We start from the raw sequence: 48,594 nt of genomic DNA on the forward strand, positions 1-48,594 counted from the left end.
CAACCTTGCCGCCCCGCACCAGATGGGAATGCGGACCGTGCATGTGGCGCCGGAACCGGTGCAAGCTGCACATATTCATCATCATTCGGATGATTTGACGGGTTTCCTGGCTGCTCTGGCCTAAGTTCCCGTCTCTGCAGGCGGCGCATTCAGGTGTCTTTTGCCGCTTTCAAGGATGTGTACAACAGCACACCGGCAAATCTTTGCAACTGCGGCAAAATATACCTGTTTGCCGCATATTTTCCTCCCTATATGCGCCCCGAAACCGAATGCTTGGAGCCCGACCGATGAGCGCATATGCCCTTCCCGAACGCCTGACCCTGACGCAACGCATGCTGTTTGCCGTGCCGCTGCTGGGGCGGATCATCAAGGAGGTCGCTTATGGCCCGGAGGAGAATCTCTATTACGCCATTGCAACCTTTGTCAGCCTCTGGGGCTGTTCGATCCTGCTGTTCGGTATTCCCGGCCTCTACATCCCGGCAGTCTGCATGGTGCCGGTCGTGTTCACCCTGCTGATCACCATCACCCGCGGCTAAGCGCCCTATCTGCGGCTATCGGCTTGTCTTCCCCTGCTGTCCGGGCCTATTTCTGGCGGCAGAACGGAGGGCTGACGAGATGGCCGATACCTGCGATATCCTGATTTCCGGCGGCGGCATTGCGGGTCTGACCGCGGCCGCCGCTTTTGCCTCCAGCGGTTTCAGTGTGATCTGCGCCGATCCTGCCCCGCCGGTGACCGAGCCCGACGCTGAAGGTTCCGACTTGCGCACCACCGCGTTTCTGCAGCCCGCGCAAGCGCTGCTGGAGCGCTGCGGGATCTGGGCGCGGCTGGCGGACCACGCTGCTCCCTTGCAGATCATGCGCATCGTCGATGCCGGCGGCACCCGCCCCGAGCCGCGGGTGGTCAAGGATTTCAACGCCGCCGATATCTCCGGCCAGCCGTTTGGCTGGAACCTGCCCAACTGGCTGTTGCGGCGCGAGATGATTGCCCGCCTGTCCGACCTGCCTAATGTTGATTTGCGCTTTGGCACCGGCACCACCGGATTGTTCACCCGCACCGATGAGGCGCGCGTCGCCCTCAGCGATGGCAGTCAGGTGACAGCGAAACTGGTGGTCGCCTGCGACGGCCGCAATTCGCCGATGCGCGAGGCGGCGGGCATTCCGGTCAAGACCACCCGCTACGGGCAAAAGGCGCTGGCCTTTGCGGTGACCCATCCGGTGCCGCATGACAATGTCTCAACCGAGATCCACCGCTCCGGCGGGCCGTTCACCCTGGTCCCCCTGCCAGACTACCAGGGACAGCCGTCGTCGGCGATTGTCTGGATGGAACGCGGGCCACGGGCGCAGGAGCTGCTGAACCTGGACCCCGCTGCCTTTGAGGCCGCGATGACAATGCGCAGCTGCGGGCTGTTCGGCGATCTGAAACTGGCCTCGCGCCGCACCATCTGGCCGATCATCAGCCAGTCGGCGGAACGCTTGAACGGCGAGCGGCTGGCGCTGATGGCCGAGGCCGCCCATGTGGTGCCGCCGATCGGCGCGCAGGGGCTGAACATGTCGCTGGGTGATCTGCGCTGCCTGCTGGAGCTGGCCGAGGCCCGCCCGGAATCCTTAGGTGATGCGCAGATGCTGACAGCCTATCACAAGGCCCGCCACAGCGAGATCATGCTGCGGGTGAAAGGCATCGACCTGCTCAATCGCACGTCAATGCTGGCGCCGCGCCCGCTGCGCGATCTGCGCGCCTTTGGCCTTAACGCGCTCTATTCCCTGGCCCCGGTGCGCAGAACGCTGATGCAGATGGGCCTGGGCGTTAAATAACCGTGCGGGCTGGCATGCAGTTTCTCAAAGGGCATTGGCAGCTGATCTGCCTGACACTGGCGATTGCAGCCCTGTGGCCGACGCAAGCCGTGCTGCCGTTGCGCATCCTCACCGTCTTCCTGCACGAACTGTCCCACGCGGCTGCAGCTCTGCTGACCGGCGGCGAGGTGCTTAGCCTGACCATCGACCCGCGCGAAGGCGGCATGGTTGTCTCCCGCGGCGGCAACCGGTTCCTAGGATTATCGGCGGGCTATACGGGATCGCTGCTGACCGGCTCTGCCCTGTTCCTGGTTGCCCTGCGCACGGATTGGGACCGCAAGGTTCTGGCGCTGTTCGGATGCGTCACTCTGGCGGTTGCCACTCTCTACATCCGGGATCTCTTCGCACTCGGCTTTACCCTGGCAACCGGTGCACTGATGCTGGCCGCCGCCCGCTATCTGAGCCTGAACATCAATGACATGATCCTGCGAGTGATCGGAATCAGCAGCATGATCTATGCGCCGCTGGACATCTGGGACGACACGATTGCGCGCTCTTATCTGCGCTCCGACGCGCGGATGATGGCCGAGGAGTTCGGCGGCACAACAATGCTGTGGGGAGGTGTCTGGCTGGCAATCAGCCTCGGAGTGATCTGGCTCACCCTGCGCCATGGGCTGGGCCGCACAAGCAATATCCCTTTGCGCAGCCCAGTCCGGTTCCTTCGTTAAAGCACCTGATCCACGACGGTCTTCAGCCGCGCGATGGTGGCGTCAACGTCATATAGTTTGTCCAGGCCGAACAGGCCCAGGCGGAAGGTGCGGAAATCGGCGGGCTCGTCGCACTGCAGCGGCACGCCCGCGGCAATCTGGGTGCCAAGCGCCAGAAATTTCTTGCCGTTCTGCACATCCGGATCGCTGGTATAGCTCACCACCACCCCGGGCGCGCCAAACCCGTCGGCGGCAACCGAGGTGATGCCCTTGTCCTTGAGCATCGCCCGCACGCCATTGCCCAGAGCCCATTGCGCATCGCGCAAGCGGTCGAAACCGTATTCCTTGGTTTCCAGCATGGTGTCGCGGAACGCCTTCAGCGCGTCGGTGGGCATGGTGGCGTGATAGGCGTGGCCGCCGTCTTCATAGGCCTTCATGATGGTGCGCCATTGCTTCAGGTTGATGGCAAAGCTGTCCGAGGCGGTCTCTTCCAAACGCGCCAGCGCTCGGTCCGAGAACATCACCAGACCAGCCGAAGGCGACGCGCTCCAACCCTTCTGCGGCGCGGAAATCAGCACGTCGACGCCGGTTGCCTTCATGTCGATCCAGGCGCAGCCGGAGGCGATGCAGTCCAGCACCACCAGTGCGCCGACCTCATGCGCGGCCGCGGCCATCGCGGTCACGTAATCGTCCGGCAGAATCACACCGGCAGCGGTCTCCACATGCGGCGCAAAGACGATGTCCGGCTTCTGCTCCTTGATCGCGGCCACCACATCCGCAATCGGCGCAGGCTCAAACGGCGAGGCGCTCTCATTGCCGGTGCGGCGCGCCTTCATCACGGTCGAAGACGCGGTAAAGCCGCCCGCCTCGAAAATCTGGCTCCAGCGGTAGGAGAACCAGCCGTTCCGCACCACCAGCGCATTTGCGCCGCGGGCAAACTGGCGCGCCACGGCCTCCATCGCATAGGTCCCGCCGCCCGGCACCAGCGCCACGGCCTCGGCGTTATAGACCTCTTTCAGCATCGCATTGATGTCCAGCATCACGGTCTGGAAGGTCTTGGACATATGGTTCAGCGAGCGGTCGGTGAAAACCACCGAGAATTCATCCAGACCCTGCGGGTCCACGGTATCGAGCAGTGCCATCTGGGCCTCCCTTGTATTCCTTTACTAACGGCTAGCCGGTGCCGCAGGCTTTGGCAAAGCCTACCTTGGCATACAGTGCTGCCGCCATTCTCCGAAGGGTGATACTGGCGAAACTCAGCGGAAAGGACAGCCCAAGCACGACAGAAAACACCCGGTTTTGCGCCAAGCGGGTTTCTGATCGGCAACAAATGTGCACCTTTACCCCAGCGGTCCCGGCCGCCGCTCCTCGCTCAGCAGCACGTTGGCCTCGACATTACCCACCCCCGGCAGGGTCATCACCCGCCGCCGCAGCACCCGTTCGAAGTCAGAGATGTCCCGCGCCGTGACCCGCAGGCGGTAGTCGTACATGCCCAGCACGTGCTCCACCGTCTGCACTTCGGGGATGGCAGACACCGCGCGTTCGAAGTCCTCCAGACTGACCCGCCCCTTGGTGGCCAGTTTCACCCCCAGAAAGACGGTGACACCAAACCCCAGCTTTTCCTTGTCCAGTTCCAGCCTGCGGCCCGCGATGATGCCCGCCTCCTGCAGCCGCTTGATCCGCCGCCAGGTGGCGGGCTGGCTCAGCCCCAACCGCCGCCCGAGCGCCCCCGCCGACAGCGTCGCATCCTCCGACAGCGCCCGCAGAATGGCAAAATCCAGATCATCCAGCGCGCTCATACCGGCAGCACCTCATTCGACTTGATCCGCGCCACGTGCATCAGCGCCTCGATATCGGTGATATGCGGCAGGTTCAGAATGGCGGCGCGGTAGATCTGCTGGTAATGCGGCATGTCCCGCGCAATCACCGAAAGCCGCACATCGACCTGCCCCAGAAAGGTCTGGATCTCGATCACCTCGGCAATGCCGCGGGCGGCCTCGATGAACTCGTCAAAGGCGCGCGGGTTGGTCTTGTCCAGCGTCACCCGCAGCGACACCTCCACCTCATACCCCAAGGCGCGCCAGTCGATCACCGCCCGCTGGCCCAGGATCACGCCGCCCTCGCGCAGCTTCTCCAGCCGCCGCGACAGGCGGGAGGCAGTGAGACCCAGCCGTTCGGCCAGATCCGGAATCGATTGCTCCGGGTCGCTTTGCATATAGCGCAGAATGCGCCGGTCCAGATCATCAAGCATGAATTATCCGATATCATGCCCATGCGCGAATGATCAACGCAAACAAACTGCGTATTTCATGTGGAACAGCAATCGCTTTCCCTGACGGCTTCCCTATGATGCCTTCAAACACCAACACAAAGGACGTGAAACATGCGCGTTTATTACGACCGCGACTGCGATGTGAACCTGATCAAAGAGAAAAAAGTGGCCATCCTGGGCTACGGCTCGCAGGGTCACGCCCACGCACTGAACCTGCGCGACAGCGGCGCCAAGAACCTTGTCGTCGCCCTGCGCGAAGGTTCCGCCTCCGCCAAGAAAGCCGAAGGCGAAGGCCTGCAGGTCATGGGTATTGCCGAAGCCGCGGCCTGGTGCGACGTGATCATGTTCACCATGCCCGACGAACTGCAGGCCGAGACCTACAAGAAATACGTCCACGACAACATCAAGCCGGGCGCCGCGATTGCATTCGCCCACGGCCTGAACGTGCACTTCGGCCTGATCGAGCCGAAAGAAGGCGTCGACGTCATCATGATGGCGCCCAAGGGCCCCGGCCACACCGTGCGCGGCGAGTACACCAAAGGCGGCGGCGTGCCCTGCCTGGTCGCGGTTCACAACGACGCCTCCGGCAAAGCGCTGGAAGTTGGCCTGTCCTATTGCTCCGCCATCGGCGGCGGCCGCTCAGGCATCATCGAAACCAACTTCCGCGAAGAATGCGAAACCGACCTGTTCGGCGAACAGGCAGTTCTGTGCGGCGGCCTGGTTGAGCTGATCCGCTGCGGTTTCGAAACCCTGGTCGAAGCCGGCTATGCTCCGGAAATGGCCTATTTCGAGTGCCTGCACGAAGTGAAGCTGATCGTTGACCTGATCTATGAAGGCGGCATCGCCAACATGGACTACTCGATCTCCAACACCGCCGAGTACGGCCAGTACGTCACCGGCCCGCGGATCCTGAAGTACGACGAAACCAAAGCCCGCATGAAAGCGGTCCTGGAAGACATCCAGCAGGGTAAATTCGTGCGCGACTTCATGCTGGAGAACGCGGTTGGCCAGCCGACCATCAAAGCGTCCCGCCGTGCCAATGACGAGCACGCGATCGAGGCAACCGGCGCCAAGCTGCGCGGCATGATGCCGTGGATCTCGGCCGGTAAGATGGTCGACAAAGAGAAGAACTAAGGTGCCCGCGGAACTTTCCGCAGCCTTTTTCCTCTGCAGGGCGCTCCACTCCGGGGCGCCCTTTTTCGTTTAATGCATTGAGGTTACACACATGCCAGACTCCCCCGGCGCCGCCAATTGGGCCAAGCTTCTGTTTCTCGGCGTGATCTGGGGCGCCTCCTTCATGGCGGTGTCGCTGGCGCTGCGGGGCTTTCCTCCGATGACCATCGCCGCGCTCAGGATCTCGATCGGCGCGCTCTGCCTGCTGAGCGTGATCACCGCCATGGGCATCCGCCTGCCGTCCCTGCGCAGCCGCGAGGGCCGGATCGTCTGGGCCTGCGCGGCCGGCATGGGTTTTTTCACCAACGCCCTGCCCTTCACCCTGCTCAGCTGGGGACAAACTTACGTGGCCAGCGGCTTTGCCGGTGTCTGCATGGCGGTGGTGCCGCTGTTTGTGCTGCCGCTGGCGCATGCCCTGGTGCCGGGCGAGCACATGACCCTGCGCCGCACCATCAGCTTCCTCATCGGCTTTGCCGGTGTGGTGGTGCTGATCGGGCTCGACGCCTTCCGCTCGGCCGGCACGGATTTTGAATCGCTCGCCCGCCTCGCCTGCCTTGGTGCCTCGCTGTGTTATGCCATCGGCTCGATCATCACCCGGCTTTGCCCGCAGGTGAACATGCTGTCGCTCTCTGCCGCGGCCCTCCTGTGCGGCGCCGCCATGATGACCCCGGCCGCGCTCTGGGCCGAAGGCGTGCCTGACCTGCCCGCCGCCCTGCCGCTGGGCGCAGTGATCTACCTCGGCCTCTTGCCCACGGCGCTGGCGCAAGTGCTGCTGGTCCAGGTCGCCCGCAGCGCCGGCCCTGCGTTTCTGTCGACCGTAAACTATCAGGTGCCGGTCTGGTCGGTGATCTTTGGCGCTGCCCTCCTGGGCGAGACCCTGCCGCCGCAGCTGTTCGCAGCGCTGGCATTGATCCTCGGCGGGCTGCTCCTCAGCCGCAGCCGCCGCCCGCGCATTGCCTGAGGCAAAAACACTTCGATAGGTAACAAAGCAATTGCCATTGACCCCGCCCGCCCGGCGGGGTCTTGTCGCGCGGTGAACCGCAGGAGAGAACCATGCCCGGCGCAGTACCGCGCGACACTCCCAAACAATGGCTGAAGATAATTCTGATCTGGGCCTTTCTGGGCGTTTGGATCTACTTCTTCTCATTCAGCATCTACGCCTCCGGATGCCGCAAATTCAGCCGCCCAGCAGAGGAACGGCTGCGCAAATGCGAAAACAGCCTGCGTTTCACAGGATTCCTATTAACCGACCACCAGCGCGCCACCAATTTGATCAATCAAGGCATAGCGCAGGCCGATCTTGGCAAAGATGCAAAAGCAATAGCCCTGTTCCTCGAGGCCATCCCCTTACTAACTGGAGCCACCTCGCCCAATTTTCGCCCATCGCAGCGACAGCTCGAGATACTTGAGCGAAAGATGAAGGACCTGGCAATCCCGCCACGCGCACACGAACTCTTTCGGGCCGCATTTGATGAATGGGCCAAGAGCCGGTCATGAGCACAAGCAGCATCGCACCGCGCTACTGGCTCATGATTGCCACCCTCGGCCTTGTCTGGGGCGCAACCTTTCTGCTGATCAAACTGGCGCTGGACGGCATCACCCCGTTCTGGCTGGCCGCCGGGCGGATCGGCGGCAAGGCGTTTGAGGCCAGCGGCGCCGCGCTGGAGCCCTATGGCCGGGCTGCCTGCCTGTCGGCAGCAGCCTGTTATTCAGTCAGCTCAATCCTGACCCGGCGGCTGCCACCGGTGGATCCGCTGGGGCTGGCTGCAATTTTCCTGGTGATCGGCTGCTTCATCATCTTCCCGGCGGCGTGGCTCACCGAAGGCCCGCCAGTGATGCCGGACAATCGGACTTTGCTGATTGCCGCCGTCCTCGGCCTGATCCCCACCGCCGCTGCCAACCTTCTGCGGGTCATTGTCGTACGGGAAGCGGGGCCGACCTTCATGACTTTGACCAACTATCAGGTGCCGGTTTGGGCCGTGGTGCTGGGCGCCGTCTTCCTGGGCGAGGACCTGCCGACCTCGATGCTGCTTGCAATGGTGATGATCCTAGGCGGCCTCGGCCTCAGTCAATTCGGCAAGCTGAGCCGTCTGTTCGGCAGAGGCGGCTGAGTACCCCAGCCTCATTCCGCGACGGCAGCCTCGACCGCAGCGACCACGCTGTCAACAGCCAGCGCCATCAGCCCGGCATCCTCGCTCTCCGCCATCACCCGCACCAGCGGCTCGGTGCCGGATTTGCGGATCAATAGACGTCCCTGACCGGTCAATGCTCTCTCAGCGGCGGCAATGGCCTCTTGCACCCGGGTATCCTCCAGCGGCGCCTGGCCAGCTTGGAAGCGCACGTTGCGCAGCCGTTGCGGCACAGTCTGAAACTGATGCGCCAGCTCTGAAGCCTTCTTGCCGGTCTGCACCATTTCCGCCAGAAAATGCAGCCCCGCCATCAGCCCGTCGCCGGTGGTGGCATAATCGCTCATCACGATATGGCCCGACTGTTCGCCGCCGAGATTGAAGCCGCCCTCACGCATCCGCTCCACCACATAGCGGTCGCCGACGGCTGTGCGCTCCAGGCCCAGACCCTTGCTTTCCAAGTGCCGTTCCAGTCCGAGGTTCGACATCACCGTCGCCACCAGCGCGCCGCCTGCCAGCTGGCCCTGCTCCGCCCAGCGGGTGGCCAGCAAGGCCATCAGCTGATCGCCATCGGCCACCGTGCCGGTTTCGTCGATCACGATCACCCGGTCAGCATCGCCATCCAGGCAAATGCCGACATGGGCGCCATGCGCCACAACCGCTTCAGCTGCAGTTTGCGGCTGGGTCGAGCCGCAGCCGCGATTGATGTTCAATCCGTCCGGCGAGACGCCAACCGGAATGACCTCGGCGCCCAGCTCCCACAGGACTTCGGGCGCTGCGCGGTGGGCCGCGCCGTTGGCGCAGTCAATCACCACCTTCAGTCCGTTCAGGCCAAGATTGCGCGGCAGCGAGCTTTTGACCCGCTCACCGTAACGGAAACGGGCATCGTCGATCCGTTTGGCACGGCCGATATTGGCCGCCTGCGCGGGTTCGACCCCCGCATCGATAAGGGCTTCGATCTCCATCTCGGCGCTGTCCGACAGTTTGAATCCGTCCGGGCCGAAGAACTTGATGCCGTTATCTTCGGAAGGGTTGTGGCTGGCCGAGATCATCACCCCCAGATCCGCCCGCATCGAGCGCGTCATCAGCCCCACCGCAGGCGTCGGCACCGGCCCCAGCAGCAGCACGTTCATGCCGGTTGAGGTCAGCCCCGCCGTCAGTGCGTTTTCAAACATATAGCCGGACAGGCGGGTATCCTTGCCGATCACCACCCGGTGCACCCCGGAGCCGTCGCGCCGGAAGTACCGCCCGACAGCCGCGCCGATACGCAGCGCCATCTCGGCGGTCATGGGATGAGTATTGGCAGTGCCGCGCACGCCATCAGTGCCAAAAAGCTTTCGCATTATGCTATTCCTGCCCAAAAAGGCCTTACCGGACCGCCTGCCAAAGGCGCAGCGCCTGAACCGTCTCGGCCACGTCATGCACGCGCAGGAATTGCACGCCTTGCGCCAGGGCCGCAAGCCCTACTGCAATTGAGCCCGGCGCACGGGCATCAGCGCGCGGCTCCTTGCCGATCTTGCCGATGAACCCCTTGCGGGACACGCCCAGCAAGATAGGGCAGCCAAGCCCGTGGAACAGGCTGAGATTACGCAAAAGCGTCAGATTATGCGCCTGCGATTTGCCAAAGCCGATGCCGGGATCAATCACGATCTGTTCGCGGACCACGCCGATGGCTTCCAGCCGGTCGATCTGATCGCTCAGGAAGTCATAGACGTCCAGCAGCACGTTGGCGTAATGCGGATCATCCTGCATGGTGGCGGGGTCGCCCTGGGCATGCATGATGCAGACCGGCACGCTGGCCTGGGCCGCAAGCGGCGCCAGCGCCGGATCGAACGTGAAGCCCGAGACGTCGTTCAGCAGATTGGCTCCCGCCTCCAGCGCCTCCATGCCCACGGTGGCCTTGCGGGTATCGATGGATACCGGCACCGGACTGGCCGCGCGGATCGCCGCGATCACCGGTGCTGTGCGGTCAATTTCCTCGGCCTCGGACACCTCTTCGGCGCCCGGCCGGGTGGATTCGCCGCCCACATCGATGATGGTGGCGCCCTCCTCCACCATCCGCAGCGCCGCGGCCTTGCCGGCTTCGACACCGGAATGCCGGCCACCGTCCGAAAAACTGTCCGGGGTCGTATTGAGGATGCCCATGATTTGCGGCTGGGTCATATCCAGCCCGGCAATCGACGCACGCCGCGCGCTTAAGCGGCGGCGTTCCTTTTCAGGCACCAGCCCTGCCGGAGCGATCCGCGGCGGTGCGTCGCGGCTCAGGATTTCAACCTCGGTAAACCACAGGGCACTGCCTGCCAGCGGGACCGCACCTTCGGGGCGCGCCTCGCCATGCTGAACCAATGGCCGGTAATATATCACAGTTGTGTTTGCTCCACGCTGACGGCCCGTAAGGGGACACCGGGATTATCAGGCAAATCCCCGCCAAGCACAATCATTTCGCCCGCCTCAAAAGTCGCCGCAAACCAGGCCGCCAGCGCAACCGAGTTCGACGGCGGCGCCGAAGGGCCATCCACCGCGTCCAGCACGATCTTGGAAGGCGCCCAGACGCAAATCTGGCCGTTCTTCATCGCCCAGTCCAGCTCGGTCCGGGTCGAGACCACCACGCAACGGTCATCCTTGGCCGCAAGGCGCCAAGCATTCTGTTCGATTGCCAGCAAATCGATCCGGCGCTGGGTCCATTTGTGGCCGGTGGTGGGAACTTCCAGCAGGTGGGCGCCAACGCACAGGATCAGCGGCCGCTGGCGGCATTCCATCTGGTCGATCCAGGCGGTCAGGTTGCCGCTGTCGATCGCGTCGTTCGAGAGATACATCAGCCGCGGATGCGGGCGCTCTTCTTCATCCACCGGATGGGTGATCTGGTCCTTGGAACGCACCACTTCGACGCCCAGCGCGCCAGGGCCGCGGTCCAGCTTCTCGATCCGCACAAAGGCGCGCACCGCCTGATGCTCGAGCAGGATCCGCTCAGCCACGCGTTCGGCCAGGGTTTCCAGCAGGTTCAGCCGTTCGGCCGCCAGCTCATGCGCGATGGCCTCGGACACTTTGTCATAAGACAGGATCCGGTCGACATCGTCATCCAGATCCTTCGGCAGCGGCGAGATTTCCACCACCACATTGAAACAGATCCGCTGAGTGGTGCCGCGCTCGGCCTGAAAGGCGCCGATCTCTACCTCGACCGTGTGGTCCCGCAGGGAAATGCGGTCCAGCGGCCCCGGTGCGGCAGTGGCCACAGAACGCTCGGACGGGTGCGCAAAGGCAAGGCGGATTTCAGAGGGCATGGGAAAACGGGCCTTTGGCTGGCAGTGTCAGGTGATGGGACCCAACAATAGTATTTCAGCGCCGTCATAACAGGCCCGCAAACGCCACGCCAGTGGCTGAAAGCGGCACCGGCGTGCCGCCTTCAGGCGGTCAGTTGCTCAGCGCCGTCCGGTAACGTTCGTCCCGGTAGAACAGGTGAACACCAATGCGCGTTGTGTTTGTGAAGGTGCGGCTCCAGCGCGGCCTGACCGCGGTGGTATGATAGTAGGTCGCGCCGCCGGTCAGCTCTGACTTCAGCCCGTCCAGCGCGGCACGCGCCACTTTGGCAACGCGCTGATACGCCTTCTTTTCGTTGATCACTTCCTTGTGGCCATCGCAGGTGTAGGTGAACTGGCACTGGTACTTGCGTCCGGTTCCCTGCTTGATCACACCGCAAAGCGAATTCGGGAATTGCGCGCTCTTGACCCGGTTCAGGATCACTTCGGCCACTGCGAACTGTCCTTTGACAGTTTCGCCGCGGGCCTCGAAATACAGCGCTTCGGCCAGACAGGCGAATTGCTCACCGCCGGCAGCTTTTGGCTGCGCATCCAGCCAGGCCTTGCTGTATTCGATCTGCGGCCGTGCCTTGCGGCTCTTGAACGCGTTGTTGCGGATTCCGAAAAACCCGCTGAACTTCCGCGCCGGCACTGCACTCAAACTGGCTTGTTCACGCTCGATCAGCGTACCCAGACCGGTTTCGGCAGCAACACTCTTACCCATCGTGATGGTGGCAGCCATCACGGCAATCATAGTCAACAATTTCATTCAGGGTTCCCCCGTCCTAGCAGCTTGTGCCCGGTTCCCCCAGCACATGCGGTCGCATCCCTTAAGGGAAAAGACCCGAAACGTCCAGCGTTCGGGCAACAACCGCACTGATGGGGAACACACTCACACCGCCGGTCTCACACCGGCGGCTGCTGGATGGCCCAGTTTTTCTTAATATTTTGTGTATGTTGGCGCCGTCTGTCCGGTCTTTCCGGAAATTGCCAGCTGGGCTGCGGCCAAACGCGCAACCGGCACCCGGAAGGGAGAACACGAAACGTAATCAAAGCCCGCATCACGGCAAAAGGCAATTGATTCGGGGTTGCCGCCGTGCTCGCCGCAGATTGAAAGAGTGATCTCCCCGTTTTCCGCCCGGCCGCGCTGCACACCCAGTTTCAGCAGCTCCCCCACCCCGTCAGTGTCCAGCACATGGAACGGATCCTCGGGAAACACCCCCTGGTTCACATAGTCCGACATGAACCGCCCGGCATCGTCGCGCGACAGGCCATAGGTCATCTGGGTGAGGTCATTGGTGCCAAAGCTGAGGAACGCGGTATGCGGTGAAATCTCGCCCGCCCTGAGTGCTGCCCGCGGCGTTTCCACCATCACCCCCAGCCGGTAGGTGAAATCCTCGCCGCGCTCCGATTTCACCGCCGCGGCCACCGCATCGATGCGGGCCTTGACCAGTTCCACCTCGCGCTTGGCCGAGACCAGCGGGATCATGATCTCAGGCACCACAGGCTCGCCCCATTTCGAGGCTTCCAGGGTGGCTTCAAAGATCGCCCGCGCCTGCATGTCGTAGATTTCCGGAACCGTGACCCCCAGCCGCACACCGCGCAGGCCCAGCATAGGGTTGTATTCGCCCATTTCCTCGACCCGGCGGGTGACATCGCTGACCGGAATGCCCAGTGCCTCGGACAGCTCCCGCTGACCGGTCCTGGTGGCAGGCAGGAACTCATGCAACGGCGGGTCGAACAGGCGGATGCAGACCGGCATCCCCTCCATGATCCGGAACAGTTCGCGGAAGTCGTCACGCTGCATCGGCAGCAGCCGCTCCAGCACCGCTTCGCGCCCCGACGGCGTCTCTGCAAAGATCATCTCGCGCATCACCGTCAGGCGGCCGGGTTCAAAGAACATGTGCTCCGTCCGGCAGAGACCAATACCCTGCGCATTGAATTTTCGTGCCGTTTCAGCATCTTCCGGCGTATCGGCATTGGCGCGGATGCCAATGTCGCGGGCATCGTCCGCCCAAGTCAGCAAGGTTTGCAGCGCCCCGTCCTGAGCCGCCTCCAGCATCGCCGGCTGGCCCGCCAGCACATGGCCGCTGCTGCCGTCGATAGTGATGATGTCACCGGCCCGGAATACCCGGCCATCGGCAGCCTCAAGCATTTTGCGCTTGCTGTCGAACTTCATGTTCAAAGCCCCGACTATACACGGCAGCCCCAGCCCGCGGCCGATCACCGCCGCATGGCTGGTCATGCCGCCCTTTTCGGTCAGAACCCCAGCGGCGGCATGCATCCCGCGCACATCTTCGGGAGACGTTTCCCGGCGCACCAGAATACAGGGCTCCCCGCGGGACGCGCTTGCCTGCGCCCCGGCCGCAGTAAAGACCAGCTTGCCAGTGGCCGCGCCTGGGCTGGCGGCAATGCCGCGGCCGATCACGTCACGTTCCGCATCCGGCGCCACCTGGCGGTGCAGCATCTCGTTCAGGATATGCGCATCCACCCGCATCAGCGCCTCTTCCTGCGGGATGATGCCGTCTTCGGCCAGCGCCACAGCGATCCGCACCGCAGCCTGCGCCGAACGCGCCACCCGCACCCCGTCCAGGATATGCACGCGGCCGCTTTCCACGACAAACTCCAGCTGCATTTCCTCACGCAGCTTCTTACGCATCAGCGCCGCGTGGGATTGCAGGTTCTCAAAGGCCTCCGGCGCCAGTTCTTCCAGCGACAACCCGCGCGTGTCCTTGGCCAGATACAGCGCTTTGGCCCCCGCCCCAAGCGCGTCACGCCCCTGGCTCTGACTCAGATAGCGGCCGGTCAGCTGCGGGCAGCCGGTGGTTGAATTCACCAGTTGCAGCACGCCGGAGCCGCATTCGCCCTGACCGACGCCGGGGATCATTTCCTGCACCACCAGCCCCAGCCCCGCATCTGCAGGCGCGCCCTTGGCCTGGCGCAGAATCCGCGCCGAGGTGCCTTCCCAGGCCCGCGCCATCGACCGCAGCACCGCCGCCAGCTGTTCGCCCGGATCCTGCGGGAACGGTTCGTCGGTTTCCGCCTCATAGGCATGCAGAATCTCGCTCAGCGCATCCGGGCCGCCGTCTTCAACGTCGTCGAACACATCCGGATCCAGCCGCGCCACATGCACCGCGTAGGATTGCACGAACCGCAGATACAGCGCCGCCGCGGCCTGCCGCCCCAGGCTGTCGCACAGGTCCACATAGCGCGCGTCGTTCATGCCGATATTCAGGATCGCGCCCGGCCCGCCCCAGTCGGGGTCTTCCGAAGATGGGCGCACGCACAGCAGTGCCTCCGGATCGAATTCGCTCAGCACCGCTGTCAGGTCCGGCATCTGGCCTTCGGCAATGGAATGCACCGCGTCAAAAGACAGCGCCACCGTGCGCGGAACAGGCAGGTCCAGCCGCTCCAGCCGTTGCAGGCACTTCGCCCGCCCGCCATGGGTGGCGGTGGCAATCGGTGCGGTCGCGGTGATGAGGGAAGCCGGCGGGGTCTGTTCAAAATCTTTCTGCACTGCAGCACGTCTCCTTTGAAAGTCACCATAAGGGGAAGACGCGATGGCGCAAGGGTCTTGTAACGGGGCAGTGACGGCTGAAGGCCTCGAGGCAAAGAAAACCGGCCTTCCCTAACGGAAAGGCCGGGGCCTCCGGCGGAGGTATTTGGAACCAGAAAGAAGCGGCGGGGCTATTGGCCCGCGGTTTCAGCCTTCGACTTTGGTGAGGTCCGCAACCTGGCCGCAAACCTGGCGGATCTGGCTGAGGAGGTTCAGCCGGTTGCGGCGGACGATATCGCTATCCGCATTCACCTGCACTGCCTCGAAAAAAGCATCGATCGGCGCGCGCAGGGCGGCCATGCCCCGCATGGCAGCCGCGAAATCTTCGGCCTCGATGGCCGGAGAGATCGCCGCCCCGCCGGCCTCCAGCGCATCGAACAGCGCGGTCTCGGTTGCGTCCTCGGCAAACTTGCGGTCTGCGCCATAGGAGTATTCGACACCGTCCTTTTCCTCAGCCTGGGACAGGATGTTGTTGGCGCGTTTGAAGCCCTGCAGAAGGTTAGTGCCGTCCTCGGTCTTCATAAAGTCCTCAAGCGCGCGGGCCCGTTTGACCAGCAGCGTCAGGTCGTCATTGCCGTCCATCGCGATACAGGCATCGATCACGTCATGGCGGATGCCCTGATCGCGCAGGAAGACCTTGAGGCGGTCGTGGAAGAAGGAGAGGAGGTCAATCGAAGTATCCGGAACAGATGCGACTGCGTTCTTCAACAGAAGCGCTTGGCTTTCTTCTCCACGGACATTGTCAAAATAGGCGCGCACATCGCGGATTGTGGCTCCATAGACACCGTGTTCTGCAATCTCCTCAAGAAGGTCTTGCAGGCCGGTTTTTTCTTGGCCGCCAACGCTATCTTCTTCAGAGTTTACCTTCTGACGCAGCAATCCAAGATCAGAAAAGCGCTCGAGAGCAACCCGCACATCATTTTCCAGCACCAACCGGATCACCCCCAGCGCAGCGCGACGCAGGGCAAAGGGGTCTTTCGACCCCGTAGGCTTTTCATCAATCGCCCAGAAGCCGGTCAGCGTGTCCAGTTTGTCGGCCAGCGCCACGGCAACCGAAACCTTCTCGGACGGCACATCATCCGACGGCCCCAGCGGCGAGTAATGCTGTTCGCAGGCGTTGGCGACTTCCTGCGGTAGCCCTGCGGCCTCGGCGTAGTAGCGGCCCATCAGGCCCTGCAGCTCGGGAAACTCATAAACCATCTCGGAGCTGAGATCGGCCTTCGCCACCCGTGCCGCCTGCTCTGCCAGACCGGCATCGGCACCGACAACCGGCGCAATCTCGCGCGCCAGCGCGGCGATACGGTCAATCCGCGCGGCTTGTGTGCCCAGTTTGTTGTGGAAGGTCACGTTGGAGAGGTTCTCCACCCAAGCGCTCATGCCCGCTTCGGATTTGGCGGTGCGCAGGTCGTTTTCCCAGAAGAACTTGGCGTCGGCCAGACGCGCCGACAGCACCTTCTGGTTGCCCGCCAGGATGGTGGCGCCATTATCCGCGGTCTCGCGGTTGGCCACGGTGACGAATTTCTCAATCCGGCCGGTCTTGGGGTTCCTGACCGAGAAGAACTTCTGGTGCTCGCGCATGCTGGTCTGCAGCACCTCCGGCGGCAGTTCCAGGAACTCGGCGTCAATGGCGCCCATCAGCACCACCGGCCATTCGACCAGGCCGGCAACCTCGGCCAGCAGGCCCTTGTCCTCAACCACATCCAGACCGGACGCAAAGGCCTGATTGGTGGCCTCCTGCCAGATCGCCTCGGCGCGTTCGCGCGGGTCCAGCACCACATGCGCGCGCTTCAGCTTTGCAGCATAGTCGTCAAACCCGGTGACCGTGATCTCCTCCGGCGCCATGAAGCGGTGGCCGCGGGTGGTGTTGCCCGATTTGATGCCGTCGATGTCCAGATCCACCACGGATACGCCTGCCTCATCCGACAGGATGCAGAGGATCGAATGCAGGGGGCGCACCCAGCGCAAGGAGCCTTCGCCCCAGCGCATGGATTTGGGCCAGGGGAAGTTACGGATGGTATCTTCCAGCACTTCGGCGATGATCTCTGCCGCTGCACGCCCCGGCTTTTCGATCAGGGCGAAATAGACCGCACCTTTGGGGGTGTCGCGCTCTTCCAGCTGATCACGGGTCAGGCCGGCCCCGCGCAGGAAGCCGTCAATCGCCTTGTCGGGTGCGCCGACCTTGGGGCCTTTGCGCTCTTCGCGGATGGTGGGGCTTTCTGCCAGCAGGCCATCCACCGCCAGCGTCAGGCGGCGCGGCGTCGACAGGGCTGCGGCACCGGCATAGGTCAGACCCGCCTCGACCAGGCCATCGGTCACGCGTTTCTTCAGATCCTCAGCCGCACGCGCCTGCATGCGGGCCGGGATTTCTTCGGAAAAGAGTTCAATCAGCAGATCGGGCATCGGGGGTCCTCAGAAATTCACAATCGCCTGAATGACGATGGCATTGGCGATATCAACAAAAAAGGCGGATACAAGGGGGAGCACAACAAAGGCAATAGGCGACGGCCCGTAGCGTTTGGTCACAGCGGTCATATTGGCAATGGCCGTGGGGGTCGCGCCCAGCGCAAAGCCGCCGAACCCGGCGGCCAGCACCGCAGCCCGGTAGCCGCGGCCCAGCAGCGGGAACAGAACAAACAGCACAAAGGCCACAGTGAACAGCGTCTGTGCCAGCATGATGACAGCAATGGCCGGTCCCAGCCCCGCGATGGTCCACAGCTGCAGGGCCATCAGCGACAGGGCCAGAAAGGCGCCCAGCGAGAACTCCGAGATCAGAGCCAGCGCCGGGGTGCGGGCCACAGGATCCGCAGTGGGCGCAATCAGGCTGCGCAGGTTGGCCAGCAGAATGCCCGCGATCAAGCAGGGCACAAACAGCGGCAGTTTCACCCCCGCAGCATCAAGCCCGAGAGAGGCAGTGTATCCCAGAATGATCGCCAGGTTCAGGTACAGCATCACCCGCATCAGATCGAGATGGCCGACGCTTGCCGTCTCAGCCTCGTCATGCGCCAGCCCGACGGTCTGTTCTTCTTCCGGACGCGCAGGCGTAAGCCCATGGCGGTTGATCAGGTGCCGGGCAACCGGCCCGCCCACGAGTGCTGCCAGAACCAGGCCAAGGGTAGCCACCGCCACGCCCAATTCAGCGGCACCGTCCAGCCCTGCAGCGGAAGCCACATCGGGCGCCCAGGCGATGGCCGTCCCATGCCCGCCAATCAGCGCCGCGGAACCGAACAGGACACCTGCCTGAACCGGATAGCCGAACATCACGGCTCCGGCCGCACCGATCACGTTCTGGGCCAGAATGGCTAGCAGGGTCAGCACCAGCAGGATAAGCAGCGGCCTGCCGCCGGCCACCAGGTCGGAAAGCCGCGCGTTGAGGCCGATACCGGCGAAAAACAGCACCAGCAGGTAGTCGCGGCTCTGCATCTCGAACTCGATTTGCAGACCTGTCAGGCTGTAGACCAGCAGCACCGCAACCGAGGCGGCCAGCCCGCCAGTCACCGGTTCCGGGATATTGAACCGGCGCAGCACAGCAACCTTGGCATTCAGGCGTGCGCCCAGCAGAAAGACCGCAAACCCCAGTGTTACCGAGATGAAATCAGGTATGGCTATATGCGTTTCCATGTCCTGCGCGGTCTGCGCCTCTCAATGTTCCGGTTATTCGCCCGGCTCGGGCCGGGCCGGGCATTCCTCGCCCACCACGGTGCCGTCATAGGCTTTCTGGCCGCATTTGTTCAGCTCGTGCCAGGCATAGCCGCGGCCCTCGTCGGTGACGGCAACCACCCGGTCGACACCGAATGAGATGTTCTTGACCGACAGAAAGGATTTGGCCGAGCCATTGGCCAGCTGTTCGCCGATGGCAGCCGCGTCAAAACACTCGAACCAGCCCGGCGCGTTGCGCGGTTCCAGCTTGTCCGTCAGAGTGAAAACCTGCGCCAGCTCATCCGGTGTCACTTTGGTGCGGAAACAAGCTCGGTAGCGGATCGGCGAGCTATCGGCGTCAATCGCCTCAAACTTGGAATAGGCAATCGGCTGCCCTTCGCCGCCATTCAGCGGCACCAGCACTACGTCGCGGCCCGGCTGCAGCTCGACGTTGTCGTAGAACCCGTAGATCTGCAGATAATACATCGCTCCGCCGGCGGCGAGCGCCGACAGGATCAGGATCAGAGCAAGAACTTTCCCCATACCGTGCTTTCCCCGCTCAGGCCGCGTTCCCGGCGGTAAAACCGCCGGCCTCGGTCAGCACAAAAGCGTCGGCGCATTGCTTGGCCAGCGCCCGGACCCGGCCGATATAGGCCTGGCGCTCGGTGACGGAAATCACCCCGCGCGCATCCAGCAGGTTGAAGATGTGGCTGGCCTTGATGCACTGGTCATAGGCGGGATGCGCCATGATGATGCGCTTGCCGGTCTTCGGGTCCTGATGCTCCTGCGCCAGAATGGCGGCGCATTCGGCTTCGGCTTCTTCGAAATGGCGCAGCAGAACTTCGGTGTTGGCCACGTCAAAGTTCCAGCGGGCGTATTCCTCCTCGGTCTGCTTGAACACATCGCCATAGGTCAGCGGGATCAGCGCGCCCGGGTCGTTGTAGGGCATGTCCATCACGTGATCGACCCCCAGCACATACATCGCCAGACGCTCCAGACCATAAGTCAGCTCGCCCGATACCGGGTGGCAATCATGGCCGCCGACCTGCTGGAAATAGGTGAACTGCGAAACTTCCATGCCATCGCACCAGACTTCCCAGCCCAAGCCCCAGGCGCCCAGTGTCGGGCTTTCCCAGTCGTCCTCGACAAAGCGGATATCATGCATCGTCATATCGACACCGATGGCCTCAAGCGAGCCCAGATACAGCGCCTGCAGGTTCGGCGGCGAGGGTTTGATCAGCACCTGGTACTGGTAGTAGTGCTGCAGCCGGTTCGGGTTTTCACCATAACGCCCGTCAGTCGGGCGGCGCGAGGACTGCACATAGGCTGCTGCCCAGGCCTTGGACCCCAGCGAGCGCAGTGTGGTCGCCGGGTGGAAGGTCCCGGCGCCAACTTCCATGTCATAGGGCTGCATCACCGCGCAGCCTTTGGCGGCCCAGTAATTCTGGAGCCTCAGGATAATCTCTTGGAAGGAGCGCGGCGCGCCGTTGGTCTGGGTCATCTCGTATCCCTTTAGGGGCATCTGGGGCAGCAATTGCGGGGATCTTCCTATGCAAGGCAATGGGCAGGGTCAACGCCCTCTGGCCTTTGCGCAGGGCCGCCAGGGCCTGCACCCTGCAGCGCATCGGCAACAAAAGTGCGGGAATGCGGCAACGGGGCGGGAATTCCCCCTGCGATGAGGAGTTCCCTTTGCCGTGTCAAAATGCTTAACCTCCGCGGCAAAGAATAAGAGATCTTCCGGGATACGAGGCCCACACATGAAAAAACTGTTTGCCGCTCTGGCGCTGCCGCTGATTGCGCTGGCCATTGCGTTCACCGCGCCTGTTTCGGCGCAAAGCAGCCGCGATGCGGTCTGGATCCAGATCGCGGCCCGCCCCTCCCTGCGCGAGGCCGAGGGCGAGGCCCGCACCTATGCGGCGCGCCTGCCCGATGTCTCCGGCTATGCGCTTGGCGGCGGCTGGTACGGTGTGGTTCTGGGCCCCTACGCCCGCGACGACGCTGAACGGGTGCTGCAGGTCTACCGCGCCGAGGGTCAGATCCCGCGCGACAGCTTCATCGCTTTCCGCCGCAACCTGCGCAACCAGTTCTACCCGGTGGCGGCAGATGCAACGGCTCCGGCGCAACCGGCACCTGCACCGGCGGCACCTGCGGCGGCGGATCCCGCGCCGCAGCAACAGGCCGCCGTGCAATCGACCCTGCCCGATGAAACCCCCGCCGAGGCGCGGCGCAGCGAACGCGCACTGTCGCGTGAGCAGCGGATGGAGCTGCAGGTCGCCCTTAAGGCAGCCGGGTTCTACAGCTCGTCCATCGACGGCGCCTTTGGCCGCGGCACCCGCGGCTCGATGAGCGACTGGCAAACGGCCCGCGGCTTTGAACCCACCGGCGTGCTGACCACCGCCCAGCGCCAGGTTCTGATGGATGAATACAACGCCCCGTTGATCTCGGTCGGCATGGCCCGCGTGGAAGATGCCAAAGCAGGCATCGCCCTGCGGATCCCTGCGGATGAGGTTGCGTTCGACCGTTATGAATCGCCCTTTGCCCACTACGCCGCCAAGGGCGATCTGGGCGCCGAGGTGCTGCTGATCAGCCAGCCCGGTGACAAACGCACCCTGTTCGGCCTCTACGACATTATGCAGACGCTTGAAATCGTGCCGCTGGAGGGTCCGCGCCAGCGCGGCAAGGACAGCTTCACCATTGAAGGCCGCAACGACAGGATAGTCTCCTTCACCCAGGCCAGCCTGAAAAACGGCGAAGTAAAGGGCTTTACCCTGATCTGGCCGGCCGGCGACGAAGACCGCCGCGCCCGTGTCCTGGCGGCCATGCAGGCCAGCTTCACCCGCCTCGACGGCGTGCTGGATCCGGCCGAGGGCGGCGATGCGGTGCAGAACATCGACCTCGTTTCCGGCCTGGAGATCCGCAAGCCGAAACTGTCACGGTCCGGTTTCTTTGTAGATGGCGACGGCAGCGTACTGACCACCTCGGATGTGGTGTCCGGCTGTACCAGGATTACTCTGGATCACGGGTATCAAGCCGAAGTGGCGGCCAACAACACTGCAGACGGCATCGCCATTCTGCGCCCTGCCCAAGCGCTGGCGCCTGCCGCGGTTGCCGAACTCAGCGCCGCCTCGCCGCGGCTGCAGTCTGAGATCGCTGTTTCCGGCTTCTCTTACGAGGGCGTGCTGGGCGCACCGAGCCTGACCTGGGGCAAGGTCGCAGACGTCAAAAGCCTGGATGGCGACACCGGCGTTGCCCGGCTGGAGCTGGCAGCCCAGCCCGGCGATGCAGGCGGTCCGGTTCTGGACAGCACCGGGGCTGTTCTGGGGATGCTGCTGCCGCGCCGGATCGAGGGCAAGCAACTGCCCGAAGGCGTCAGCTTTGCCGTCAACGCCGAAGCCATCCGCAGCGCGCTGAACACCGCGGGCATGACCCCGGCAGCACAGAGCGCATCAGCAGGCAGCCTGCCCAATGCGGCGATGACCCGGCTGGCGTCCGGTATGACCGTGCTGGTCAGCTGCTGGGAGTGAGGTGCCGGGTCTTCACTGGCGTGAATGATCGAAACAGAAAAGCCGGCGCGAAGCTTCGCGTCGGCTTTTTTGCGCTGGCTCTGACAGCCCGTGCGGAAATCAAACGAAATTCTCCCGCCTGGCCACGGGCCTTGCAGGCCCTATGCCCGTTGGGCATAGCACCGTGCCAGAGCACGGTGCCGCGCCGCGCATTTGCGCGGCGCCCGGCCCAAACCCGCCAAGGGGGCTGGCGCAGCCAGGCACCTGCGGGCGCGGCAGCCGCGCCATGCTCTGCCGCAGCGGCTTCAATAGGGGTGTATGCGGCCGTCCCAGGTGTGAAAACAGCCGGTGGTATCCAGGTTCAGCACCGCGAACTCGTTGATCAGCCCGGCGACTGACTCTTCCACCGTGATATCACCTTCATGACCGCCCATGTCCGTGCGCACCCAGCCGGGATGATAAATCCCCACAGAGATCCCTTCCGGCTGCAGATCCGTCGCCAGGTTTCGGCCGATATTCAGAGCCGCCGCCTTGGAGGCACGGTAGGCATAGCTGCCGCCCGGCGCCCGGGCCTGGCTGGCCATCTGCGACGACAGGATCGCAATCTTGGGTTCTTGTGCCAGCCGCAGATTGGGCAGCATCGCCTGCACCGTCAAAAACACGCCGGTCACATTGGCGGCCAATGTCTTGGCCCAGACCTCGGCTGAGTAGTCCTCAAGCCTCATCGCCTTGTCGATATAGACCCCGGCATTGCACACCAGCAGGTCCACTGGCCGGTTCTTGATCTGGGCCGCAAAGCGCGCCTGCTGGCCGGGGTCGGAGACATCCAGCTTGACGCCCGAGGAATGGTCGCGCGAGGTGCCTGTCACCTCATAGCCCGCCTCTTGCAGCCGTTTCACCAGCTCCTTGCCGATGCCGCGGCTGGTTCCTGTTACAACTGCATGCATTTTTGCTCTGCCCTTCAGTTAATTTTGCGCCCGGGGCGGAACGGCAGCGGCATTACCGGCACGCCTTCCTCGATCAGTTCCCGCGCATCTTCCAGCTTTGCCTCGCCATGGATCGCCCGCTCCGGCGCCTCGCCCAGGTGCATTGCCCGCGCTTCCTGAACAAAACTGCCGCCGACGTAATCCGAGTTTTCCTCAACCTTTTTGCGCAGATCGGCAATCGCCTGTTCGACCTCACCCGAAGGACCGCTCAGCAAGCCGGGACCTGCAGGGGGAGCCGCCGGGGCGGTTGACGGCACCGTAACAGGAGCGGTCGGCGCAATTGTCTGCGGTTCCGGTTCGCCGACGGCAGACACCGCCTTGCGTCCGGGGCGCACCCGAGGCGCCATGATGGCCTTCTCTACCCCGCTGCCGCCGCACACCGCACAGGATACCATCCCGGCCGCCGCCAGCTTGTCAAAAGCCGCAGCCGACTGAAACCAGCTGTCAAAGCTGTGGCCATCGGCGCATTTGAGGCTGTATTGAATCATGCTTTCCCTCTTAGCAGGAAGGGATGATTAAATCTCCCTGTCCGGCAAGTGCAAGAGGTCTGTTGTATCTACTGTGCCGCACCCATGTTCTGGAGCCGTTGCCGCAGCTTGGCGGCAAGCTCTTCCTGCGGCACATCGGCCTCAACCGCCAGCCGCCTGAGACCAAAATGCACATGCGCCATCTCGCGGTAATAGCCCGCAAAGACGTAATTCACCGCAGCCCCCGCCACGGCTCCGGCAATCGGCACGGCCTGGGCGGCCAGCTTTTGCCCCAGCACCGCACCCAGCTTTGGCGCCACCTGCGCAATCAGCTTGTGCAAGCCGCCCGGAAGACCCAGCCGGACCGAGACAAACCCTAGATCCGCGCCGTCATCCTCAGCCAAGGGACCAGCCGCCGCAAACACCTGTATACAATCAAAGGTCACACTTTCAGCCTCCGGATCGAACCCTTCCGCAGCAGCAGCGCCTTGAATGGTCCGAAGCAGAAACGCCGTAGTTGCAGGCAACTCCACCAAGGCCCCCGGCAAGCCCGCGGCGCCGCCCGCGGCACCCATGGCAGCGCTCACCACCCGGTCGACACCCGGTTTCTGGTCCGGCACCAGACGGCGCGACTGGCTGGCGCCCTTCATAGCCACTCTGAGGGCAGTCTCAGTGGCGCCTGTCAGACCGGCCCGCACCGGTTCCGGCAGCCGCTCCAGCAGGCTTTCGCCGCTGCCGCCCAGCCGGTTCAGCAAATCCACGCCAATACCGCCCGCCGCCCGGTGGCGCTGTGCCAGCGCATCAAGCTCAGCCTCAATATCCTGCGGTGCCATCTCCCGCGCGTTTGTCAGAACGTCTGCCACAAGCACCTCCTCTGCCCTTCTTAAAGATCGGCAGCCAAGGGCGGGAATTCAACCCTGCCAACGGCGCACCTGCCCCTGGATGCCATCCCAGGCCGCGTCTTGCAGCGCCAGCCCCAGCACCCGGTCCGGGTTGGTCGGCGGCGGCATTTCAACCCCGGAAAGCCTAGTGAAACCAAAGCGCCGGTAATAGGGCGCATCGCCCACCAGCATCACCCGTGCCCAGCCGGTTTCCGTCGCTTTGGCGACGCTGTCGCGAATCAAAGACCCCCCCAGCCCCTCACCCTGACGGGTCGGGTGCACCGCAACCGGCCCCAACAGCAGTGCAGGCGCAGTGCCGACCATAACCGGCCAATACCGGATGGCAGCGGCCAGGATGCCGTCACTATCGCGCGCGACCTCGCTCAACCCCGCAACCGGCGGGACCCCGTCGCGCAGCCGGTAAGACGACAGCGCCTCGCGGCCCGGTGCAAAGCACAGGTCATAAAGCGCCTCAACCTCCCACCGGTCGTCCGCCTGTTCCGCTCGCAATTCGATCACGCCGCCACGTCCCTGTTCCGGCCTCCGCATTCTTCCCCTGCAGGCTGGCATTCGGCCTAACACGGGCGTAAGCCTTGGGCAAACACCTAAGCCCCTGAAAACCCCAGAGCAGGAAGCAAGAATGTTCTACCGACCTGAGGACGGCCACGGCCTGCCCCACAACCCGTTCAACGCCATTGTCACGCCGCGGCCGATCGGCTGGATTTCATCTCGCTCGGCAGAAGGGGTGAACAACCTGGCGCCTTATTCCTTTTTCAACGCGGTCGCCTACAGCCCGCCGCAGGTCATGTTTGCCTCCACCAGCAGCAAGCCGGACCAGGAAGGCACCAAGGACAGTGTGGCCAATATCGAGGCAACCGGCGCGTTCTGTGTCAATGTGGTGTCTTACGCGCTGCGCGATGCGATGAACGCCAGCTCCGGCGCGCTGCCCAAAGAGACGGACGAGTTCGCCCACGCAGGGCTTGAAGCCGTGGAATGCGAAACCATCGCCTGCCCACGCGTGGCCGTTGCCCCCGCCGCGCTGGAATGCAAACTCACCCAAATCGTCACCCTGCCGGGCGAGGCCAACAAGGTGGTTTTCGGCGAAGTCACCGGCGTGCATCTGCGCGACGATTGCCTGCGCGACGGCGCCTTCGACGTGACCGCGTTTCAGCCGCTGGCCCGTCTCGGATATCGCGACTATTCGGTGGTGCGCGACCTGTTTTCCCTGTCCCGCCCCGGCGAGTGAGGTCCCCGATGCCGCTTCCTGATCCCCGCAAACGCAATCCGATCATCCTGCCGGATGGCACCCCGCACGCGGGCACCGTGATGCTCGCCCAGGTGCTGGACCATCCCAACATTCAGGCGGGCGCCTACAGCTACGCCTCCGATTTCGACCCGCCGCAGAACTGGGCGCAGCACCTGGCGCCCTACCTGTTCCCCGGCGCCCGCGAGCGGCTGCAAATCGGCCGCTTCTGCCAGATCGCACACGGGGTGCGCTTCATTACCGCTTCGGCCAACCACGCCCAGGACGGGCTCAGCTGCTATCCCTTCCCGGTGTTCGACCCTGCGCAAATGGCGGGCTACCAGCCCGACACCCGCGACACGGTGATCGGCAATGACGTCTGGATCGGCTACAACGCGCTGATCCTGCCAGGTGCGCGCATCGGCGACGGCGCCATCATCGGCGCAGGCGCCGTGGTGCGCGGCTCCCTCCCGCCTTATGCCATCGTCACCGGCAACCCCGGCACGGTGCAGAGCTTCCGTTTCTCCAAACCGCAGATCGTCCGCCTGCTCAGCCTCAAATGGTGGGATTGGCCACCCGAGCTGATCACCCGCGCCGAGCCCGCCCTGCTCGCAGGCGACCTCGACATGCTCGAAACCCTCGCCCCCGACTGAACCCCGCCCCAAGTATTTGCTGGTATGGTGAGCCAGAGCCCCTTTCAAACAAAAAAATCCCGCGGCTCGCAAGACCCGCGGGTTTCTCTTTCAAACGATCAGGCGTCAATGGCCGCCCAGGATCCCGGTCTTGACCGAGTAATCCACCGCAACCTCATAATCCGGATCGTCATCGCTATCGACCATCAGATGCCCCGCCTTGGTCAACAGCTGGTGGCAGTCGCGGCTGAGGTGCCGCAGGACCAGCGATTTGCCCTCGGCCTCATATTTGCCCGCCAGTGCTTCGATTGCCTGCAAGGCTGATTGGTCGACCACCCGGCTGCGGGCGAAGTCCACAATCACATGATCCGGATCCCCCGCCACATCGAACAGCTCGATGAACCCGTCGGTGGAGCCAAAGAACAGCGGCCCTTCGATCTCATAGACCTTGGCGCCCTTGTCGCTTTCGGACTCGCGGGTATAGGCGTGAATGCGGCGGGCATTGTTCCAAGCATAGGCCAGCGCCGAGACGATCACGCCCACAACCACCGCAATCGCCAGGTCGGTCATCACCGTCACCACGGTCACCAGCACAATCACAAAGGCGTCCATCAGCGGCACCTTGGTCATCACCTTGAAGCTGTTCCAGGCAAAGGTGCCGATCACCACCATGAACATCACCCCCACAAGGGCCGCCAGCGGGATCTGCTCGATCAGCGGCGAGGCCACGACGATGAACGCCAGCAGGAACAGCGCGGCAGTAATCCCCGCAATCCGGGTCCGCCCGCCCGATTTCACGTTGATCATCGACTGGCCGATCATCGCGCAGCCGCCCATGCCGCCAAAGAAACCGGTCACCACATTCGACGCGCCCTGCGCAATGCACTCCTGGCTGGCACCGCCGCGCTTGCCGGTGATCTCGCCCACCAGGTTCAGGGTCAGCAGGCTCTCGATCAGGCCAATCGCGGCCAGGATCACCGCATAGGGCAGAATGATCCACAGCGTCTCCAGCGTGAACGGTGCCAATGCGGTGCCATACAGCCCCTCACCAGTGCCAAACGGATTGTGGAAGGACGGGAACCCGCCCTTGATCGAGGCCATGTCGCCCACGGTCGGCACATTGATCCCAAAGGCAATCACCAGCGCCGCCACAATGCCGATCCCCGCCAGCGGTGCCGGAATGATCGAGGTGATCTTTGGCGTGCCCCAGATAATCAGCATAGTCAGCCCCACCAGCCCCAGCATCATCACCAACTGCGAGCTTGCCAGCCAGGCTTCGGTGTTCTCCGGGTCCTTGAACTGGGTCAGCTGCGCCAGGAAGATCACGATCGCCAGACCGTTCACAAACCCCAGCATCACCGGGTGCGGCACCAGGCGGATGAACTTGCCCCAATGCATCACCCCCGCGATGATCTGCAGGATCCCCATCAGGACCACAGTGGCAAACAGGTACTCAACCCCGTGCTGCGCCACCAGCGCCACCATCACCACCGCCAGCGCGCCCGTCGCGCCCGAGATCATCCCCGGCCGGCCGCCGAACACTGCGGTGATCAAGCCCACCATGAAGGCCGCATAAAGCCCCACCAGCGGATGCACCCCCGCAACAAAGGCAAAGGCCACGGCTTCGGGCACCAGCGCCAGCGCGACGGTGAGGCCCGACAGCAGCTCGGTGCGCACGCGGGCCACGGTAAAGCCCTCGTCCTGCATGATGGAGAGGTTGGGCGGGGAAATCTGCTTGGCCAGCAGGGCCATGGCGGCGCGTCTCATGAAGGTACCTGTGATCAAGGGAGGTTTGTTCGCTGCCCGCCCCTAGCGGAAATACGCACTTGGGGCAAGGGTACGGGGCATTTGCGCCGCCTGCCCGGCGGCAGGCGGATCCCTGCCTCACCTGCAGCGCCTGCAGCAGCTTTTAATCGCTTTGAGGGAACCGAAACCAGTGCAGGGCGTTTGTTCCTCGAGCGCTCACGAACACGAAACCTAGCAATCAGGAAGATAAGTCATGAAAAAGCTGCTACTTTCCACGGCGATAGCCGCCGTGACAACTTTCCCTGCCTTCGCATCCAGCACCACTGCCGAAGAAGCTGCCGAGGCAACCGCCGAACAGGGCGCAGAGGTGGCATCCGAAATCGAATCTGCGGCTGAAGAAACCGGCGAGGCGATCGCAGAAGGAGCAAGCGAGGCAGCATCGGAAGCCGAAGCTGCAGCCGAAGAAGCAGGCGATGCAGTAGCAGAAGAAGCAGGCGAAGCGGCCGCGGAAGCTGAAGCCGCAGCCGAAAATGCTGCTGATGCCGCTGCCGAAGCGGAGGCCTCCGGTTCTGCAGAAGCCGGGTCTTCTGACACTATGGCGGAAACCGGATCCACAGCCGCCATGCAGCCCCGCGCACCGGTCGAACGCGACGGTTATGCAACCGCGGAAGAGACCGACTTGACCGCCGAGACGCTGACGGGTGCAGCGGCCTATGACTCCAATGACGAGTGGATTGGTGAAGTGTCCGAACTGCTGCTGACCGATGCCGGCAAGGTGAAGGCCGCCGTTATCGACGTCGGCGGTTTCCTCGGCCTGGGCGAGAAGCCGGTTGAGCTGGAGCTGTCGAAGATCGACATCCTGCGTGCCGACGACGGCTCCGACCTTCGCGTTTACATCTCGATGACCGAAGACGAGCTGAAAGCCCTGCCCGACTACGAGGGCTGAGCCCGGGTTATACAAAACCGGAGAACCCGCCATATGGCGGGTTTTTCGTCTGTGCCTGCCGGACACCACCGCAACCGCGCCGCTGTCCGGAGTTGGCCATTTGGCTTTCCTGTGATTGAGGTTCAGCGCTGCGACGCCGCAAATAGGTCAGTTTTCCTGCCGCAATGTTTCGCGCGCGAAACATTTGGTCAAAAAGGCTGACGCTTAACTTTAGCGCTTGTTAAGATTTGGGCGTTCGCTTGGTCCCTCTCCAAGTGCTGCCCGCGCCGCAACGCTTGCCGGGCTTATACGGCGCGAATAGTTCCGCTGTTTCATCTTTTCAAAAACACTCCCGCCGGAGGCTTCCGCGCCATCGGCACACACCCGGTGTACAGGGGGTGCACACCTGTCGCCCCCTGTTGATCACCTTACTCTTGCCAAATCCGGCTTCGCTTGTGCATATCCAAGACAACAGCATCAGGAGGGCAGCACGTGACCGCAGCAGAACCCCGTGAAACCATGATTGCCGTGATCGGCGGCTCGGGTATTTATGAGATCGACGGGCTGGAAGGCGCCGAATGGGTCTCGGTCGAAACGCCTTGGGGGGCGCCATCGGATCAAATCCTGACCGGCTCCCTGGACGGGGTGAAAATGGCCTTCCTGCCCCGCCACGGCCGCGGCCATGTGCATTCCCCGACCGAAGTTCCCTACCGCGCCAATATCGACGCGCTGAAGCGGCTGGGAGTGACGGATGTGTTCTCGGTCTCCGCTTGCGGATCCTTCCGCGAGGAAATGGCACCGGGCGATTTTGTTGTTGTGGATCAATTCATTGACCGGACCTTCGCGCGCGAAAAGAGCTTCTTCGGGACCGGCTGCGTGGCCCATGTAAGCGTGGCGCACCCCACCTGCGAGCGGCTCTCGGACGCGGCCGAAGCAGCGGGAAAGGATGCCGGCATCAACATCCACCGCGGCGGCACTTATCTGTGCATGGAGGGGCCGCAGTTCTCCTCGATGGCGGAAAGCAAGATGTACCGCGAGCAATGGGGCTGCGATGTGATCGGCATGACCAACATGCCCGAAGCCAAGCTCGCCCGCGAGGCGGAGCTGTGTTACGCCTCCATTGCCATGGTCACCGATTACGACAGCTGGCATCCGGAGCACGGCGCGGTGGAAATCACTGATATCATTGCAACATTGCAGGGAAATTCCGCCAACGCCCGCGAACTGGTCCGCCGCCTGCCCGGTCTGCTGGGCCAGGATCGTGCGGAGTGCCCGCATGGCTGCGACAAAGCGCTGGAATTTGCCATCATGACAGCACCCGAGAAACGCGATCCAGCTCTGCTGGCCAAGCTGGAGGCTGTGGCGGGCCGGGTTCTGGGCTGATCCAAGGCTGCAACAGTTTTGAACTACCGGGGCGGTCTTTGCAGGGCCGCCTCTTTTCTTTGCCGGGCTGCGTCCCTTTATCGTTCAGCAGACCTTGCTTTGACGTTGCTGATTTCAGGACCTCTTTCATGCGCCTTCACGGATTGGACATCGCCCGCTTCCTTGCCTTTTGCGGCATGGTGCTGGTTAACTTTCGCATTGCGGCGCAGGTGGCGCCGGGAACCGATGCCGTATCTTTGCTCACCAACAGCCTGGAAGGCCGCGCTGCCGCGCTGTTTGTGGTGCTGGCAGGGATCGGGGTATCGCTGGGCAAGCCGGACCGGGCAACGATGTTCCGGCGCGCTGTGTTCCTGTTTGTGATCGGCCTCTTGAACCTGACCATATTCGACGCCGACATCCTGCACTTCTATGCGCTGTATTTCCTGGTGGCGCTGCCGTTCCTGACCGCCTCCAGCCGGACGCTGTTTTGGGCTGCTGCGGGCACGCTGGCGATCGGGCTGGCAGGGCTGCTGGTGCTGGATTACGAGGCGCATTGGAACTGGGATACACTGACCTACGCGGAGTTCTGGACGCTGGAAGGTTTTCTGCGCCATTCCTTCTTCAACGGCTGGCATCCAGTGTTTCCTTGGGCCGCTTTCCTGTTTCTGGGCATGCGGATCGGCCGTCTGGATCTGGCCAGCCGCCGGGTTCAGGCCCGCATGGTCCTCTGGGGCGCGGCAGCGGCACTGCTGGGCGCCCTGCCTGGGATGCTGCTGCAGGATCCGGAGCTGGCCGAACTCTTCGGCACCAGCGCCATTCCCCCTGGACCGTTCTACATTATCGCAGCCTCCGGCACCGCGGTTGCCGTGACCGGGCTGATGCTGGCTATCGGCCCGGCGCTGGACAAGGCTGGACTGGGTGAATGGCTGGCGGCGCCGGGACGGCAAGCGCTGAGCCTGTATGCGGCGCATATCCTGTTGGGAATGGGCACGCTGGAAGCCATGGGCCAGCTGGACGGTTCGCTCGGCACCTCCCAGATCTTCGGCTATTCGCTTGGCTTTTGCGCATTGTCGATGGTGCTGGTCTGGGTCTGGAACATCTTTGCGAATAACGGGCCGCTGGAAGCGCTGATGCGCTGGAGCACCCGCTTCCCCCGGTGACCTCTCCCCGCGCCGCTGCCCCGGCCCGCGGCCAGTTCCAGCAGGCCACGGGCGCCAGCCCCGAACCGCATTCTCGCGGTTCCCCCTTGCATGACAGCGCGGCATCGGCCAAACCGCCCAAGGCCTGGTAACGCTGCCGGGCTGCTGTCTCAGTTCCGCCAAGGGGAGCCAAGCCGATGCCCAAGAAGCCCGCCGTCAAGGATTACATCCGCACCATCGTTGATTTCCCGCATGAGGGGATCCTGTTCCGCGACGTGACCACGCTGTTTGCCGATCCGCGCGGGTTCCGCATGGCAATCGACCAGATGCTGCACCCCTATGCCGGCGAACGGATCGACAAAGTGGTGGGTCTTGAAGCACGCGGCTTTATCCTGGGCGGCGCGATAGCGCATCAGCTGAGCGTCGGCTTTGTGCCGGTCCGCAAGAAAGGCAAGCTGCCCGGCACCACCATCAGCGAAGAGTACAAGCTGGAATACGGCGAGGCGATTGTCGAAATCCACGACGACGCCATCAAGCCAGGCGAGAAGATTCTGGTGGTTGATGACCTCTTGGCCACCGGCGGCACTGCGGGCGCGGGCATCAAACTGATCGAGCGGCTGGGCGGCGAGATTGTCTCTTGCTCCTTCATCGTGGACCTGCCGGAACTGGGGGGCCGCAAGCTGTTGGAGAGCATGGGCATGGATGTGCATGTGCTGTGCGAGTTCGACGGCCTCTGATCACTGTAAGGACGGCGTCCGGTTCGGGGGCTCCCGCCGGTCAGATGCCCTTCTTGCGAACGGCCCTTCCCGTTGGGCATAGCCCTTTCCGGCCCGCAAGGGCCTGAAAGGGCACGCCGCGCGGATGCGGGAGATCTTGGGAATGCCCGGACGGGTCAGCCGGCCCTGAGCACCGCGCCAGGGTTCATGATGCCGTTGGGATCCAGTGCCTGCTTGATTGCCCGCATGGCCGCCAGCTTGGCCGGGTCGCCATAGCGTTCCAGGTCACCCGTTTTCATCCGCCCGACCCCGTGCTCAGCACTGAAAGAGCCGCCATAGGTATGAACCAGATCATGCACTGCCGTTTTCACTGCTTCACTCAGGTGCCTGAACTGGCCGCGGGACTGCCCCTTTGGCGGGAACACATTGTAATGCAGGTTGCCGTCACCCAGATGGCCAAAGCAGTTGATGCGGAAATCACCAAGGCCTGCGACCACCTCTCTGCCCTGTTCGATGAAGGCGGGAATATCCGAGATCGGCACTGAAATGTCGTGGCTGGAAACCGATCCGATTGCCTTGTTCGCCAGCGGAATATTCTCGCGCACCGCCCACAGCGCCTGCCGCTGGGATCCGGACTGGGCAATCACGCCATCCGCAACCAGCCCTGCCTTTTCGGCGGCTTCGAACAAATCTGCCAGAGCGTCCTCTGCAGCCACGCCCTGCGGCAATCCCAATTCGACCAGCACGCACCACTCGGGCGCCTCGGCAAACGGCTGGCGGATCTCCGGCAGAGCCTCCGCCAGAAACGCCAGACCTTGCCGGTGGATCAGTTCAAAAGCACTGACGGCCTCGCCGGCGTGATCGCGGGCCAGAGCCAGCAGCGCAATGGCAGCAGCAGGGTCATTCACCGTGAACAGCGCGGTTCCCTGCGTGACAGGGATCGGCGACAGTTTCAGCGCGGCGGCAGTGATCACCCCCAGCGTGCCCTCGGCTCCGATCAGCAGGTTTTTCAGGTCATAGCCCGTGTTGTCTTTGCGCAAACGCGACAACCCGTGCCAGATGTCTCCCGAGGGCAGCACCGCCTCCAACCCCAGGCAGAGATCGCGTGCATTGCCGTAGCGCAGCACGTTAACGCCGCCGGCATTGGTCGAGAGATTCCCGCCGATCCGGGCTGATCCCTCTGCCGCCAGCGACAGGGGAAACAGCCGCCCTGCCCCTTCCGCCGCGACCTGGACGTCCGCCAGAATGGCCCCTGCTTCAGCAATCAGGACATTTTCCTGCGGGTGAACGGACCGGATTGCCGCCATCCGTTCCAGCGACAGCACCAGCGGCGCCGGGCCGTCCGGCATTACCTGGCCGCCGACCAGGCTGGTGCCGCCGCCATAGGGCACAACCGACACCCGGGCGGCATTGGCCTCGCGGATCAGGATGGCGACATGCTCCACTGTCTGCGGCAAGGCCAGCACCCCTGCCTGCCCCTGATAGCGGCCGCGCGGCTCCTCCAGATAACGCGGCTCCGGCGGCCGCAGCACGCCTTCCGGCAGCAGGTTCGAGAGATGGTTGGCAAAGGCAGTATCTGCGGGGTTCAGCATCATGCCTTATCCATGCCGGAAGCGGCACGGGCTGGCAAGGCAGGTCACTCCTCTTCAGCTAAGTACTTCGGCTGCAGCACATGGACTGTCGGGCGGTTGGGCAGGCTGCGCAGGGAGACCGTAAGGGCGCTGTTACCGTCATTCACGACATCAAACTCAGGCCCGATCCGGGCCAGGAAGCGCTGCAGCGATGCGTCACTGAACCAATGCATCGGGATGATGACGGAAGAGCGCAGCCGCCCCAGCACCTCCAGCATCTGATCCAGCGGCAGCGTTATGCCGCCATCCACTGCCGCCATCACCACATCCAGCCGCCCCAGCGCCGCATATTGTTCCGGGGTCGGCACATGGTGGAGATGGCCGAGGTGGCCGATGCAGAGGCCGGCCGCCTCGAAAACGAAGATTGAGTTGCCTTGCGCTGCCACACCTCCGAACATGTTGCGGATGTCAGTGGAGACATTGCGGATCAGCATTTCGCCAAGGTCCAGATGGTGTTCTATCCCGCCCCCAAGCGGCCCCCAGCCCCGCAACACATGGGAAATGGCTGGATCGGGATGCGCCGTCCAGTGGGTTTCATGGGCGTGGTTCATGGTGACCACATCCGGGATCAGCGGCGCAGTGCCGGTGAAGCCCGTGAAATCGGTGACCACTTTCAGCCCGCCTTCGGTGCGCAGCAGAAAGGAGGCATGCGCGATATAGCGGATCTGCACGCTGTTCTGAGCAACAGGATCGTGCCAGGTGGCTTTGTGCAGATACTCCAGGCCCGGGGTTGCCCCGGCCAGTGCGATACAATGGCTTGCCCGCCGCTCCTGGGCCTGGAGGGCAGAGGTACAGAGGATCAGCCAAAAGAGACAGCAAAAGCCGCGCATGAAGCAGGTTCTAGGGCGCAAACCGCAGTTGTCAGCCCCCAGGGCGGAAAATCGCGCCGGGCGCGCTCCCGCCTGTTCCAGCAGAATTAATAATTCTGCCTCTCAGTTGGGCGTGGCGCCGGGCCTGCGGCCCGGCGCAGCCACGGCAGGCCGCGGAACTCTTTCCGGCCGAAAGGCCGGGTGGCACCGCACCGCAGGCCCGGCGCCACCCCCAACGGGAGCGGTGCATTTCAATGCACCAGCGACGGGCGGGAGCGCCCGGCTGCCTGTGCCCCTGCGATCAGGCCTGCCCGGCCAGTGTCTTGCCCCGCCGGTCGTGGCGCAGCGAAGCGTACAAAACATGGGTCCGCCACCGGCCGTTGATCTGAAGATAAGACTGAGCAACACCTTCGTATTTGAAGCCGGATTTTTCCAAGAGACCGCGGGAGGCTTCGTTTTCTGGCAGGCAGGCGGCCTCGATCCGGCTGAGATCCAGCTTGCTGAAGGCGTGATGCACCACCGCGCCGATCGCCTCGCGCATGTAGCCGTGGCGGGCAAAGGGCAACCCGGTCCAATACCCCAGCGTTCCCGCCTGGGCCGGTCCGCGGCGGATGTTGTCCAACGTGATCGCACCCGCCAGCATATTGTCGGACCGCCGGATCAGGAACAGCGGCAGCGCCGTGCCCCCAGCCACAGAACGCCGGGCCCAATAGACCCGGTTGGTGAACGACTTGCGGCTGAGGTGGTCCGCCGCCCAGCTCGGCTCCCAGGGCGTCAGATACGGCTGGCTTTGCAGCCGCAGCGCCGCCCAGCCGTGAAAATCCGCATGCACCGGCGGCCTGAGGGTCAGGCGTTCGGTTTCAATGCGGACCTTGCGGCGGTTCAGCAGCATCAGGCAGCGCGCCTCTCCTGCAGCCTCTCCAGCGCCGGGGCGTCTGCCACCGGGCCATAAAGCGCCAGGGCCGCCGGTGCGGAAACCGCCATTTCCTCGGCCATGCCGCGCACATCCTTGGTACTCACAGCCTCGATCCGTTCAACCGTGTTTTCCAGCGATGGCACCTTGCCCCAGATCTGCACCAGGCGGGCCAGACGTTCCGCCCGGTTCGACGGGCTTTCCAGCCCCATCAGCATCCCGGCCTTCATCTGGGCACGGGCGCGTTCCACCTCGGCCTCGGTCATGTCTTCTGCGGCGCGTTTCATCTCGTCGATGGTGATGCCTGCAAGCTCTTCCAGCTGCTCGCCTGAGGTGCCGGCATAGACCGTCATCGCGCCGGTATCGGCATAAGACCCGGCCTGGGCAAAGATCGTGTAGCACAGACCGCGTTTTTCACGCACTTCCTGGAACAGCCGCGAGGACATGCCGCCGCCAAGCGCGCTGGCATAGATCTGCGAGGTATACATCGACTGGTCGCGGTAGCTGGGGCCTTCGAACGCCAGCGCAAAATGCGCCTGCTCCAGGTCTTTGACCTGCCGCGCCTCGCCACCGGTGAATTTGGCGCCTTCGGCGGTGAAATCGGGCTTTGCCGCCATATGGCCGAACAGCCGCTCGGCGAGTTTCACCAGCACGTCGTGATCGACGGCACCTGCCGCCGCCAGGATCATCTGGCCGGGGCCATAATGCTCAGCCACAAAACCCTGCAGGTCTTCACGGCTGAAGCTGCTGACGCGCTCTGCCGGGCCCAGAATGGTGCGGCCCAGCGGCTGGCCGCGGTAGCTTTCCTCCTGCAGCCAGTCAAAGATCACATCGTCCGGTGTGTCCAGCGACTGGCCGATCTCCTGCAGGATCACCCCGCGCTCGACCTCGATCTCGCGCGCATCAAACACCGGGTTCAGCAGGATGTCCCCGATCACGTCCACCGCCAACGGCACATCGTCCTTGAGCACGCGGGCGTAATAGGCCGTCACCTCGCGCGAGGTGTAGGCGTTGATATAGCCGCCTACGTCCTCGATCTCTTCGGCGATCTGCAGGGCCGAACGGGTCTTGGTACCCTTGAAGGCCATGTGCTCCAGGAAATGGGCAATGCCGTTCTGCTCAAGCCGCTCGTGGCGGCCGCCGGCGTTGACCCAGATCCCGACCGCCGCGGATTCCAGCCCCGGCATATGCTCGGAGACGATGCGGAACCCGTTGGCGAGTGTGTGCTGCTGAACTGTCAATTCGCGATGTTCTTTCTGATGTGATCCTCAAGGGCCGCCAGATCACTGCTGATCCGGGTGACCCGCTCCGGCCTGTCATACAGGTCGTCCATGCGCGGGGGAAGAGGCGGATGAATGCCGCTGGCATCTTCCACCGCGGCCGGGAATTTCGCCGGATGGGCGGTGGCCAGCGTGATCATCGGCACATCCGCGGCGCGGTGCTCGTTCGCGACCTTCACGGCCACGGCACCATGCGGGCAGAGCAGCTCGCCCGAGGCCGCCAGTTCGGATTTGATTGTCGCAAGGGTCTCCTCCTCGGAGGTGCGGCCAGAGGCGTAACTCTCGGCCAGCGCCTGCATTGCACCTTGGGATACATCAAAGCCGCCGTTTTTCAGCTCATCCATCAGCAGCGCCACGGCCTTGCTGTCCTGACCGTAGGCGTAGAACAGGGCGCGTTCGAAATTCGACGACACCTGGATGTCCATCGACGGGCTGATTGAGGGCTGGGTATCGCCCTTGTAGTAACCCTGCCCTGACAGGCAGCGGTGCAGGATGTCGTTCTGGTTGGTGGCGACCACCAGCTGATCGATCGGCAGGCCCATCTGCTTGGCGATGAAACCTGCGAAGATGTCGCCGAAGTTGCCGGTGGGCACGGTGAAGCTCACCTTGCGGCCCGGTGCACCCAACGACACGGCAGAGGAGAAGTAGTAGACCACCTGCGCCAGCACCCGAGCGATGTTGATCGAGTTCACCCCGGCCAGTTTCACGGCATCGCGGAAATCGAAATCGTTGAACATGTCCTTCACACGGGCCTGGCAGTCGTCGAAGTCGCCATCGACGGCCAGCGCATGCACGTTGGCATCCTGTGGGGTGGTCATCTGGCGGCGCTGCACTTCCGACACGCGGCCATGAGGGTAGAGAATGAAGACATCGACGTTGCTGAGACCGCGGAAGGCTTCCATGGCGGCCGAGCCGGTATCGCCAGAGGTCGCGCCTGCAATGGTCACCCGGTCACCGCGGCGTTCGAGTGCGGTCTGGAACAGCTGGCCGATCAGCTGCATGGCGAAGTCCTTGAACGCCAGCGTCGGCCCGTGGAACAGCTCCAGCAGGAAGTGGTTCGGGGCCAGCTGCTTCAGCGGCGCGCGGGCGGCGTGGCCGAAGCCCTCGTAGGCGCGGGCGATGATGGCGCGGAATTCCTCGTCGGTGAAGCAATCGCCAAGGAAGGGGCGCATGACGCGAAACACGGTTTCCTCGTAGGTCAATCCCGCCAGAGCCGCGATCTCGTCCTGGGACATTTGCGGGATTTCCGCCGGAACATAAAGCCCGCCGTCGCGGGCGAGGCCGGTCAGCATCGCTTCTTCAAAGGTCAGCTCGGGCGCTTGGCCCCGGGTCGAGATATATTTCATCGCCTTCAGCTCTTCGGGTTGGGGCGGCTGCGCCGCAGGAAGTAGACGGTCATCGCGGCCCAGATAAAGGCCAGCGAAAACCAGGTGATCGCATATTGCAAGTGGTTGTTCGGGATGCCGGAAGTGCTGACCGGATCCGGACGTACCGGCGTATCATAGAAGGTTTGCTCTCGAAGCACGATGAGGACAGGCTCCGTTCCCAGAGCCTCAGCCATGGCTTCAACGTCCCGTGCGTACCAGATGTTATTCTCCAGATCCGGGGCGGGGGTGTAGCTGTCCACCTCATCCGGCCAATGAAGATTGCCAGTAACCTCGACCTTTTCGGGATGTCCCGCTGGCGGTTCCTCATCCACCGGAATCACCCCGCGGTCGAGCATGACATTGCGGCCATCCACCTCAAACGCTGAAACTATCCGGTAGCTCGGGCCAAAGGCTTGGTTTGAGATCAGGACACGAAGGTACTGATTGCCTACGTACCCTTTTGCCGAAACCGGCCAGTATCTGTCCGTTTCCGGATCGGGTTCGGTCGGCAGCACGCCAGTTTCCTCGGCCATCCGCGCTTCGATTGTGGCGAGGATGGCCTCCTTCCAGGCTTTGCGCTGAAGCTGCCAGGTGCCGAGGCCGATCAGAATGGCCAGGCCCGCGCCGCTGATGATCAACAGGAAGATGACACGCCGCATCCGGGCCGCTCCGCTTCAACAGTAAAGGCGCGCAGAGCGTGATGCCCTGCGCGCCTTGCTCATTAAGGTCTGTCTGCGGGTTTTGGAACCGCAAACATGTAACCATTACATTCCCGGGATCAAAAGCCCGAGGTGCCCCAGATGTAGACGGCAACAAACAGGAACAGCCAGACGACGTCCACGAAATGCCAGTACCAGGCCGCGGCCTCAAAGCCGACGTGCTGTTCGGGGGTGAAGTCGCCCTTCATCGCGCGGATCAGGCAGACGGTCAGGAAGATGGTGCCGATCACAACGTGGAAGCCGTGGAAACCGGTGGCCATGAAGAAATTCGAGTAAAACTCATCTTCGCCGAATTTCCAGCCTTCGTGCAGCAGGTGGTAGTATTCATAGCCCTGCAGAGCGGTGAAAGCGATGCCGAAAGCAATACCGATGGCCAGGCCCTGGACCAGTGCCTTGCGGTCGTTGTTATGCACCAGCGCGTGGTGTGCCCAAGTCACGGCACAGCCAGACAGCAGCAGCAGCAGCGTATTGATCAGCGGCAGGTGGAACGGATCGACGGCAACGATCTCCGGCGCGATGTACTCGGTGCCGATGTAGGTCTCCATCGGGTAGATGGCGTGTTTGAAGAACGACCAGAACCAGGCGAAGAAGAACATCACCTCGGACATCACAAACAGGATGAAGCCGTAACGCAGGCCGATGCGGACAACGGGTGTGTGGTCGCCGACTTTGCTTTCGGCAACAACTTCGGACCACCAGGCAAAGGCGGAGTAGAGAACTGCGACAAAGCCGATCCAGAAAGCCCAGGCAGTGATGCCCTTCATCCAGAAGACCGCGCCAACCAGCATGACAAAGGTGCCCAGCGATGCGGCCAGCGGCCAGATCGACGGCGGCAGAATATGATAATCGTGATTTTTAGCGTGCGCCATTCAAGTGTCCCTCACCAAAGCGGCCTAGTTCGTGGTTGAGCCTGCCCCGGTGTTATCCCCGGTGTCGAGGGCGGCATAGCCCTCGGGCAGATCGATTTCATGAAACGTGTACGAAAGCGTGATCGTATGCACGTATTTTGCGTCCCGGTCTTCAATGATTTCGGGATCGACAAAGAAGGTCACAGGCATCTGCACCCGCTCCCCCGGCTGAAGCACCTGCTCGGTAAAGCAGAAGCAGTCTATTTTTTCAAAGAACCCGCCGGCCTGATAAGGCGTCACATTATAGGACGCCTGCCCCGCAACGGGGCGGTCGGTCGGGTTGTAGGCCTCGTAAAAGGCCAATCCGGTTTCACCCAGCTTGATCTCCATCTCGCGCTGAGACGGTTTGAACTCCCACGGCATGCCGCGCTGTTTGGAGCCGTCAAAGCGCACCGTGATGGTCTGATCCAGAACAGTATCGGACCCGGCATTGGCCACCTGGGTGACGCCGCCGAACCCGGTGACCCGGCAGAACCAGTCATAAAACGGAACCGAAGCCCACGAGAGGCCGCCCATCAGGACAACAACGCCCACCAGCTGGACAACGGTTTTCTGCGGCCCCTGCAGCGCCATCAGTTCTGCTCTCCCTGGGCGTCCGGGAATTTGAAAGTGGCCGAGGTCACCTTGACCATGGTCAGCGCCATCACCAGCACCACAAAGGCGCCCAGCAGGATGCCGACCCCTTTGTTGAGGCCAGAGCGGCGCTTGTGGATCTCATGTTCTTTGCGCAAAGCCATCTTACCAGCCTCCCAGTCCGTAGGGCTTCAGCAAAGCTTCCGCCAGGATCGCACCGAAATGCAGGAACAGGTACAGCAGCGACAGTTTGAAGAAGCTCCGTTCGACCTTGAAGTTGTCCGCCTCGGAGTCGTCTTCATCGCGGCGGGTTATCTTCCAGGCGCCGTGCAGGAACAGCGCGTTCATGACCAGCGCCGCGGCCAGATACAGCGGGCCGCCGATACCCGAGAACGCGGTGCCAACGGCCAGAACAGCCAGCAGCGCAGTGTAAACCAGGATATGGACGCGGGTGGCGCGGCGGCCGTGGGTCACGGTCAGCATCGGCACGCCGGCATCGTCATAGTCCGAGCGCATGAACAGCGCCAGCGCCCAGAAATGCGGCGGCGTCCACATGAAGGTGAGCAGGAACATCAGCCAGGGCTCAACCGACATGGTGCCGGTGGCGGCGATCCAGCCGATCACCGGCGGGAAAGCCCCCGCAGCGCCGCCGATCACGATATTCTGCGGCGTCGCGCGCTTGAGCCACATGGTGTAGACCACCACGTAAAAGAAAATGGTGAAGGCCAGGAAGGCGCCGGCAAAAACATTGGCGGCCAGCGCCAGCATGATCACCGACAGGCCCGACAGCGCCAGACCCAGCGCCAGCGCCTCGCCCGGCTCGACCTTGCCGGCCGGGATCGGGCGGCCCCGGGTGCGCTTCATCACCTTGTCGATATCGGCGTCCCACCACATGTTGAGCGCACCGGAGGCACCGCCGCCGATGGCGATGAACAGGATGGCACAAAAGCCGATGACGGGATGCACACCCACTGGCGCCGCCAGCAGCCCGACCAAAGCGGTGAACACCACCAGCGACATGACACGGGGTTTCAGCAGGGCGAAGTAATCGCCGAAACTGGCCTCGTCCTCATATGCCCGGCTTGCGTTGATGCTTGCGTCGCTCATCTTGGGTCCTTTGGCAGCAACAGGTGCGCAAAGCTGCGCACCCTGGTCTTTTCACTATACCCTATGAAGCTCCCTCAAGCTTCACAAAGCCAGTTCTCAGTTGGAGGCGACCTGGTAGGCCTGCGGCAGACCCGCGTATTCTGCCTTGGCGCCTTCCAGCCAGGCGTCGTATTCTTCCTGGGTCACGACCTTCACGGTGATCGGCATATAGGCGTGGTCCTTGCCGCACAGCTCAGAGCACTGGCCGAAATAGATGCCTTCTTTACCTTCGTCGACGTTGAACCACAGTTCCGCCAGACGGCCGGGAACCGCATCCTGCTTCACGCCAAAGGCCGGGATGGTCCAAGAGTGGATCACGTCAGCCGCCGTCACCTGCATCACAACAGTCTTGCCCGAGGGCACCACAACTGCCGTGTCGGTGGCCAGCAGCCACTCGTCTTCGGCATAGCCGTTTGCAGCCAGTTCTTCTTTCGGCAGCAGGAAGCTCTCAAAACCAAATTCGTGGTCAGTGTATTCATAGCCCCAGTACCACTGGTAGCCAGTCACTTTGATGGTGATGTCGGCCTTTGGGATTTCCTGCTGGGCAAACAACTGCGGCAGCGAGAAGGAACCGATGAACACCAGCACCAGGATCGGGATAATGGTCCAGGCGATCTCAACCGGGGTGTGGTGGGTGAACTTGGCCGGGGTCGGATTGGCGCGCTTGTTAAAGCGGACAATAGCGTACAGCATCAGGCCGGCAACAAAAACACAGATCACGGTAATGATCACCAGGATCATGTAATCCAGTTTCTGCAAGCCATCCGCCAGCGAGGTCGCCGCCGGCTGGAAGTTCAGGCCGCCGTCAACCGGCTTGCCAATGGTTTTCAGACCTTCTTGCGCCATTGCCGGAAGGCTTGAAAGGCCGGCGAAAAGGCCCGAAAGCATCAAAGCGTTTTTCATGTTCTGTCCTGATCGGTTGATCGCATTGTTCCTGCGGCAGCACGAAATGCGGGGGAATCGATTGATTCCCACAAAACGCACCTGCCCCGTTGTCTTTGACGCTGGTTAAAATCATATTCGGGGACACAGATAAAGAGGCAGCCAAGCGTCAAACCGTCGCTTTCTTGATTTAGATCAAAAAAATCCGAGGACCGTGCCATGGAAAACCCAGCCTTCCGTCCCTTTGAAACCGCGCTCCCCGAGGATGAGGCCCTCGCCAGCTTGCGCGATGCGCTGAATGGTGCGGAGGATGGCGAGATCTTTGCAGAGCGCCGCAAATCCGAAGCGCTGTCCTTTGATGACGGGCGGCTGCGCAGCGCCAGTTATGATGCCTCCGAAGGCTTTGGCCTGCGGGCGGTGAACGGTGATGTGGCCGGATATGCACATTCCACCGATGTCTCCATTGCGTCACTGAAGCGGGCGGCGGAAACGGCCAAGCTGGCGGTTGGCGAGGGAGGCGGCACCTATTCGGATGCGCCGCAGGCGACCAATGCCAAGCTGTACACCGATGCCGACCCGATCAGCGCCATGCCGTTCCCGGTGAAGGTAGAAACCCTGCGCGATGTTGATGCCTATGCGCGTGATCTGGATCAGCGCGTTGTGCAGGTATCCGCGTCTTTGGCCGCCTCGCTGCAGGAAGTGGAGATCCTGCGGGCGGACGGAACGCGTGTGTGCGATATCCGCCCGATGGCACGGTTCAACGTTTCGGTGATCGTCGAAAAAGACGGCCGCCGCGAAGGCGGCTCGACCGGGGGCGGCGGGCGGCTGGGGCTTGACGGGCTGGTCGATCCTGAACATTGGCAGGCCCAGGTGCAGGAGGCGCTGCGGATCGCATTGGTCAACCTGGATGCGGTCCCTGCCCCGGCGGGCGAAATGGATGTTGTGCTTGGCCCCGGCTGGCCCGGCATCCTGCTGCACGAGGCCATCGGCCACGGGCTGGAAGGCGACTTTAACCGCAAAGGCTCCTCGGCCTTCGCCGGCCTGATGGGCCAGCAGATTGCCGCCAAGGGGGTCACCGTGCTGGATGACGGCACCATTCCCGACCGGCGCGGTTCGATCACTGTGGATGACGAGGGCACCCCCAGCCAGAAAACGACGCTGATCAAGGACGGCGTGCTGGTCGGCTTCATGCAGGACCGCCAGAACGCGCGGCTGATGGGGGTCTCTCCTACCGGCAACGGGCGGCGCCAAAGCTACGCCCACGCGCCGATGCCGCGGATGACCAATACCTATATGCTCGGCGGCGAGGCTGATCCGGGCGATCTGGTGGCGGGAATCAAGGACGGCATCTGGGCTGTGGGCTTCGGCGGCGGCCAGGTGGACATTACCAATGGCAAGTTCGTGTTCTCCTGCACCGAGGCCTATAGAGTTAAGGACGGCAAGGTCGGCGCACCGGTCAAGGGTGCCACGCTGATCGGCGACGGCGCCACCGCGCTGAAACAGATTCGCGGGCTTGGCAACGACATGGCGCTGGACCCCGGCATGGGCAATTGCGGCAAGGCGGGCCAATGGGTGCCGGTCGGCGTCGGCCAGCCTTCGGTGCTAATGGGCGGCCTGACGGTGGGCGGCTCAGCGGCCTAAGGCAGCGCAAAATTTCGATAAATCCATGTTTTGTCCCTGAAAAACCGGGCCGGAAGCCAATGTTTCCGGCCCGGTCCGCTGTCAGGCACACCGCCGCCGCCCGCCGGTGAACTGCATTTTTCCATTTAATCTGGCTGCTTAGGATAATTTTCGGGAAATTGGCCAAAAACATTCTGACGTTCACCACCTGTTAACCCCCTTAAGGTTAATTCTGGTTCTGCAAACAGGCGGAGCTGCGGATGACTGAAGAAGCACATTCTTCCACTCACCCCCCACTCCCACCCACCACGGAAGATACCCGGTTTTCCTGGCTTCGCCTTTTGCGCTCTAAACGGGTCGGCCCGGTGACCTTCCACCGGCTGCTCGCCGAATATGGTTCAGCGCAGAACGCGCTGGATGCGTTGCCCGAAGTGGCACGTTCCGCAGGTATCAAAGGGTATGAAACATGCCCTGCCAATGCGGTAGACGCTGAAATTAGGACCGCAAAAGCCGCCAAAGCGCGGCTTTTGTGCTTTTCTGATCCCGAATACCCCGAACTCCTCAGGAGCCTGAAAGATGCGCCGCCGCTGTTGTGGGCTATCGGCAACCTTGCCGCGCTGCAGCGTCCGATGATTTCCATGGTCGGCGCCCGCAACGCTTCCTCCCTGGGGCTGCGCATGGCCAGATCGCTGGCGCAAAACCTGGGTGAGGCGGGCTATACCGTCGTCTCCGGCATGGCCCGCGGCATCGACACCGCCGCGCATCAGTCAGCGTTGCAAACAGGAACAATTGCCATTCTGGCTGGCGGCGCCGATGTGATCTATCCGGCAGAAAATGCACGGCTTGCCGAAGACATTACCGGAACCGGGCTGCGCCTGTCAGAGCAGCCCATGGGCAAGACACCGCAGGCCCGGGACTTTCCCAAACGCAACCGGATCATTGCCGGCATGGCCCGCGCCGTTGTGGTGGTGGAGGCGGCCGCCAAATCCGGCAGCCTGATCACCGCAAGGGATGCGCTGGATTACGGGCGCGAGGTTCTGGCGGTGCCCGGCCATCCCTTTGATGCGCGCAGTTCGGGCTGCAACAGGCTGATCCGTGACGGCGCTATGCTGATCCGCAATGCTGCCGACGTGCTGGAGGCGCTGCCGCCGCAAAGCCAGTCTCAGGAAGATGCGCCTGCAGCCGAAAACCCGCAACAAGCCCTGGCCGGCCTGCCGCCGCCGCCGCCAGAACGGCGCAATCTGGCACAAACCAATGCCCTGCATCAGCAGATCCTCGGCAGACTAGGCCCCTCCCCCACGTCTGAGACCGACCTGCTGCGCGATCTCTCCTTGCCGCCGCAGCAGCTGGCCCCCGCGCTGACCGATCTGGAGCTTGAAGGCGCAATCCGGCGCCAGCCGGGCGGGCTGCTGTCCAAGGCCTTTCCCGAGGAAAAAGACTGACCCTGCGCGCATCGTTTTGCCCCTGCCCGCCTCCCCCGGACTGCAGGAACAGGCTGCCGTGAACCGTTGGAATACTACCGTTAACGGCCTGTTCCCGGCCCCGCCCATTGAACCTGGATTGACAATCTCCCCTTGCGCCCCACATCCTGCGCCGCCATAGAACCCGCAGAAGCGGTCCGAAGAGGTTACAGAATTTATGCCAGTAGTCGTTGTCGAATCCCCGGCCAAAGCAAAGACAATCAACAAATATCTTGGCTCCAACTATACGGTTCTGGCGTCTTACGGGCATGTGCGCGACCTGCCGGCCAAGGATGGTTCGGTTGATACCGAGGCCGATTTCGGCATGACCTGGGAGGTCGGTAATGATTCCCGCAAGCACGTCAAGGCAATCGCCGACGCGCTGAAAGAGGACAATGCGCTGATTCTCGCCACTGACCCTGACCGCGAGGGAGAGGCGATCAGCTGGCACTTGCAGGAGGCGCTGACCAAACGGCGTTCGATCAAGAAAGACACCGCGGTCAGCCGGGTGACCTTCAACGCGATCACCAAGGAAGCGGTGACCGAAGCGATGCAGAACCCGCGCGAAGTCGACATGCCGCTGGTCGAAGCCTATCTGGCCCGCCGCGCGCTGGACTATCTGGTGGGTTTCAACCTGTCGCCGGTTCTGTGGCGCAAGCTGCCGGGCGCGCGGTCCGCAGGCCGGGTGCAATCCGTTTGCCTGCGCCTGATCGTCGAGCGCGAGATGGAGATCGAAGCCTTCAACGCGCAGGAATACTGGTCGGTGCGGGCTCAGATGGCGACCCCGCGCGGCCAGGAGTTCGAAGCCCGCCTGACGGTGCTGGGCGGCGACAAGCTGGACAAATACAGCCTGAAGACTTCCACCGCTGCCGAACTCGCAGTGCAGGCCGTGGCTTCGCGCCAGCTGTCGGTGCTGTCAGTCGAAGCAAAACCCGCGGCCCGCAACCCCTCTGCCCCGTTCATGACCTCGACCCTGCAGCAGGAAGCCAGCCGCAAGTTCGGCATGGGCGCCCGCCAGACCATGAACGCCGCGCAGCGCCTGTATGAGGCGGGCCACATCACCTATATGCGGACCGATGGCATCGACATGGCGCCCGAGGCAGTGCAAGCCGCCCGTGCCGAGATCGAAACCCGCTACGGCGCTGAATATGTGCCCTCCTCGCCGCGGATCTATAAGAACAAGGCGAAGAACGCCCAGGAAGCGCACGAATGTATCCGCCCCACGGATATGAGCCGCGATGCGGCCAGCCTGAAAGTCACCGACGACGATCAGCGCAAGCTGTATGATCTGATCTGGAAGCGCACGCTGTCGTGCCAGATGGAAGGTGCCCGTCTGGAGCGCACCACCGTCGATATCGGCTCGGATGACAAACAGGTGGTGCTGCGCGCCACCGGCCAGGTGATGCTGTTTGACGGTTTCATGCGCGTCTATGAAGAAGGCCGCGATGATGTGGCTGACGAAGATGACAAGCGTCTGCCGCAGATCATGCAGGGCGAAGCACTGAAATTTGCGTCTTCGCTGGCCACCCAGGCTGACAAGGCCGGCAAAGAGGCCTCCGTGCTCTCAGAAGACGGCGCTGTGCTGGCGCTGCAGCACCACACTCAGCCGCCGCCGCGCTATACCGAGGCGACACTGGTCAAGCGGATGGAAGAGCTGGGCATCGGCCGCCCCTCGACCTATGCTTCCGTGATCACCACGATCCAGGACCGCGAATATGTCCGCAAGGACAAGAACCGCCTGTTCCCCGAGGACAAAGGCCGGATCGTCACCATATTCCTGCTGAATTTCTTCCGCAAATACGTCGGCTATGAATTCACCGCCAATCTGGAAGAAGAACTGGACGACGTCAGCGCCGGCCACGGCGACTACAAGGAATTGCTGGGCAAGTTCTGGCGCGATTTCTCGGCTGCCATTTCGGAAACCTCCGAGCTACGTATCACCGAAGTGCTGGATGTGCTGGACGCGGCACTTGCACCGCAGCTCTATCCGCCGCGCGAAGACGGCACCGACCCGCGCGTCTGCCCCAAATGCGGGGCGGGCCAGCTGCATCTGAAAACCTCGCGCACTGGCGGGTTTGTCGGCTGCGGCAATTACCCGGAATGCACCTACACCCGTCCCATCGCCGGCGAAGGCGCGGATGGCGACGAGCGCCTGCTCGGTATGGACGGTGAAGATGAGATCCATCTGAAAGCCGGCCGCTTTGGGCCCTATGTGCAGCGCGGCGAAGCAACGCCCGAGAACAAGAAGCCGCCGCGCGCCAGCCTGCCCAAGGGCTGGAGCAAGGACGATATGGACTTGGCAAAGGCGCTGACCCTGCTCAGCCTGCCGCGCCAGATCGGCGATCATCCCGAAGGCGGTGTGATTTCTTCGAACTTCGGCCGCTTCGGCCCCTATCTGATGCACCAGCTGCCGGAAGAGGAAAAACCGGTTTACGCCAACCTCAAGGATCCGAATGACGTCTTTGAAATCGGCATGAACCGGGCGGTGGAATTGCTGGCAGAAAAACGCGCCAACCCGGGCCGCCGTGGCAGCCGGGCTGCAGCCAAACCGCTGAAGGAGCTGGGGGATCACCCGGACAGCGGCGGTGCCATCAATATCATGGACGGGCGGTACGGGCCGTATGTCAAATGGGAGAAGGTCAACGCCACCCTGCCCAAGGACGTGGAGCCCAAGGACGTGACCATGGAGATGGCGATGGAGCTGATTGCGGAAAAATCCGCAAAAGGCGGCAAGAAGAAAACCGCGGCCAAGAAAAAGGCAGCCCCAAAAAAGGCCGCCGCCAAAGACTGACACCCAGCGGCATGGATCTAGACGGGGCGCTCCCGCCGGTTCCAGGCACATTGACATGCGCCCTCACCGTTGGGCCCGGCGCCGCTAACGCGGCGCGGGCCATGTCGCGCGCGCTTCCTTCTCTGTTCTGCAGCGGGTCAAGGGCGGCTCTGCCGCCGCGTCAGCGGCTTGCCCTTGACCCGCTGCAGAACAGATACACTCTCGCGAACGACGTGTGTGGGTGGCGCCTGCATTGCAAGCGTTTTCTGCAGTGATCGCGGCGGTCTGTCAGTACCGTCGTGTGTCCGGCCTGTTTACGCAGCCAGTGTTGAGGGCTGCTGGCCTTCCCTCTCGGCGAT

Annotated in this window: 46 protein-coding genes (1 of these 46 cut by a window edge); 18 read left to right on the plus strand and 28 right to left on the minus strand. The window is 63.1% G+C overall.

All coding sequences use genetic code 11. The features are described from left to right. From A2I95_RS09965 to A2I95_RS09980, 4 genes are all read left to right on the plus strand, one after another. On the plus strand, positions 1-124 hold the 3' portion of the coding sequence (locus tag A2I95_RS09965) for a pyrimidine 5'-nucleotidase (RefSeq protein WP_291729614.1). 521 nt of this gene lie to the left of the window's left edge; the window shows 124 of its 645 coding nt (coding positions 522-645); its start codon lies beyond the left edge, outside the window; the stop codon is at positions 122-124. 163 nt (positions 125-287) lie between these two features. Next, positions 288-536 carry a hypothetical protein gene (locus A2I95_RS09970; RefSeq protein ID WP_291729615.1) on the plus strand — a complete coding sequence of 83 codons (249 nt, stop codon included), beginning with the start codon at positions 288-290 and terminating at the stop codon, positions 534-536. A 79-nt stretch (positions 537-615) separates the two neighbouring features. Beyond that, positions 616-1,812: a UbiH/UbiF family hydroxylase gene (locus A2I95_RS09975; protein ID WP_291729616.1), complete on the plus strand. Its 1,197-nt coding sequence runs from the start codon at positions 616-618 to the stop codon at positions 1,810-1,812. A gap of 14 nt (positions 1,813-1,826) precedes the next feature. Continuing rightward, positions 1,827-2,519, plus strand: coding sequence for a M50 family metallopeptidase (locus tag A2I95_RS09980; protein WP_291729617.1), 693 nt, complete (start codon positions 1,827-1,829; stop codon positions 2,517-2,519). Here the strand turns inward: A2I95_RS09980 and A2I95_RS09985 are convergent. The 3 genes from A2I95_RS09985 to A2I95_RS09995 form a co-directional block, all read right to left on the minus strand. After that, entirely contained in the window at positions 2,516-3,640 is a 1,125-nt protein-coding gene (locus A2I95_RS09985; RefSeq protein ID WP_291729618.1) for an aminotransferase class V-fold PLP-dependent enzyme, read from the minus strand. The genes A2I95_RS09980 and A2I95_RS09985 overlap by 4 nt on opposite strands. 198 nt (positions 3,641-3,838) lie before the next feature. Further along, positions 3,839-4,297: an Lrp/AsnC family transcriptional regulator gene (locus A2I95_RS09990; protein ID WP_291729619.1), complete on the minus strand. Its 459-nt coding sequence runs from the start codon at positions 4,295-4,297 to the stop codon at positions 3,839-3,841. Next, the gene (locus A2I95_RS09995) at positions 4,294-4,749 is read right to left on the minus strand and encodes an Lrp/AsnC family transcriptional regulator (protein ID WP_291729620.1); all 456 of its coding nucleotides are present in this window, start codon (positions 4,747-4,749) and stop codon (positions 4,294-4,296) included. Before A2I95_RS09995 ends, A2I95_RS09990 begins: the two co-directional genes overlap by 4 nt. Positions 4,750-4,881: 132 nt before the next feature. On the opposite strand from A2I95_RS09995, the gene ilvC reads away from it, so the two are divergent. From ilvC to A2I95_RS10015, 4 genes are all read left to right on the plus strand, one after another. Then, positions 4,882-5,904 carry a ketol-acid reductoisomerase gene (ilvC, locus tag A2I95_RS10000; protein WP_291729621.1) on the plus strand — a complete coding sequence of 341 codons (1,023 nt, stop codon included), beginning with the start codon at positions 4,882-4,884 and terminating at the stop codon, positions 5,902-5,904. 91 nt (positions 5,905-5,995) lie between these two features. Further along, on the plus strand, positions 5,996-6,904 hold the full coding sequence (locus A2I95_RS10005) for a DMT family transporter (RefSeq protein WP_291729622.1): 909 nt from the start codon (positions 5,996-5,998) through the stop codon (positions 6,902-6,904). A gap of 92 nt (positions 6,905-6,996) precedes the next feature. Then, entirely contained in the window at positions 6,997-7,440 is a 444-nt protein-coding gene (locus A2I95_RS10010; protein WP_291729623.1) for a hypothetical protein, read from the plus strand. Continuing rightward, positions 7,437-8,054, plus strand: a complete 618-nt coding sequence (locus A2I95_RS10015) for a DMT family transporter (protein WP_291729624.1) — start codon at positions 7,437-7,439, stop codon at positions 8,052-8,054. The genes A2I95_RS10010 and A2I95_RS10015 overlap by 4 nt, the downstream gene beginning before the upstream one ends. 11 nt (positions 8,055-8,065) lie before the next feature. Here the strand turns inward: A2I95_RS10015 and glmM are convergent, their stop codons facing one another. The 9 genes from glmM to A2I95_RS10060 all read right to left on the minus strand — a co-directional run bounded on the left by glmM (position 8,066) and on the right by A2I95_RS10060 (position 20,058). Continuing rightward, the gene (gene glmM / locus A2I95_RS10020) at positions 8,066-9,412 is read right to left on the minus strand and encodes a phosphoglucosamine mutase (RefSeq protein ID WP_291729625.1); all 1,347 of its coding nucleotides are present in this window, start codon (positions 9,410-9,412) and stop codon (positions 8,066-8,068) included. Between the two features lie 25 nt (positions 9,413-9,437). Next, on the minus strand, positions 9,438-10,433 hold the full coding sequence (folP, locus tag A2I95_RS10025) for a dihydropteroate synthase (RefSeq protein ID WP_291729626.1): 996 nt from the start codon (positions 10,431-10,433) through the stop codon (positions 9,438-9,440). Beyond that, complete coding sequence (locus A2I95_RS10030) at positions 10,430-11,350, minus strand: dihydroneopterin aldolase (RefSeq protein ID WP_291729627.1); 921 nt, start codon at positions 11,348-11,350, stop codon at positions 10,430-10,432. The genes folP and A2I95_RS10030 overlap by 4 nt, the downstream gene beginning before the upstream one ends. A 130-nt stretch (positions 11,351-11,480) precedes the next feature. After that, entirely contained in the window at positions 11,481-12,134 is a 654-nt protein-coding gene (locus tag A2I95_RS10035) for a cell wall hydrolase (protein WP_027259822.1), read from the minus strand. A 171-nt stretch (positions 12,135-12,305) separates the two neighbouring features. Beyond that, on the minus strand, positions 12,306-14,882 hold the full coding sequence (locus A2I95_RS10040) for a putative PEP-binding protein (RefSeq protein ID WP_291729628.1): 2,577 nt from the start codon (positions 14,880-14,882) through the stop codon (positions 12,306-12,308). A gap of 186 nt (positions 14,883-15,068) precedes the next feature. Beyond that, positions 15,069-17,321, minus strand: a complete 2,253-nt coding sequence (gene glyS / locus A2I95_RS10045; protein WP_291729629.1) for a glycine--tRNA ligase subunit beta — start codon at positions 17,319-17,321, stop codon at positions 15,069-15,071. A 9-nt stretch (positions 17,322-17,330) separates the two neighbouring features. Beyond that, positions 17,331-18,539 carry a sodium/glutamate symporter gene (gltS, locus tag A2I95_RS10050; RefSeq protein ID WP_291729630.1) on the minus strand — a complete coding sequence of 403 codons (1,209 nt, stop codon included), beginning with the start codon at positions 18,537-18,539 and terminating at the stop codon, positions 17,331-17,333. A gap of 33 nt (positions 18,540-18,572) precedes the next feature. Next, positions 18,573-19,100, minus strand: coding sequence for a DUF6446 family protein (locus A2I95_RS10055; RefSeq protein WP_291729631.1), 528 nt, complete (start codon positions 19,098-19,100; stop codon positions 18,573-18,575). A 16-nt stretch (positions 19,101-19,116) separates the two neighbouring features. Beyond that, positions 19,117-20,058, minus strand: a complete 942-nt coding sequence (locus A2I95_RS10060; protein ID WP_291729632.1) for a glycine--tRNA ligase subunit alpha — start codon at positions 20,056-20,058, stop codon at positions 19,117-19,119. Between the two features lie 256 nt (positions 20,059-20,314). On the opposite strand from A2I95_RS10060, the gene A2I95_RS10065 reads away from it, so the two are divergent. Further along, positions 20,315-22,081 carry a trypsin-like peptidase domain-containing protein gene (locus A2I95_RS10065; RefSeq protein ID WP_291729633.1) on the plus strand — a complete coding sequence of 589 codons (1,767 nt, stop codon included), beginning with the start codon at positions 20,315-20,317 and terminating at the stop codon, positions 22,079-22,081. 284 nt (positions 22,082-22,365) lie between these two features. On the opposite strand, the gene A2I95_RS10070 is transcribed toward A2I95_RS10065, so the two are convergent. From A2I95_RS10070 to A2I95_RS10085, 4 genes are all read right to left on the minus strand, one after another. After that, a complete protein-coding gene (locus A2I95_RS10070) occupies positions 22,366-23,007 on the minus strand; it encodes an SDR family oxidoreductase (RefSeq protein WP_291729634.1) in 642 nt (213 codons plus the stop codon). A gap of 14 nt (positions 23,008-23,021) precedes the next feature. Continuing rightward, positions 23,022-23,534: a DUF1178 family protein gene (locus A2I95_RS10075; RefSeq protein ID WP_291729635.1), complete on the minus strand. Its 513-nt coding sequence runs from the start codon at positions 23,532-23,534 to the stop codon at positions 23,022-23,024. Positions 23,535-23,602: 68 nt separating this feature from the next. Then, complete coding sequence (locus A2I95_RS10080; RefSeq protein ID WP_291729636.1) at positions 23,603-24,376, minus strand: EcsC family protein; 774 nt, start codon at positions 24,374-24,376, stop codon at positions 23,603-23,605. A 48-nt stretch (positions 24,377-24,424) separates the two neighbouring features. Beyond that, a complete protein-coding gene (locus A2I95_RS10085; protein WP_291729637.1) occupies positions 24,425-24,943 on the minus strand; it encodes a GNAT family N-acetyltransferase in 519 nt (172 codons plus the stop codon). Between the two features lie 91 nt (positions 24,944-25,034). On the opposite strand from A2I95_RS10085, the gene A2I95_RS10090 reads away from it, so the two are divergent. Further along, entirely contained in the window at positions 25,035-25,640 is a 606-nt protein-coding gene (locus A2I95_RS10090) for a flavin reductase family protein (RefSeq protein ID WP_291729638.1), read from the plus strand. 8 nt (positions 25,641-25,648) lie between these two features. Continuing rightward, positions 25,649-26,290 carry a CatB-related O-acetyltransferase gene (locus A2I95_RS10095; RefSeq protein ID WP_291729639.1) on the plus strand — a complete coding sequence of 214 codons (642 nt, stop codon included), beginning with the start codon at positions 25,649-25,651 and terminating at the stop codon, positions 26,288-26,290. A 105-nt stretch (positions 26,291-26,395) separates the two neighbouring features. Here A2I95_RS10095 and A2I95_RS10100 read toward each other — a convergent pair whose 3' ends face one another. Beyond that, positions 26,396-28,036 carry a SulP family inorganic anion transporter gene (locus A2I95_RS10100; RefSeq protein WP_291729640.1) on the minus strand — a complete coding sequence of 547 codons (1,641 nt, stop codon included), beginning with the start codon at positions 28,034-28,036 and terminating at the stop codon, positions 26,396-26,398. A 232-nt stretch (positions 28,037-28,268) separates the two neighbouring features. Here A2I95_RS10100 and A2I95_RS10105 point away from each other — a divergent pair, with 232 nt between their 5' ends. From A2I95_RS10105 to A2I95_RS10120, 4 genes are all read left to right on the plus strand, one after another. Continuing rightward, positions 28,269-28,961, plus strand: coding sequence for a PRC-barrel domain-containing protein (locus tag A2I95_RS10105; RefSeq protein WP_291729641.1), 693 nt, complete (start codon positions 28,269-28,271; stop codon positions 28,959-28,961). Between the two features lie 498 nt (positions 28,962-29,459). Then, the gene (locus A2I95_RS10110) at positions 29,460-30,323 is read left to right on the plus strand and encodes an S-methyl-5'-thioadenosine phosphorylase (RefSeq protein ID WP_291729657.1); all 864 of its coding nucleotides are present in this window, start codon (positions 29,460-29,462) and stop codon (positions 30,321-30,323) included. 128 nt (positions 30,324-30,451) lie between these two features. After that, positions 30,452-31,462, plus strand: coding sequence for a DUF418 domain-containing protein (locus A2I95_RS10115; RefSeq protein WP_291729642.1), 1,011 nt, complete (start codon positions 30,452-30,454; stop codon positions 31,460-31,462). A 176-nt stretch (positions 31,463-31,638) separates the two neighbouring features. Beyond that, positions 31,639-32,178 (plus strand): adenine phosphoribosyltransferase, encoded by a 540-nt coding sequence (locus A2I95_RS10120; protein WP_291729643.1) that lies wholly within the window; start codon positions 31,639-31,641, stop codon positions 32,176-32,178. Positions 32,179-32,333: 155 nt separating this feature from the next. Here the strand turns inward: A2I95_RS10120 and A2I95_RS10125 are convergent, their stop codons facing one another. The 11 genes from A2I95_RS10125 to coxB form a co-directional block, all read right to left on the minus strand. Next, the gene (locus A2I95_RS10125; protein WP_291729644.1) at positions 32,334-33,752 is read right to left on the minus strand and encodes an FAD-binding oxidoreductase; all 1,419 of its coding nucleotides are present in this window, start codon (positions 33,750-33,752) and stop codon (positions 32,334-32,336) included. Positions 33,753-33,793: 41 nt separating this feature from the next. Beyond that, a complete protein-coding gene (locus A2I95_RS10130; protein WP_291729645.1) occupies positions 33,794-34,618 on the minus strand; it encodes an MBL fold metallo-hydrolase in 825 nt (274 codons plus the stop codon). 280 nt (positions 34,619-34,898) lie between these two features. Continuing rightward, positions 34,899-35,489 carry a GNAT family protein gene (locus A2I95_RS10135; RefSeq protein ID WP_027259842.1) on the minus strand — a complete coding sequence of 197 codons (591 nt, stop codon included), beginning with the start codon at positions 35,487-35,489 and terminating at the stop codon, positions 34,899-34,901. Continuing rightward, the gene (locus A2I95_RS10140; RefSeq protein WP_291729646.1) at positions 35,489-36,751 is read right to left on the minus strand and encodes a pitrilysin family protein; all 1,263 of its coding nucleotides are present in this window, start codon (positions 36,749-36,751) and stop codon (positions 35,489-35,491) included. The genes A2I95_RS10135 and A2I95_RS10140 overlap by 1 nt, the downstream gene beginning before the upstream one ends. Beyond that, positions 36,748-38,136: a threonine synthase gene (gene thrC, locus A2I95_RS10145; RefSeq protein ID WP_291729647.1), complete on the minus strand. Its 1,389-nt coding sequence runs from the start codon at positions 38,134-38,136 to the stop codon at positions 36,748-36,750. Before thrC ends, A2I95_RS10140 begins: the two co-directional genes overlap by 4 nt. 5 nt (positions 38,137-38,141) lie before the next feature. Further along, complete coding sequence (locus A2I95_RS10150; protein WP_291729648.1) at positions 38,142-38,816, minus strand: SURF1 family protein; 675 nt, start codon at positions 38,814-38,816, stop codon at positions 38,142-38,144. A 119-nt stretch (positions 38,817-38,935) separates the two neighbouring features. After that, positions 38,936-39,745 carry a cytochrome c oxidase subunit 3 gene (locus A2I95_RS10155; RefSeq protein WP_027259846.1) on the minus strand — a complete coding sequence of 270 codons (810 nt, stop codon included), beginning with the start codon at positions 39,743-39,745 and terminating at the stop codon, positions 38,936-38,938. A gap of 24 nt (positions 39,746-39,769) precedes the next feature. Further along, a complete protein-coding gene (locus A2I95_RS10160) occupies positions 39,770-40,357 on the minus strand; it encodes a cytochrome c oxidase assembly protein (RefSeq protein ID WP_291729649.1) in 588 nt (195 codons plus the stop codon). Further along, positions 40,357-40,521, minus strand: a complete 165-nt coding sequence (locus tag A2I95_RS10165; protein WP_291729650.1) for a cytochrome C oxidase assembly protein — start codon at positions 40,519-40,521, stop codon at positions 40,357-40,359. The genes A2I95_RS10160 and A2I95_RS10165 overlap by 1 nt, the downstream gene beginning before the upstream one ends. Position 40,522: 1 nt before the next feature. Beyond that, complete coding sequence (gene cyoE / locus A2I95_RS10170; protein WP_027259849.1) at positions 40,523-41,464, minus strand: heme o synthase; 942 nt, start codon at positions 41,462-41,464, stop codon at positions 40,523-40,525. A gap of 96 nt (positions 41,465-41,560) precedes the next feature. After that, positions 41,561-42,406 (minus strand): cytochrome c oxidase subunit II, encoded by an 846-nt coding sequence (gene coxB, locus A2I95_RS10175; RefSeq protein WP_291729651.1) that lies wholly within the window; start codon positions 42,404-42,406, stop codon positions 41,561-41,563. Between the two features lie 198 nt (positions 42,407-42,604). On the opposite strand from coxB, the gene tldD reads away from it, so the two are divergent. The 3 genes from tldD (at position 42,605) to topA (ending at position 48,256) form a co-directional block, all read left to right on the plus strand. Next, positions 42,605-44,026, plus strand: a complete 1,422-nt coding sequence (gene tldD / locus A2I95_RS10180) for a metalloprotease TldD (protein WP_291729652.1) — start codon at positions 42,605-42,607, stop codon at positions 44,024-44,026. 239 nt (positions 44,027-44,265) lie between these two features. After that, entirely contained in the window at positions 44,266-45,447 is a 1,182-nt protein-coding gene (gene dprA / locus A2I95_RS10185; protein ID WP_291729653.1) for a DNA-processing protein DprA, read from the plus strand. Between the two features lie 196 nt (positions 45,448-45,643). Then, a complete protein-coding gene (gene topA, locus A2I95_RS10190) occupies positions 45,644-48,256 on the plus strand; it encodes a type I DNA topoisomerase (protein WP_291729654.1) in 2,613 nt (870 codons plus the stop codon). The last annotated feature ends 338 nt before the right edge of the window (positions 48,257-48,594 follow it).

Source organism: Leisingera sp. F5 (assembly GCF_001593695.1).

What these genes read in the sequence shown, in the direction of transcription:
- A2I95_RS10135 (WP_027259842.1), bottom strand. Translation starts at nt 35,489, where the DNA reads ATGCTGCTGAACCGCCGCAAGGTCCGCATTGAAACCGAACGCCTGACC.
- thrC (WP_291729647.1), bottom strand. Translation starts at nt 38,136, where the DNA reads ATGAAATATATCTCGACCCGGGGCCAAGCGCCCGAGCTGACCTTTGAA.
- tldD (WP_291729652.1), top strand. Translation starts at nt 42,605, where the DNA reads ATGGAAAACCCAGCCTTCCGTCCCTTTGAAACCGCGCTCCCCGAGGAT.
- A2I95_RS10075 (WP_291729635.1), bottom strand. Translation starts at nt 23,534, where the DNA reads ATGATTCAATACAGCCTCAAATGCGCCGATGGCCACAGCTTTGACAGC.
- A2I95_RS10070 (WP_291729634.1), bottom strand. Translation starts at nt 23,007, where the DNA reads ATGCATGCAGTTGTAACAGGAACCAGCCGCGGCATCGGCAAGGAGCTG.
- A2I95_RS10120 (WP_291729643.1), top strand. Translation starts at nt 31,639, where the DNA reads ATGCCCAAGAAGCCCGCCGTCAAGGATTACATCCGCACCATCGTTGAT.
- A2I95_RS10015 (WP_291729624.1), top strand. Translation starts at nt 7,437, where the DNA reads ATGAGCACAAGCAGCATCGCACCGCGCTACTGGCTCATGATTGCCACC.
- A2I95_RS10090 (WP_291729638.1), top strand. Translation starts at nt 25,035, where the DNA reads ATGTTCTACCGACCTGAGGACGGCCACGGCCTGCCCCACAACCCGTTC.
- ilvC (WP_291729621.1), top strand. Translation starts at nt 4,882, where the DNA reads ATGCGCGTTTATTACGACCGCGACTGCGATGTGAACCTGATCAAAGAG.
- A2I95_RS10150 (WP_291729648.1), bottom strand. Translation starts at nt 38,816, where the DNA reads ATGCGGCGTGTCATCTTCCTGTTGATCATCAGCGGCGCGGGCCTGGCC.
- A2I95_RS10010 (WP_291729623.1), top strand. Translation starts at nt 6,997, where the DNA reads ATGCCCGGCGCAGTACCGCGCGACACTCCCAAACAATGGCTGAAGATA.
- A2I95_RS10100 (WP_291729640.1), bottom strand. Translation starts at nt 28,036, where the DNA reads ATGAGACGCGCCGCCATGGCCCTGCTGGCCAAGCAGATTTCCCCGCCC.
- glmM (WP_291729625.1), bottom strand. Translation starts at nt 9,412, where the DNA reads ATGCGAAAGCTTTTTGGCACTGATGGCGTGCGCGGCACTGCCAATACT.
- A2I95_RS10095 (WP_291729639.1), top strand. Translation starts at nt 25,649, where the DNA reads ATGCCGCTTCCTGATCCCCGCAAACGCAATCCGATCATCCTGCCGGAT.
- A2I95_RS10165 (WP_291729650.1), bottom strand. Translation starts at nt 40,521, where the DNA reads ATGGCTTTGCGCAAAGAACATGAGATCCACAAGCGCCGCTCTGGCCTC.
- glyS (WP_291729629.1), bottom strand. Translation starts at nt 17,321, where the DNA reads ATGCCCGATCTGCTGATTGAACTCTTTTCCGAAGAAATCCCGGCCCGC.
- coxB (WP_291729651.1), bottom strand. Translation starts at nt 42,406, where the DNA reads ATGAAAAACGCTTTGATGCTTTCGGGCCTTTTCGCCGGCCTTTCAAGC.
- dprA (WP_291729653.1), top strand. Translation starts at nt 44,266, where the DNA reads ATGACTGAAGAAGCACATTCTTCCACTCACCCCCCACTCCCACCCACC.
- A2I95_RS10130 (WP_291729645.1), bottom strand. Translation starts at nt 34,618, where the DNA reads ATGCGCGGCTTTTGCTGTCTCTTTTGGCTGATCCTCTGTACCTCTGCC.
- gltS (WP_291729630.1), bottom strand. Translation starts at nt 18,539, where the DNA reads ATGGAAACGCATATAGCCATACCTGATTTCATCTCGGTAACACTGGGG.
- A2I95_RS10105 (WP_291729641.1), top strand. Translation starts at nt 28,269, where the DNA reads ATGAAAAAGCTGCTACTTTCCACGGCGATAGCCGCCGTGACAACTTTC.
- A2I95_RS09995 (WP_291729620.1), bottom strand. Translation starts at nt 4,749, where the DNA reads ATGCTTGATGATCTGGACCGGCGCATTCTGCGCTATATGCAAAGCGAC.
- A2I95_RS10115 (WP_291729642.1), top strand. Translation starts at nt 30,452, where the DNA reads ATGCGCCTTCACGGATTGGACATCGCCCGCTTCCTTGCCTTTTGCGGC.
- A2I95_RS09990 (WP_291729619.1), bottom strand. Translation starts at nt 4,297, where the DNA reads ATGAGCGCGCTGGATGATCTGGATTTTGCCATTCTGCGGGCGCTGTCG.
- A2I95_RS10110 (WP_291729657.1), top strand. Translation starts at nt 29,460, where the DNA reads ATGATTGCCGTGATCGGCGGCTCGGGTATTTATGAGATCGACGGGCTG.
- A2I95_RS10060 (WP_291729632.1), bottom strand. Translation starts at nt 20,058, where the DNA reads ATGACCCAGACCAACGGCGCGCCGCGCTCCTTCCAAGAGATTATCCTG.
- A2I95_RS10035 (WP_027259822.1), bottom strand. Translation starts at nt 12,134, where the DNA reads ATGAAATTGTTGACTATGATTGCCGTGATGGCTGCCACCATCACGATG.
- A2I95_RS09975 (WP_291729616.1), top strand. Translation starts at nt 616, where the DNA reads ATGGCCGATACCTGCGATATCCTGATTTCCGGCGGCGGCATTGCGGGT.
- A2I95_RS10055 (WP_291729631.1), bottom strand. Translation starts at nt 19,100, where the DNA reads ATGGGGAAAGTTCTTGCTCTGATCCTGATCCTGTCGGCGCTCGCCGCC.
- A2I95_RS09985 (WP_291729618.1), bottom strand. Translation starts at nt 3,640, where the DNA reads ATGGCACTGCTCGATACCGTGGACCCGCAGGGTCTGGATGAATTCTCG.
- A2I95_RS09970 (WP_291729615.1), top strand. Translation starts at nt 288, where the DNA reads ATGAGCGCATATGCCCTTCCCGAACGCCTGACCCTGACGCAACGCATG.
- A2I95_RS10085 (WP_291729637.1), bottom strand. Translation starts at nt 24,943, where the DNA reads ATGCGGAGGCCGGAACAGGGACGTGGCGGCGTGATCGAATTGCGAGCG.
- topA (WP_291729654.1), top strand. Translation starts at nt 45,644, where the DNA reads ATGCCAGTAGTCGTTGTCGAATCCCCGGCCAAAGCAAAGACAATCAAC.
- A2I95_RS10125 (WP_291729644.1), bottom strand. Translation starts at nt 33,752, where the DNA reads ATGATGCTGAACCCCGCAGATACTGCCTTTGCCAACCATCTCTCGAAC.
- A2I95_RS10005 (WP_291729622.1), top strand. Translation starts at nt 5,996, where the DNA reads ATGCCAGACTCCCCCGGCGCCGCCAATTGGGCCAAGCTTCTGTTTCTC.
- A2I95_RS10065 (WP_291729633.1), top strand. Translation starts at nt 20,315, where the DNA reads ATGAAAAAACTGTTTGCCGCTCTGGCGCTGCCGCTGATTGCGCTGGCC.
- cyoE (WP_027259849.1), bottom strand. Translation starts at nt 41,464, where the DNA reads ATGAGCGACGCAAGCATCAACGCAAGCCGGGCATATGAGGACGAGGCC.
- A2I95_RS09980 (WP_291729617.1), top strand. Translation starts at nt 1,827, where the DNA reads ATGCAGTTTCTCAAAGGGCATTGGCAGCTGATCTGCCTGACACTGGCG.
- A2I95_RS10160 (WP_291729649.1), bottom strand. Translation starts at nt 40,357, where the DNA reads ATGGCGCTGCAGGGGCCGCAGAAAACCGTTGTCCAGCTGGTGGGCGTT.
- A2I95_RS10030 (WP_291729627.1), bottom strand. Translation starts at nt 11,350, where the DNA reads ATGCCCTCTGAAATCCGCCTTGCCTTTGCGCACCCGTCCGAGCGTTCT.
- A2I95_RS10155 (WP_027259846.1), bottom strand. Translation starts at nt 39,745, where the DNA reads ATGGCGCACGCTAAAAATCACGATTATCATATTCTGCCGCCGTCGATC.